This is a genomic window from Rhizobium sp. R634, from assembly GCF_002211305.1.
GTDB lineage: Bacteria > Pseudomonadota > Alphaproteobacteria > Rhizobiales > Rhizobiaceae > Rhizobium.
Map to the genome: position 1 here is coordinate 227,072 of NZ_LOKW01000029.1, position 57,671 is coordinate 284,742.

A 57,671-nucleotide genomic window follows, 5' to 3' on the forward strand; every position below is an offset into this window, starting at 1 on the left:
GCTGCGTCTGAACACGGCGCGCCGCAAGGTGATCGAGACGACGGCCTCCTTCGCCGACATCGCGGCGGCGACCGGCTTCAATTCGGCCTCGGCCTTTGCAAGAAGCTACCGGGCGAGTTTTTCGGAGAGCCCGTCGGAGACACGGCGCCGCTTGCGCCGCCGTATCATACCATCGGCGCCGACATAGGTTGGAATGCGTCCCGCAGCATCTCGGCGAGTTCCCGCACCGCCTCGCTGGAGCGGAAACTATTGCGGCGTAGAACGACCTTGGAGGAGTCGACCGGCGGAAAGCCGTCTTCGGCCGTCAGTTCGCGGCAGCCGGGCGGAATGCTGCTGCGGGAAAGCGTGGTGACGGCGAGACCCGCTGTCACGGCATTTTTCAGCCCCGAACCGGTATCGGCGATAAAGGCGATCCGGTAGCTGCGGCCGATCTGCTCCAGCGACCGGAGCGCAAAGTCGCGCGACCAGGTGGAGTTGCGATAGGTCGCAACCGGCAGGGGATCGATGTCGTGCAGCCGATGCACCATCGAAGTGACCCAGACGGTCGGATCGATGCAGAGAACTTCGCCCTTGTTCTGATCGCTCCAGTCGAAAACGACGGCCAGATCGAGCTCGTCCCTCTCCAGGGCGGCGAGGTTGCGGACGGTGTAGTCGCAGGACACGGTGACTTCGACCGCCGGATGACGCACCGCGAAAGCCGCAAGGGCGGCCGGCAGCACCGTCTGGCTGTATTCTTCGGGAATTCCAATGCGGACCGGCCCATCGAGCGGCTTGCTGCGGATCGTCGCCGCCGCCTCGTTCAGGAGATCGATGACCCTGCGGGCATAGGGTACGAGCTGAATGCCTTGACGCGTGAGCAGCACCCCACGGGCGCCGCGCTCGAAAAGGTTCTCGCCGATTGCCGCCTCAAGCCTTTTGATCTGGGTGCTGACGGCAGATTGCGTCCGCCCGATGCGCTGAGCGGCCGCCGAAAAGTTCGACGTCTCGGCGACAACAAGGAAGGTTCTGAGAAGATCGCTCTCGATCGGTTCTTGCATGGAAAGCCATAGAAAAAATCGATGATAGATATCACTACCATTCGTTTGTCAAATGTCAATTGCTGGCGCAGAAATGGGCGGCGTTCGACTTCCTTCTTTGAGACCATCTGCGTGACCATTGAAAATCCGGCCAGACACCTCGCAGGCAGCGAGCACGAGAAGGGTGTGCTTCTCATCGTTGCCGCGACACTAGCCTGGAGCGCGAGTGGCGTTTACTCGCGGCTCCTCACCACCGACGTATGGACGGCGATCGCCTGGCGGTCGCTGTTCGGAGGCCTGTTCCTGCTGATCCCCTGCCTTTTCCTCGAAGGGGGCATCTCGCGGCGGCAATGGCGTTCCGTCTTTCATCCGTCCGGACTAGCGATGATCGCATGCCAGACTTTCAGTCAGGGATGCTTCATCGGGGCGCTCTACATGACCACCGTCGCCAATGTGACGATGATCTATGCGACGACGCCCTTCATTGCGGCTCTGTTCGGCTGGCTCATCCTCGGAGAGAGGGTTGCCAGGCGGACGATGATTGCCGGCGCCGTGTCCCTCTTCGGCGTCGGCGTCATCGTCGCCTCGTCGATCGGCGGCGGCACCGGCTGGGGCGATCTGCTGGCCCTCGGCATGACCGCATCCTTCGCGCTCGTCATCATCATTCCGCGCATCAGCCCCGGCGTGCCGAGCCTGCCGCCGACCGTCGTCAGCGCCTTTCTGACCTTGGTCATCTTCGCGCCGTTCGGTTCGGTCGGTTCGCTCGACCTGCACAACTGGATCGTGCTTGCGGCTTTCGGCGCCACCAACTTCTCACTCGCGCTGGTTCTCTTCCTCGCTGGCGCAAAGCGGATGCCGCCGGCGGAAGCCGCGCTGATCGGCACGATGGAAATCGTGCTGACGCCCTTCTGGGTCTGGCTGCTGTTTTCCGAAGCGCCGCCCATTGCCACCTATTTCGGCGGCGCCATCATCCTCGGCGCCGTGCTCTGGCATACGGCGGTCGACTTCAGCCGAGGCCGGCGGCGATCTTACGACGGCTAGTTTAGCTTACTGGCGCAACTGCATTCAGCTGAGCGGCCGCCGTTTCACGGCGAGCGCCAGCCTTACAGCATCATGAAACCTCAGCCCCCGTTAGGCAAAGAACGCACGAAGCTGAGCGAAAAACCCGCTTGGTTTGGGATCCACGATCTTTCGCACGCGGCGAGCGACGGCCGCAGCGCTGACGCTTTCACCAAAATGGCAGAAGCAGACAAGCTCGTGCAACTGTTCGTCGCTGAGTTCGAAGAACCGTTTGGCTTCTCCATAGCTGTCATTTTCCATTCCTGCCGCCCGCAGGACGGGATCAGCAAATGCGACGGAGATCGGGGTATCGTCATCCCGCAAGGCCATCCGATCCGCGATCGGCTGATATTCTGTTTCGTGAAGCGTCTTGAGAAACGGCCTGGGGCTGCGTTCGAGACTTTCGGCCCACCGTTCGATGCGTTCACGCCGTGTCAGTTCAAGGCGCTTAAAGGTCGTGCTGACCTTAGCAACTGTTTTCAGCTGCTCCAGTGCGTACTGTTCCATTCCGGCCTCCTATCTTCAAGAAAAATAGATGGTCCGCTCCCAAAAGCAGCGTGGCTCAGGTCGCAGCCGATGTCCAATCACGATTGAAAACGGCGTCTGCTTCGATCAAATCTTCTGAGATCATCCGGAAAACCGCCCTATTCCAGGGGCCAACTCGTTCCCTTGAGCGGCACGCTGCCGCGGATTTTCGACTGTCGTCTTTGAATTGCACCCATGTCGTTTTTTCGGGCGCTGTTTTCCGCCGGAAGTGGTTTCCTTGTGGTGTTCAAGGCGCCGCCTCGCGAGCTGGCGACATGAGCCATTGGGAGGCCGGTCCGATGCCGGCGCTGCCCCGCAGCGGTTAGAACAACTGAGTCCTCAAGCAGATCGCCGGATGAGACATTCGGAAGGATATCGAGACGGATCGAAAGGAGGTTCTGGAGCCCGAAACCAGCTCTCTGCGCGGCAGATCGACGATCGCGGCGGCGATGACGAGCGGACGACAGGAACGGCCTCCTGTTCACTCTCTCCCTCCATCCGATCGGTCAATCATGAAATTCGAATATCGCCCGATGCGGCGATATCCGGCGTCGTGAATACCGAGCCGCAAAGGAGGCGGCCCGGAGGAAGGGGTTGCCGCCGGCTATCGGCTGCAGCTCGAGGCATCAAACACATGGGAGGAATCCATGAGCAAGAATAGAGGCGTCGTCTATCTCAGGCCGGGCAAGGTCGAGGTCCGCGACATCGACGATCCGAAGCTGGAAGCGCCGGACGGCCGCCGCATCGAGCACGGCGTTATCCTGAAGGTGATATCGACCAATATCTGCGGTTCCGACCAGCACATGGTCCGCGGCCGCACGACGGCGATGCCGGGCCTGGTCCTCGGCCACGAAATCACCGGCGAGATCATCGAGAAGGGCGTCGACGTCGAGATGCTCGACATCGGCGATATCGTCTCAGTGCCCTTCAATGTCGCCTGCGGCCGTTGCCGCTGCTGCAAATCCCAGGATACCGGCGTCTGCCTGACGGTGAACCCGGCCCGCGCCGGCGGCGCCTACGGTTATGTCGACATGGGCGGCTGGATCGGCGGGCAGGCGCGTTACGTCACCATTCCCTATGCAGACTTCAACCTGCTGAAAATCCCGGATCGGGACAAGGCAATGGCGAAGATCCGCGATCTCACCATGCTTTCCGACATCCTGCCGACCGGCTTCCATGGCGCGGTGCGCGCGGGCGTCGGCGTCGGCTCGACCGTCTATGTCGCGGGCGCCGGTCCCGTCGGCCTTGCCGCTGCGGCTTCGGCCCGCATCCTCGGCGCTGCGGTCGTCATGATCGGCGACTTCAACAAGGATCGTCTTGCCCATGCGGCCAAGGTCGGTTTCGAACCCATCGATCTCTCCAAGAGCGATCGTCTCGGCGACATGATCGCTGAGGTCGTCGGCAGCAATGAGGTGGACAGCGCCATCGACGCGGTCGGCTTCGAGGCGAGGGGCCATTCGGGCGGCGAACAGCCGGCGATCGTGCTCAACCAGATGATGGAGATTACCCGCGCCGCCGGTTCGATCGGCATTCCCGGCCTCTACGTCACCGAGGATCCCGGTGCCGTCGACAATGCCGCCAAGCACGGCAATCTCTCGCTCCGCTTCGGCCTCGGCTGGGCCAAGGCCCAGTCCTTCCACACCGGCCAGACGCCGGTGCTGAAATACAATCGCCAGCTCATGCAGGCGATCCTCCATGACCGGCTGCCGATTGCCGATATCGTCAACGCCAAGGTCATCCCGCTTGATGATGCCGTCCAGGGCTATGAGAGCTTCGACCATGGAGCGGCGACGAAATTCGTCCTCGATCCGCATGGCGACGTCACCAAGGCCGCATAACGATCAGACCGAAACGGAGATGGCCGGACGAACCGGCCATCTCACGGCAATCGCATGAAAATTCGGCTGGCGGCTATTGGATGCTGAACGGGAAATATTTCGCGTTGATCATGTCATAGGTCCCGTCTTCCTTGATCGCCTTCAAGGCCGCGTTCAGGCGCGCAAGGCGTTCGCCGTCATCCAGGCGCACCGCAATCCCGGCGCCCTCGCCGAAATAGGTGACGTCGGCCAGATCCGGGCCCTTGAACTCGCAGCAGCTTCCCGCCTTGGTGTTGGCGATCCAGTCATAGATGGCGAGCTTGTCTTCCAGGATGATATCGACGCTGCCGTCCGCCAGCCCCTTGTACAGTTCCGGCGAAGACCGGAAAACCGTCTTCTTCATGTCGGGATATAGATGATTGGCGTAGGACTCCTGCGCCGTCGACGAGGTCACGCCGAGATTTTTGTCATGCAGGGCGGCCGGGCTGACATCGCTGATTGCAGAATCCTTGCGGACGATGAATACCGACGGGCTGGTGTAGTATTTTTCGGTGAAGGCAACCTTCTGGCGGCGCTCCAGGCTCATCGACATGGATGAGATGATCGCATCGTATTTCTTGCCGACGAGATCGGGAATCATGTCGTCCCACTTCTCGATGATGAATTTGCATTCGAATTTGCCGGTTTCGCACAGCGCATTGGCAATATCGATGTCGAAGCCCTGAAGCTTATTGTTGGCGTCGAGGTAATTGAAAGGCGGAAACGCGCCTTCGACGGCAATGCGCATCGGCGCGGAATCCTGCGCAACGGCCTCAACCGGCAAGGTCGCGGCCAAGACGGCGCCGACGCTCGCCATCAGTGTTGCGCGCAATGTGGTCTGGATGGATCTGCGCATCATTGTCCGGACTCCCTGGGACATAGTCGATCTTTCCCAATAGTGAGCATTAGCCTTTAATTCTACGTGAACGCTTCTTTGTTAGAGTCTGCGACAGCGTTAATTTTGTTTTGGTGATTGCGCCCTGGTCTAGCGGTGTTTTGGGGTCTGCGCTTGCACATCGTCCTTCCCTCCAGCTCCAATACGTTTCAGCAATCCTGGATCGCCTCGGGAAGAATTCTCTTTCTGATCGCCATCAGCGGATTGGGAGCGATCGGGCTCGTCGTTCTCTCGGCGCTCTGGGCGGGCAAGGAGAGCGATGCTGCGGCGCTCGATCGTCAGCGCCAGCTCGTGAATGCGCGCCTGCGCGAACAGGTCGATCAGGTCGCCCACGTTATCGGCCAGTTCGGCAACGGCTACCTTGCCCGCGTCTATCCCGCATCCCAGGCAGCAGGCGTTTCCTCCAGCCTCGATGCGGTTCTCTCGGCAGCGGCCGGCAGTGCGATCAGTCAAACCGCGATGTCCGCCTTTGGCTACGACCAGGCCTTCGTCGTCGATGAGAAGGCTCAGCTGGTCATGCTGACCGACGCCGCAACGGAAAAGCGCTACCGCTGGATGAGGCCTCTCTTCCTGCCTCTCCTCAAAGATGCCCGCCTGACGACAGATCAAGGCGTTGTCTTCAGCGAACGAACACCATCGTCGCTGGAAAGCCGCCGTGCGAGCATGATCAATCTCAACCATGCACTCGCCAATCTGATGCGGCTGGAGGGCCGTCCGACCATAGTCGGCATCGTCGGCATCAACGACACTCCTCAGGGGCAACGGCAGCCCGCACGGCAATTTCTGATCGTCGTGCGGTTTCTCGACGGGGCGGCACTGGACGAATTGAGCCGGCAGCAGGGCCTCAACGGCGCCCGCTTCGCGCGCACGGCCGATCCCGACGAGGACGAAGTGGCGTTTCAGATCGATGCGACGGCAAACGGCGAACCGATCGGCTTCATCGTGTGGCGGCCCGACCTTCCGGGTTCCAGAGTGATCGGCCGATTGATGCCGGCGCTTTCAATTGCCGCCCTGGTGATCGCAGTCCTGCTCTCGGTCCTGCTCGTGCGACTGCGAACCAGTCTCGGCGAGCTGAAGAAAAGCGAGCTTCATGCAAGGCAGCTTGCGCTGCATGATGTGCTGACCGGCCTTCCCAATCGCGCCTTGTTCGCGATGCGGTTCGAGGAGTGCCTGGCGCAAATGCGCAATTCCTCCGAGCGCTCGGCGGTCGCGCTTCTCGATCTCGACCGCTTCAAAGCCGTCAATGACACGTTCGGCCATGCCGCCGGCGATGAACTCATCAGGGTGGCGGCGGACCGGATCCGCTCCGTCCTTCGGCCCGGCGATACGCTTGCCCGGCTTGGCGGAGACGAATTCGCCGTGCTTCTGCGCAACATCCGGGGCGATGAAAAAATTCTGCCGACAATCTGCCAGGCGATCGTGGCCGAACTCGGCAAACCCTTCCCGCTGCTGAACGGCGAAGCGGTCGCACGTGTCGGCGGCTCGATCGGCGTCACCATCGTGCCGGACGCCGGACGCAATGCCGACGATATCATGCGGTATGCAGACGTCGCGCTCTACGAGGCCAAGATGGGCGGGAGAGGTCAATGGCGCGTCTACTCGTCGTCGATGGACGGCGGCAGAAATGCGCGCGACATTCTCAAGAACGAATTGCGGGAAGTCCTGGCCATCGGCACGGCCTCCTCCGCCAGCCGCTCCCTGCCCGATCTGAACAGGCCGGACTTCGGATCGCTCGAAGTCTACTATCAGGCTGTCCACCGCGCCGAAGCGGGATTCAAGGCGTCGGGGGCGGAAGCCCTCGTGCGCTGGCGTCACAGCCAGCGCGGATTGTTGACGCCTGCCAGCTTCATCCCTGCGGCAGAAGAGGGCGGCCTCATCGACGCGCTTGGCTTCTGGGTCCTGCGCGAAGCCTGCAATGCCGCCCGCAGCTGGCCCGAAGACACGTTCGTCGCGGTCAATGTCTCTCCTTCTCAACTGAGGCGGCCGAATTTCGCGGAGGAAGTGTTCGCCGTGCTCGAGGAGATCGGACTGTCGCCGTCGCGGCTCGAACTCGAGCTCACCGAGTCCTCGCTCATCGAGGATAATTCGGAAATTTACACCGTGCTGAAGTCGCTGCGCAGCCGAGGCGTCCAGATTTCGCTCGATGATTTCGGGACCGGCTATTCCTGCCTCAGCCATCTGATGCGCTTCGATATCGATCGGATCAAGATCGATCGTTCCTTCGTCTCGATGCTCGGCACGAAAGCCAACGGGGCTGCCATCATCGGCGCCATCGTCGCGCTCAGCCGCAACCTCGCCATCTCGACGACGGCCGAAGGCGTCGAAACCGAATATCAGCGCGATTTCCTCGCCGCCCTCGGCTGCACCGACCTCCAGGGCTATTTCTTCTCCAAGCCGGTTCCCCTTCACGAACTGGATTGTTTCCAGCCCGCCAACGGCGCGGGATCACCTCCCATCGCTTCGGAAGCCATTGCCTGAAGGACTTTCGACCTCGTCCCGATCGGGAACTTTCACTCCGGACGACGGTTAGCGCCGAAGGTCAATGGAGGATGACATGGGCGAGATCGGGGAGTGGCGCCACCTCTGCGTCGACATGCAGCGGATGTTTTCCGAAGACACGCCTTGGCACGTTCCCTGGATGGCACGGGTCTCTCCCCAGATCGAGGAACTTGCCGGCCGGCACCCGTCCCGGACGATCTTCACCCGCTTCGTTCCGCCCGAGCGCGCCGACGAGATGCCGGGAAAATGGCGGGACTACTACCGGAAATGGTGGATGATGACCGGCGAGCATCTGCCGCGCGGTCTCGTCGATCTGGCGTCTTCGCTGGCCTCGCTCGTTCCGCCGGCAAGACACTTCGACAAGCGCACCTATTCCCCGTGGATCGACGGTCGTCTTCATCAGGTCCTCCAGTCGGAGCGGGTCGATACCCTTGTCATCACCGGCGGTGAAACAGATGTCTGCGTGCTCGCCACGACGCTCGGCGCCATCGATCTCGGCTATCGCGTCATCGTGCTGAAGGACGCCGTCTGCAGCAGCGCCGACGACACCTATGATGCATCGCTGGAACTTCTGCACGATCGGTTTTCCGTGCAGCTCGAACTCGTGGAGACGGAAGAATTTCTACGCGGCCTCGGCTGAGGCCGGCCTAAAAATGGCCAGTCAGCGCACTCCCAGCTCACGATGGGATCTGCGCAATTTTGCCGGTGTCACGTGATAGGCGCGCTTGAACCAGTTCACCAGATGGGCGCAATCCGTGAAGCCGCACTCGTAGGCGATCTGGGCGATGGACCTATCGCTGTTGAGCACCATCCACTTCGCCGCTTTCAGGCGCATCTGGCGCCAATATTCGCCGGGAGCGGCCTGCAGATGCTTCCGGAAAAGCCGGGAAAGCTCTCGTTCCGATGTACCGACGCTCGCAGCGATCTCGGCGACCGAACAAAGCTCATACATCTTCTGCCGCATCAGGCCGATCGCATTGGCGACCCGACGGTCCGCGCACTTCATGCCGAGATCCGGTTCTTCGACCGCTTCTCCCCTGTCGAAGCCGTGATCGCCGAGAAGATAGTGAAACGCCTTGTGCGCACGGGACTCCCCGCAAGCGTTGGACACCAGATACATTGCGAGCTTTATCGAAGCCAGTCCGCCCGGACAGGTGATGACGTTTCCGTCGACCACGACCGGCCGGTCGGTGATGGGCGTGACGTCGGGAAAGGTCTGCCGCAACAACCCGGCCAGGGTGAAATGGACCGCGCATCTTTTTCCGGCGAGCAGGCCGGCCTCGGCCAGCACGAAGCTTCCCGAGCAGTTGCCGGCCACCGGCACGCCTTGACGCGAGGCCGCCATGACGAAGTCGTAGAGCTCCGGCGGAACTTTATGATCGGCGTGGAGTATGCCGCCGTGCACGACGATGAAGTCGTAGTCACGCGGGTCGCCATATGTCCGGCCCGGCGTCAGTTCCAGGCCGCAACTCGACCGCACCGGATCGAGATTGTGCGACAGCAGCTCCCAGTCACAGTAGATCCGCCGGCTGAAGTCGCCTTCGTCACCTGCCAGCCGAAGAAAGTCCGTGAAACAGGCAAGCGGCATCAGCGTGAAGTTCGGCGTCGCCACGATCCCCACCCTGAGCGGTGAGGTTACATCGGGCGGCGGCTTGCTTGGCCCCGATTGAGAGTAGTCGCGCTGCAAACGAAGGTCCTCCGGGCCATCGAATTTGTCCTAAACGTACAATACCGCGGCGGCCAAGACAAATACGATCGGTGTGCATGGGGAGGCGAAGTGCCGAAGTGAGGAAACCGGCGTTCCGCCCGCCCAGCAGACAGGTCAAATGCACGAAAAGGGGAACGCAATGAAAAATCTTCTCGCAATTTCGACGGTCGCGTTGATCGCCGGCATCGCCTCGAACGCCCGCGCCGACTGCGGTTCCGTTACCGTTGCCAATATGAACTGGCAAAGCGGCGAACTTCTCGCCCATGTCGACAAGTTCATCCTGGAGCACGGCTTCGGCTGTCAGGTGGAGTTCGTTCCCGGCGATACGGTGCCGACGATCACCTCGATGGTGGAAAAGGGACAGCCCGACATTGCCGGCGAGGCCTGGGTCGATCTTGTCCCTGAGATCGTGAAACGCGGCGTCGACGAGCGCAGAATTGTAAATATCGGACCGGCTTTGTCCGATGGCGGCATCCAAGGCTGGTACATACCGAAATTCATCATCGACGCCCATCCCGAGATCAAGACGGTCGACGATGCCTTCGCCCACCCAGAGCTTTTCCCGGCCCCCGAGAAGACCTCGAAAGGCGCTGTTTTCAACGGCCCGGCAGGATCGGGCGGCTCGGTCGTCAGCGCCCAGCTTTTCAAGGCCTATGACGGCGATGCCAAAGGGTTCGAACTCGTCGATCCCGGCACCCAGGCCGGTCTCGATGTAGCCATGGCGCGAGCCTATGAGCGCAAGGAGGGATGGATGGGCTATTATTGGTCGCCGACCGCGCTGCTTGGGAAATATTCGATGGTTCGCCTGGAAGCCGGGGTCCCGCACGACATGGCGGAGTGGAAGCGCTGCAACACCGTCTCCGATTGTACCGATCCCAGGAAGAACGAGTGGCCGAAGGACCACGTCGTGACGCTCGTCTCGCAGCGGCTCGCGGAAAGCGGCAACACCGGGGTGGTCGATTACCTCAGCAAGAGGTCATGGAACAATCAGACCGTCAGCTCGGTCATGGCGTGGATGACCGACACCCAGGCGGGCGGCGAAGATGGCGCGTTGCACTTCTTCAAGGAGCATCCCGAAATTTGGAAGTCGTGGCTGAGCGCCGACGTGGCGAAGAAAATTACGGCCGCCCTCTGAATTCCCAGTGCGCGGGCCTCATAGGCCTGCGCATTCGCACGACAGGCAAGCCGTGAACCCCACAGGATTCGACATGACAAGCTCCTTTCCGAAGACCTTTTCCCCAATCACGCTGGCGGGCCATAGGCTCCGCAACAGGATCGTATTCGGCGCCCACACGGCAAACATGTCCGTCAATGGGCTGCCCGGTGATCAGACGATCGCCTATTATGTCGAGCGGGCGATCGGCGGTGCAGCCATGATCGTCGTCGAGCCGATGCCCGTGCACCCGGCCACCGTGCTGACGCGCGGTAATTTTCGGACATCTGATGACTCCGTCATTCCGGCCTTCCGGCGGCTGACCGGCAGCGTGAAGCAGCATGGGGCAGTTATCCTCCAGCAGCTCTATCATGTCGGAAGCCACGGAGATTCCGACCTTTCGTTTCATGCGCACTGGTCGCCTTCGGGAGGGCCGAGCTACCACGACAGCGACGGCTCGCATGCGATGACGGAGGACGAGATCGAGGAAACCATCGGAGCCTTCGTCAAGGCGGCGTTGCGCTGCCAGGCGGCCGGTTTTGACGGCGTGGAGGTCTGGGCTGCCTATGGCGGTCTGCTCGACCAGTTCTGGACGCCCTTCTACAATCGCCGCGACGATCGCTGGGGCGGAAGTCTCGAAAACAGGACGAGATTCTCCCGGGAAGTCCTCAGCCGCATCCGGCATGCCTGCGGTCCCGACTTCATCATCGGGCTGACCGTCAGCGACGAGCCCGGCTGTCCGACCGCCTTGAACCGCGACCAGTTGACGGAGATCGTCGCCGCCCTCGATGACGAGAGGCTGATCGACTACGTGACCTGCGGCTCCGGCGGATATTTCGACTATGGCAGCCTGATGCCGACCTTTCTCTATCCGGAGCGGTTGGGCGCCGAGTTGTCGGCACGCCTGAAAAAGGTCGTGAAGCATGCGCTGGTCACGGCGGAAAGCCATATCCGGACACCCGAAAACGCGGAGATCACGCTCGGGGAGGGGGCGGCGGATCTGGTTTCCATCGTCCGCGGCCAGATCGCCGACCCGCATCTCGCCAACAAGGCGCGTCTGGGAACGCCCGAGGATATAAGAGGCTGTCTTTCCTGCAACCAGATGTGCTGGGGCCGCCGGTCGCGCGACTATTGGATCAGCTGTCTGATCAATCCTTCCGTCGGGCGCGAAGCGGAATGGGGAGGCGACCGGTTCGAGCCTGTGGAAAATCCGCAATTCGTCCTGGTGGTCGGGGGAGGGCCGGCCGGCTTGGAAGCGGCTCGCGTGGCAGCCGAAAGAGGCCATCGCGTCGTGCTGGCGGAAGCCTCGGACCGGCTTGGCGGCGCTTTCCGCCTAGCCGGCGAGCAGCCGCGGCGGGCGCAGATACTGGACCTCATCCGGTGGTACGAGATCCGCTTCGAAAAACTCGGGGTCGAGGTGCGATTCAATAGCTATATCGAGGGCAGCGACGTCGCCGGCATCGGCGCCGACATGGTGATCCTGGCGACCGGATCGCTGCCGCAGGATTCCGGCTTCCAGAAGGCCATGCCCGATCGACCGGCACTCGCCGGGATCGAGAGCGGAAACGTCTTCTCCGCCGAAAGCGTCATGGCGCGTCAGGCAAGGCTCGGCAAACGTGTCATCCTGGTGGACGAGACCGGCGGCTGGAAGGGCTGCGGCACGGCCTGGAAACTCGCCGAGCAGGGACACGAGGTCGTCCTCGTGACGCCCGATGCGCTTATCGGAAAGGAACTCCAGCGCACCTCCGCCGACGTTCCGTTGCGGCGGACCCTCAGCATGCTCGGCGTCGAATTCCGGACGGAGGCCAGCATAGAAAGCTGGCAGGGAAATTCCGCGATCCTCGTCTCCCACCTGACGGGAAAGCGCGAGACGATCGACGCCGACAGCCTCGTCTTCTCCACGACCAATGTCGCCGCAAACTGGCTCGCCCTGGAACTGGCGGAACTCGGCATTCCCTTCGTCGAAATCGGCGACGGCGTGGCGCCAAGACAGGCTCCCTATGCATTTTACGAGGGCCGGCGGGCCGGAATGGCGATCGGCGTCGAGAAAGAGGTGCGAAGCGGGCAGGTGCCGAAAATTTCCGTGGCATAACCATATCCGAGGACGACCGCCGGCGCGCGGTCGTCTTGTGCAGGACGGCGCAACTCAATAGGAAGGCGGGATCCGGCCCAGAGAAGATACGGGACCGGGCCTGATACTATTGATTTTGAAGGAGAATATATTGCGCCGGGCCATTCAATTGCTGCTGACCGTCGTCATTGCATTCGCCGTGATCATCGGCTTCCGCTGGTACCGCTATGTCACCAATGTGGAAAGCCCGTATGATGAAGTCGGCATCGAGTTGAACAGCCGGATGCCCGGCCCGATCAACGCATGGGGATGCGCCACCCTTCATGCGACGTTTGCCGGCGCCCTGCCGCCCTATGGCTGCCAGGATAACGCCGATGCGGGCAAGTGGCGGTAAGCCCGAGACCCGTTACATCCTCAAAGCCGCGCGGTGAATTCCGGATTGGCCGCGCGGCATACGACATCCGATCGGCACAAGCGACGGCATTCGTGGCGTGGCCATTGAAGCCGCCGACCGCGCTCAGACGAATGAAGGACCGGATGCCTTCGGGCGTTTTCAGCACGCCCATTTCGTCTTCGCGCCGTGACGTCCACCCGTCCATCAAAAGTTCGTCTGACCCCATCAGCCGACGCATCGTGCTACGAAAATCATAACGCCGGGCGATTTGAAACCTCAGGTCTGCGCGGTGGAATTTCGAAATTCCGAGCACGCACATGGACCTCTCGAAGATCAAGACGCTGATCGACTTTGTCGGCCGATCGAACATTACCGAGCTGACCGTGACGGAAAAGGACGTGACGGTTCGGATTTTCAGAACGTCTCCGGGGCAGGAGGCCGTGGCCGCGCTCCCGCAAGAGGCAGGATCGACGGACAGCCTTGTTCCCGATGCGTCTTCGAGCCTCGCGCACACCTCCCATGCGGTAAAGGCACCGGTTTTCGGCGTTCTGCACCGGGCGCCCGCGCCCGGGGAGCCGCCATTCGTCGCGATCGGCGACGAGGTGGAGGAGGGGCAGACGCTCTTCATCATCGAGGCGATGAAGGTCTTCAACAAGATCGCCGCGCCGCGGGCCGGACGCATCACGCGCCTGATCGAAATCGACGGCGGCGAGATCGAGACCGGCGAGTTACTGGCGGAGATTGCCTGATGCCGGAAATCTCTAAACAAGCCGCCGCTGCCGGACGCCGCTTCGATACCGTGCTGATCGCCAATCGCGGCGAGATCGCCGCCCGGATAGAGCGCGCCTGCCGCGACCTCGGCCTGAAGACGGTCGCCATCTGCTCCGAGGCGGACAGGCAGGCGCCTTATATCAGGACCGCAGACGGTTTTCTTTGCATCGGCCCGTCGGCTGCGGGCAAGAGCTACCTCAACCAGGACGCGATCCTTCTCGCGGCACGCCTCACCGGCGCAGGCGCCATCCATCCCGGTTACGGTTTTCTGTCTGAGAACGCCGCATTCGCCGACGCGGTCGAAACGGCCGGGCTGGTCTTCATCGGTCCGACGTCTTCGTCGATCGCGACGATGGGCGACAAGATCGCGGCCAAGCGGGCGATGATGGCGGCCGGCGTGCCCTGCGTTCCCGGCCCCGATACCGCGCTGCCTGACGACCCTGATGCCATCGAGCGCATCGCGCTTGAGATCGGCTATCCTGTCATCGTCAAGGCGTCGGGCGGCGGCGGCGGGCGCGGCATGCGCGTCGTGCCGGAAGCCGGCCAGCTGCAGGAAGCCATCGCGCTGACGCGGGAAGAGGCGCGCAAGGCCTTCGGCTCGCCCTCGCTCTACATGGAGAAATTCCTGGAGCATCCGCGCCACATCGAGATCCAGGTTCTTTGCGACGATCACGGCAATGCCGTGTGGCTGGGGCATCGCGACTGCTCCATGCAGCGCCGCCATCAGAAGGTGGTGGAGGAAGCACCGGCGCCGGGGATCGCGCCCGATGTCATCCAGCCGGTCGGCATGGCATGCGTCGAGGCCTGCCGCCAGGTCGGCTACCGGGGCGTCGGAACCTTCGAATTCCTCTATGAAAACGGCGCTTTCTATTTCATCGAAATGAACACGCGGCTCCAGGTCGAGCACCCCGTCACCGAAATGACGAGCGGGCTCGACATCGTCCAGGCGCAAATCAAGGCGGCCCAGGGGGAGGTTCTGGATCTTGCTCAGGACGATGTGGCATGCGAGGGCCATTCCTTCGAATGCCGCATCAATGCCGAAGATCCCGAAACCTTCCTGCCGTCGGCGGGTGTCATCACCCATCTGGCCTTGCCCCAGGGGCCGGACATCCGCGTCGATACGCATATCCATGCCGGCTATAAGGTTTCGCCCTATTACGACTCGCTGATCGCCAAGCTGATCGTGCATGCGCCGACGCGGGCAAAAGCCATGGCCAGGATGTGCGAAGCGCTTGCCGGCACGGAGATCGAGGGGATCGCCACCAATCTTCCCTTCCTCAAGGCGCTGTTCGAGGACCACGCTTTCGCGCGCGGCGAGACGGATATCCATTATCTCGAGCAGTGGCTGAAGCTGCGGAGGGCGGCGGCATGAGCGCGATCGACTTCAGCGATCCCGCCATCATCGCATCCCTGACCGAGGCGCTGACGGCCGCGGGCGTGGACGGGCTGGAGATCTCCCGGCCGGACGGACAGCTGCGCATCGTCATCTCAGGGGAGGGCGGCGCCCGCATCAGTTCGACGAAGCCGACGCCCCGCGCGCCACGCACCGGACCTGTCGTCGTGAAGGCACCGATAGCAGGACATTTCTCCGTCGAACATCCCGCCACTTCTGCGGCACCCCAAACTCTGCCGCGCTCCGTATCCGATGCCGATATCCTCGGCTTCATCAGGATAGGCCATGTGCTGCTTCCCCTTCGCGCCGGCCGCTCCGGTGTTTTGACCAAGCTGCTTGCCGAGCCCGGCGCGCTGATCGGCTTCGGTGACCCTCTGTTCGAAATCGAGTTCTCATCATGATCGTCACGACGAACAGGCATGCGCAACGCGAGATCGTTCCGGCCACCCAAAGCCGGGCGCGGGTTTCCGCGATCGGTGCAAAGGCCTTCCTGCTCGAAGCGCCAGGCGATTTCGATCTTGCGGCGCAGCGGCGGATCTGGGCCCTGTCCCGGACCGTCAAGGGATGGGCGGAGCTTGCCGAGGATATTCCCGGGATGACCAACCTGCTGGCGATCTTCAAGCAGACGCCGGAAGATCCCGATGCCGCGGTCGCCCGCCTGCTTGAGGCGTGGGAGAATGCGCAGAGCATCGATCTCGAAGGCAAGACCATCGAAATTCCCGTCCATTACGGCGGCGAGCATGCGACCGATCTTCCGGCCCTTTGCGATCTCTCGGGCCTCAGCGATCACGAGGTGGTGCGCCTCCATCATGAGGCGACCTACCGCGTTTTCGCCTTGGGCAGCGCGCCCGGTTTCGGTTATCTGCACGGCCTCGACCCGCGCATCTATATGCCGCGCAAGACCGTGCCCTCGCTGAAGATGGCCAAGGGCTGCGTGACCATCGGCGGCATGCAGACCGGTGTCGCCATGCTGACCGGCCCCAACGGCTGGAATTCCATCGGTTTCGCGACGCTTGAGATGTTCGACCCCGCCTCGCCGAACCCTGCCATGATGGCGCCGGGAGATACGGTGCGGTTCCTGCCGGCAAGGATCGAACTATGATCGAGATCCTGGAAAGCGGCCCTTTCAACACGGTACAGGATCTGGGGCGGCCCGGTTATCGCGACATCGGCGTATCGGCGAGCGGCGCGATGGATCCGCTCGCGGTCCGGATCGGCAATAGTCTCGTCGGCAATGACGAGAGTGCGGCCGTGATTGAGGTGCAGACCTTCCCGTTCCGCCTGTGTTTCGAGCGGCGCACCGTCTTTGTCGTGACCGGCGCCGACGGCAATCCTCATCTTGACGGATCGGAGTTGCTGCCCTGGTGCGCCTATATGGCGGAGCCCGGACAGGTTCTCGAATTGAAGCAGCCGCCGCGGCTGGCGCGCGCCTATGTCTCCTTCGGCGGCGGGCTGGATATCCCTGTCGTCATGGGCTCGCGCAGCACGTCGCTGCGCGGCGGCTTCGGCGGCAATGCCGGCCGGCCGCTGGCGAAGGACGACCGGCTCACCGTCGGCGAGGATCTGGAGATTGCCATGCTGCCGGCCACGGGCCTTGCCGTTATCGAGCCGGCCGTGGCCCTGCGCGAGGTCTTCCCGGCTCCCGTCGACGGCGTATTGCCGATCCGCGCGCTGCCGGCCGGCGAGCATGATCTTTTCGCCGCGGACGGCGAAGCCTTCTGGAACCAGACCTGGCGGATTTCCTCCCGCAGCGACCGGACCGGCTACCGCCTGTCCGGCGAACCGGTCACGCCGACCGCATCGATCGAGATGCGCTCCCACGGCGTCGTGCCCGGGGTGATTCAGGTGCCGCCCGGCGGCGAACCCATCGTGCAGATGAGCGATGCGAATACCGCCGGCGGATATCCGAAGATCGCCGGCGTGATCGAATGTGATCTCTGGCGGCTCGGCCAGGCCCGCATCGGCGCCCGCCTGAAATTCGTCCGCTCGACGCATGCCGAGGCTCGGGCCGTGGAACAGGCTGTCGGCCGCTACGTCGAGGATGTCAGACAAACATGCGGGATGGTCAAACGCGCCCTGAAGGCGATGGCCTGATGCGGACATGCAAGAATGAGCCCAAGGCCATCAGAAGGAGGAACTCATGAAAATCGATCTGAATTCCGACATGGGCGAAGGATTTGGTCCCTACCGGCTGTGCGACGACGAGGCGATGATGAAGATCGTCTCCTCGGCCAACATCGCCTGCGGCTTCCACGGCGGCGACCCCGACACGATGGGGCGGATGGTCCGGCTTGCGAAGTTAAACGGCGTCGGCATCGGCGCGCATCCCGGCCTGCCAGACCGGTTGGGCTTCGGCCGGCGCGAAATACCGTTCCAGGCGGACGAGCTTCGCCAGCAGATGCTCTACCAGCTCGGCGCCCTGATGGCGATTGCCAGAGCCGAGCGGGTCGCCGTCTCCCATATCAGCTTCCACGCCGCCATGGGCAACATGGTCAACCGCGACCCCGTCCTCGCAGACCTGATGATGGATGCGATCGCCACCGTCGACGCCAGTCTCGTCGTCTTCGTCACATCGGGCAGCGAGATTGAGCAGGCCGCGAAACGCGCGCGTCTGAAGACGCTGGCGCTTTTCCTCGCGGACCGGGCCTATGATGCCGGCGGCAACCTCGTCGCGCGCGGGCTCCCTGGTGCCGTCATCAAGGACGAAGCCGCGGTACGCGCCCGGGTGCGGCAATTCCTGCTCAACGGGTCCGTCCGGACGATCGACGGAGCCGTAATCGCCATGCCGGCGCGCTCCATTCTCGTCCACAGCGACACGCCCGGCGCCCTCGAACTTGCCGGCATCGTGCGCGGCGAGATCGAAGCCACCGGCGCCACGCTCGCGCCCGCCACCGAACTCGCAGAATGAATGCAATCCCGATCGCCTGCCGGCGGTCTATCACTCCAATCCCTCATCGAAGGACCACGTCGATGTCCATCAAAGCCGACCGCCTGAAAAACGTCTCCATTTCAGCATCTGCCGCCATGACCCAGCGCGCCAGGGAACTGGCCGCCGAAGGGATCAAGGTCGTCAGCCTCTCCTCCGGCGAGCCGGATTTCCCCACCCCGGCACATGCGATCGAGGCGGCCCATGCGGCGGCACTTGCCGGCGATACGAAATATCCGCCGATGGACGGCACGCCGGCGCTGAAGGCCGCCATCATCCGGAAGTTCAAGCGCGACAACAATCTCGACTACGACGCCAGCCAGATCGTCGTCTCGGGCGGCGGCAAGCAGGTGATCTTCAACGCCATGCTGGCGACCTGCAATCCCGGTGACGAGGTGGTCATCCCCACACCTTCCTGGGTCAGCTATGCCGACATCGTCAAATTCGCCGGCGGCGTGCCGGTCGCCGTCCCCTGCCACGAAGAGACCGGCTTCAAGCTGCGTCCGGAGGATCTGGAAGCGGCGATCACGCCGCGCACCAAATGGCTCTTCCTGAATTTCCCGAACAATCCGACCGGCGCTGCCTGCACCCGGGCGGAGATGACCGCCATCGCCGAGGTCATGCTGCGCCATCCCCATGTCTGGATCATGACTGACGACATCTACGAGCACCTCGTCTACGACGACTTCCAGTTCTGCACGATGGCGGAAGTCGAGCCGAGGCTCTACGACCGCGTCCTGACGATGAACGGTGTCTCCAAGGCTTACGCGATGACGGGCTGGCGGCTCGGCTTCTGCGCCGGCCCGAAGGATCTGATCTCGGCCGTCAGCAACGTCAACGGCCAGAATGGCGGCGGTATTGCGACGCTGACGCAGGCCGCGGCGACCGCAGCGCTCGACGGGCCTCAGGACCTCCTGAAGGAGCGCGCCGCGATCTACAAGAAAAGACGCGACTTCGTTCTCGACAGATTGTCGGAAGTGGAAGGTCTGCGCTGCCATAGACCGGAAGGCGCCTTCTACATCTATCCCAACATGTCGGGGCTGATCGGCAAGACGAGCAAGGGCGGACGAAAGATCGAAACCGACGTCGATTTCGTCATGGCGCTGGTTGAAGAGCATCATGTCGCCACCGTGCAAGGCGCGGCTTACGGAATGAGCCCCTTCTTCCGCATTTCCTACGCCACGAGCATGGAAAAACTCGACGAAGGCTGCGCGCGCATAGCGCAATTCTGCCGGGACATGCGCTGACCGCTTTTAACCCTTTAGCCGCGCCGTCAGCCCGAGAAGGATGTCCCGGACGGCAAGGGCCGGCTCCGACAAAGGATTCTGGTCGGAAACGCAGAGCGACAGGGTTTCCTCTATCCTGGGCGAGACGAGCCGGCAGATCAGGGGCTCGCTCGATTCCGAGACGATGCGATCGGCAATGGCTTTCGGCATGATCGTCGCGCCGAGGCCGCTTGCGACAGCACGGGCCAGCGTGCGGACGATTTCGACTTCCGCCACGACTTTCAGATTGGTGCGTGTGCGCGTGAAGGCGGTGTCGACCGCGCGGCGGACGAAATTATAGGCCGGCGGCAACAGCATCGGCATCCCGTCGAGAGCGCTGACGGGAACGGGCTTCGCATCCGCTTCGATCGCAAAGTCGCGATGGGCAACGAGGAAGAATTCCTCGCTGAGGATCGGCTCGAACCGCACACCCTTGATCGGGCCGGTTCCATGCAGAAGCGCCATTTCCAGCCGGCCGTTCATGATCATCTGGCTATAGGTCTGGCCGACACTTTCGGTCATATGCAGCAGGATGCCGGGATGCAGTTTCCTGGTCTCGGCGAGCAGATCGACCGAGAGCGTCGCAGCGCTGCTGAAAGGCACCAGACCGACGGAAACGCGCCCCGCAAGCGAGTTGCCGGCGGCGGAAGCATCGGCCTGCGCCTGCTCCATCTGCCGTAGGATGATCTGCGCATGGCGATACACCGCATGCCCCGCATCGGTCATGCTGACACCTTGCTGGCTGCGGATCAGCAGCTTGTGGCCGAAATGCTCCTCCAGTGCCGCAAGCTGCTGGCTCAGCGCCGGCTGGGCGATATGCAAAAGATCCGCCGCGCGCGTGATGCTGCCGCTGTCGACGATCACGATGAAGGATTTGAGGCGTCTGATGTCCATGAGGATCGGGGTACCATTCTAATCTGCATGGCAGCATGTTTGCAGAGGCGCATTGCTTTTGCAACGCGACGCGGTCTCGGGCTCCGCGCACAAGGATGCTCCGCAGCCCTATTGTCTCTGCTTCTGCAGGCCGCGGCTGCTCCATAACCGTTGCTTATTGCTCCAGAGATAATCGGTCTTAGGCAAGGGGTTAAAGCTTCGCTACTGTCTCAATCAACAACAAGGGAACGACAATGCCATTCTCCGACTACAAGACCGCACTGATAACCGGCGCATCTTCCGGAATCGGCGCAGCCGCTGTCGAGCGGCTCCGCCGGGAGAACATTGAGGTCCATGCCGTAGCCCGCAGTGCGGACGCGCTGCAGCAGCTGGCAGAACGCACCGGCTGCATCCCTCATGTCATCGACGTGACCGACCGCCAGGCGATGGCCGAGCTCGCGGGTCGGGTGGAATTCGACATTCTCGTCAACAATGCCGGCGTCGACCGGCCGAAGAAGTTCCTCGAAGCTGACGAGGGCGATATCGATCTTCTCGTCGACGTCAATCTCCGCGCGGTCCTGCACCTCTGCCGCCTGGTCGTGCCCGGCATGGTGGCGCGGGATCGCGGCCACGTCATCAATATCTCGTCGATCGCCGGCGCTTATAATTTCGGCGGTAACTCCTCCTATCACGCCACCAAGGCCGGCGTGAGCATGCTGTCCAACCAGCTGCGCATCGACGCTTTCGGCAAGCGGGTGCGGGTCACGGAAATCTGCCCCGGCCGCGTCGCCACCGACATTTTCAACCATGTCCATGGCAACGACCCCAGCGTCCGCGAACGGTTCATCGACGGCTTCGAACTGCCGCAGGCGACCGATATCGCCGATGCGATCGCCTTCGCCATATCGGCTCCCGTCGCGGTGAACATCGGACATATGGAAATCACGCCGACGTTGCAGGTCATGGGCGGCCTGCAGACGGCAAAGCCGCAGCCTGCGGCGAAGACGGATCCATCCGAGGAGCCGGGCCCGTGAGCGGTTTCGATCTTTCGGCCATCCTGGGCAATCCCGAATATGCCTCCATGCTGCTGCACGGCATCCAGATGACCTTCATCATCTATGCCGGGTCCTGGACACTGGCGATGGCGCTGGCACTCGTGCTGCTGGCTGTGCGCCTGTCGTCCTTCCGCTTCGGCGATCCGTTGGTCGCCGCTTACGTTTCCTATCACAGGAACGTCCCCACGCTGGTGCAGCTGATGCTCTGGTATTTCGGGATCTTCACGCTGATGCCGAGCGGCCTCTCGACATGGCTGGCAAGCCATAATGCCGAGGCGATCTTTGCGGTGATCGGGCTCGGCCTCTGCCAGGCGGCCTATTTCAGCGAAGATCTTCGTTCGGGTGTGCGATCGGTCAGTGACGGCCAGATGCAGGCGGCTCGCGCGCTCGGCCACGGTTACGTCTCGGCGATGCGCTTCGTCATCATGCCGCAGGGCGTGCGCAATGCGCTGCCGCCGCTTATCAATCACAGCGTCTCCCTGTTCAAGAACAGCAGTCTCGCGGTCGTCATTGGCGCGTCGGAACTGACGCATGCCGTCAAGGAAATCGAGAACCTCAGCTTCCGGACATTCGAGATCTACCTGATCGGCACGGTTCTCTACCTCTTCTTCTCGCTCGTGATCATGAGCGTCGGCGCCTATCTGTCGATGCGCGCGGATCCTGCCTGGAGGGCGCGCGCATGATCCAGGACATGATCGCCATCATCCACGATTACTGGCTGCTGCTTTTGATCGGCCAATATCCGAACGGGCCGCTCGGCGGGCTCGCCAACACGCTGATCCTTTCCGCGCTCAGCATCGCTCTCGCCTTTCCGGCGAGCATCCTGTTCGCCTTGGCGCGGCTTTCCAAATTGCGGCTGCTGCGCTGGCCGGTCACTGCGCTCGTTTATTTCACCCGCGGCGTGCCGCTGCTGATGCTCATCCTGTGGAGCTATTTCCTGGTGCCGCTGCTGACCGGCGCCGATGTGCCGAGTTTCGTCACCATGCTGACGACGCTAGTGGTCTATCAGAGCGCATTCCTGAGCGAGGTCGTGCGCGCCGGCATCGTCGCGCTCGGACCGGGCCAGATGGATGCGGCACGTGCGCTTGGCCACAGCTATATGGGCGCGATGCGCTACATCATCCTGCCGCAGGCGCTCTACAACATGATCCCGAGCATCATCTCCACCTTCGTCTCGACGATCAAGGACACCACGCTCGGCTATGTGATCAACGTGCCTGATCTGACCTTTGCGGCAAGCCAGGTCAACAATCAGCTGCTGACGCAACCCTTCCAGGTCTTCCTCATCCTGGCGATCGTCTACTTCATCATCTGCTGGACGCTCACCTACTTCGCCAATCGCCTTGAGCGGCGCATCACGCGGCGGCGTGCGGGACTGCTCAACGTCCCCGCCGCCGTGGTCGCGCCATCGAAAATCGTATCGGAGCAGCTATGACCATGTCCGTTTCAGCACAGGAATCGCAGACGATCCGGCTCTCGAAAGTCTGCAAGAGCTATGGCGACTATCCGGTCCTGAAGGACATTGATGCTGAGGTCGCGCGCGGCGAGGTGGTCGTCATCTGCGGCCCGTCCGGTTCGGGAAAATCGACCCTGATCCGCACGATCAATCGCCTTGAGGAGATCAACAGCGGATCGATCACGCTCGAAGGGCAGAACATTCACGCCGCCATGCGGGCGAAGGAACTCAATGCGATGCGCAGCCGGATCGGCTTCGTATTCCAGAACTTCAACCTGTTTCCGCATCTTTCGGTCGCCGAGAACGTCTCGATGTCGCCGATCCGGGTGAAGGGCGTTACGCCCGATGTCGCGCACGAAAAGGCCCTCAAGCTCCTCGACCGCGTCGGCCTTGCCGACAAGGCCCGCGCCTATCCCGGCCAGCTCTCTGGCGGCCAGCAGCAGCGCGTGGCGATCGCCCGCGCCCTTGCCATGGAACCGCCGGTGATGCTGTTCGACGAGCCGACGAGCGCGCTCGATCCCGAAATGGTCGGCGAGGTGCTCGCCGTCATGAAGAGCCTCGCCTCCGAGGGCATGACCATGCTCTGCGTCACCCACGAAATGGGTTTCGCGCGCGAGGTCGCCGACCGGATCTGGTTCATCGATGCCGGCCAGATCATCGAAATGGCGGCCCCCGAAGACTTCTTCATCAATCCACGCCATCCCCGCGCTCAGCGTTTCCTCGCTGATCTCAGGCACTGACACCAACGACCAAAAACAAAGGAGAACAGCAATGAACTGGAAATATCTGAGCCTCACCGTCGCATTCGCCGGCATGGCGGCAGCCTTGCCCGCAAAAGCCGATCAGCTCGACACCATCATGTCGGCCAAGACCTTGCGCTGCGCGACTTTCGCCGACGTTCCTCCCTTCGCCTCTCCCGATCCGAAGACCCGCGAAATGGCCGGTTTCGACGTCGACCTCTGCGGCGCCATCGCCAAGGAATTGGGCGTCAAAGCTGAAATCAAGCCGGTTTCGGTCGAAGCGCGCGTGCCCGAGGTCAAGCTCGGCCGCGTCGACATCACCGTCGCCAACCTTGCCTATACGCTGAGCCGCGCCGAACAGATCCAGTTCAGCGATCCCTATTATCTCGCCAAGGAAATGCTGATCGTGCCGGCCGACGATGCCGGCAAGACGAAGGCCGATTATGCCGGCCAGCGCATCGCCTCGACCAAGGGTTCGACCTCGGAGATGTCGATCAAGCTCAACAAATCCGACCCGCTGACCTTCCAGGATACCGCCTCGGCCTACCTCGCCGTCCAGCAGGGCAAGGCGCGCGGCATGGTCGCCAACACCATGACGACGACCAAGTTCGTCAATGAATCGAAGAGCAAGGGCAAGCAAATGCGGATGATCGAGGAGCCGATGCTCTACCAGCCGATCGGCATCGGCATGGCCAAGGATCAGCCGAAGCTGACGGCCAAGATCAACGAAATCCTGCACAAGCTCGACGAGTCTGGCGAGATCAACAAGATCTGGGACAAGTGGCTTGGCCCGAACACCGAGTACAAGATGACCCGCACCGACAAAGTCGTGCCGCTCGCGCAGCTGAAATTCGACCCGATCCCGTAGACCGACCGGTCTCGGAACCTCCCGAAGACATTCAACCGAGACAAGACGGCGGGATTTGCCCGCCGTCTACCAACGATGTGAGGCACCCATGATTCATATAAAAGACATCGCTGAACGGCCCAGCAAAGCTGACATCGAGGCCGTTTCGAAGTTTTCGCCGGCGACCATCCACGAAGCCCAGGGGCGCCGCGGCGCACTTTCCTCCCGCCTCAAGCCCGTCGACTACCGCATGAAACTGTGCGGCCCGGCATTCACGGTCAAATGCGCGCCGCGCGACAACATCATGCTGCAGCTCGCGATCAACTATGCAAAGCCCGGCGATATCATCGTCGTTTCGGCCGGCGAATATGAGGAAGCGGGATCCTTCGGCGACGTGCTTGCCAATGCCTGCCTCGCCAAAGGCATCGGCGGTCTCGTCACCGACACCGGCGTGCGCGATACGCTGCAGCTCAGAGAGCTCGGTTTCCCCGTCTTCTCCCTCAGCGTCTGCATCAAGGGCACGGTCAAGGAAACCATTGCGGCGGTGAACGACCCGATCATCGTCGGCGGCGAGACCATCAATCCCGGCGATATCATCGTCGGCGATGCCGATGGTCTCGTGGTCGTGCGCAGGCAGGAAGCGCGGGAAGCCGCCAGCCTCTCGCAGGCTCGTGAAGATGCGGAAGCCGGCTATATCGCCGCCTATAAGGCGGGCAAGTCGGTCATCGAGGTCAGCAAGCTGGAACCGGTGCTGAAGGCCAAGGGCCTCGTCGTCGATATTTGAAACGGCATCGGCGGCCCGGCGAAGCGAAGAGCGCTAGCGGAAGGGTTTCGCTACCTGGCGCTTGAGCAGATCTTCAGCCGCTCGATCAGCCATCGCCCCGCCGGTCCCGGCGGGACATCCGAGCGATAGGCTGCCGACATCGGCAGCCTCAGTCCGCCTGCGGGAATATCCACCACCGTCAGCTCCACCAGACGCTCGGCCTCGATGTCCGTTCGGACCGCGTGTGACGGCATCCCGCCCCAGCCAAGCCCGTTGATCAGGAAAGTGTGCTTGGCGAACAGATCGGCCAGCCGCCAGGTCTGCGGCGACATCACGCCGAACTCTCGTCCTTTCGACAGATCCGTTCTATCGGTCAGCACCAGTTGGACGTGCTTGGCGAGTTCGGTTCTCGAAATCGTTCCTTCGATCGCCGCAAGCGGATGATCCGCCGCTGCAACGACCAGGAACATCACGCCGGCGAGCGGCTCCGTGACGACGCCGGGCGGCATGGCCGGCAACGAGCCCACGATACCGAAATTCGCCCGCCGATCGAGCACCGGCTGAACGGTGCCGCCGAGCGCCTCCACGAACAGCCGGAGCGGCACATCGGGAAACTGCTGCCGAAAATCCTTGGCTGCCTCGGCGATCACGTGAATCGGGAAAAAGACATCGATGACGACGGATAGCTCCGGCTCCAGCCCTGCGGCCATTCCCTTCGCCTGAGACTTGAAGGCATCGACCTTAGCGATGACCTCACGGGCGGTCGCAAGCAGCATATTGCCCGATGCCGTCAGTTGCGGATAACGGCCTCTGCGATCGAAAAGGTCGACACCGAGCTGGATCTCGAGGCTGCGGACCAGCTCGCTGACCGCCGATTGCGCGCGCCCGAGCTTGCGCGCGGCCGCGGAAAAGCTGCCCTCGTTGGCCGCGGCGATGAAGGTCCGCAATTGATCAAGCGACAAACCATCCAGCATGGCGAACTCCGGTGACGTCGACCCCGCCTCGCGCCGGCGAGACAGCAACTTCGGTGAACATATCTTAGCATCGGATGAACCGATAGATTATCTCAGAAAATCACGGCTATTCGGATGGGTGAGATCATGGCATCGAAGCGATGCTACCCGGAAACCACAGACCGGGCCAGCGTAAACAACACAGTCGCACCGCCGCACCTTCGCGACCATCCTCGACGCGCTCTGCTGACCGAAGCGTCGTATCAACCCTGTTTTTAGAGGTACCAATGCTCCGCTTCACCATCCTCCTGCTTGCTTGCCTTTCCGCCGCCGGATGCCACACGACGCAGTTCGGCCAATCGCTCGGCTGGCCCGAACCGCAGCGCACCGGCAGTTCCTATTGAGCAGGAAGGATCGAACCTTGGAAATCGGTATCGACAGTTTTGCAATGCTCGTCACAGATCTGAAGTCGGGACGGTCTCAATCGGCGAGCGATCGCATGGAAACCGTTCTGGCCGAGGTCGAGACCGCCGATCGCGTCGGCCTCGACATCTTCGGCATGGGCGAGCATCACCGGGAGAATGCGCTCGATTCAGCGCCTGCGGTCATCCTCGCCGCCGCCGCCGCGCGCACCAGGACCATCCGGCTGACGAGCGCCGTCGCGGTATTGAGTGCCGCCGACCCGGTACGCCTGTTCCAGGAATTCGCCACCCTCGACCTCATATCCAGGGGACGGGCGGAGCTGGTGGTCGGGCGGGGCTCCTTCATCGATGCCTATCCGCTCTTCGGCTACGACCTCAGGGATTACGACGGGCTGTTCGTCGAAAAGCTCGATCTCCTTCTCAAGCTCAATGACGCGCCGCGTATCGCATGGCAGGGCCGTTTCCGGCCATCCCTGAACGGCGAGGGCGTTTATCCCCGCCCGCATCAGGAGCGTCTGCCGATCTGGCTCGGCGTCGGCGGCACGCCGGAATCCTTCGTCCGCGCCGGCACGCTCGGCCTGCCGCTGATGGTCGCCGTCATCGGCGGCAATTTCGAGCGCTTCCGGCCGCTCGTCGATCTCTATCGGCGGGCATGGCTAAGCGCCGGCCACCCTCCTGAAAAACAGAAAGTCGGCCTGCACGCGATGGGCTTCGTCGCCGATACCGACGAAGCCGCCAAGGATGTCTTCTTTCCAGGCTGGCTGCAGATGTTTACCGAGGCCGGGAAGGAGCGAGGCTGGCTGCCGCCGTCGCGCAGCCAATTCGACGCGATGTGCGGCCCCCGCGGAGCTTTCCTGATCGGCAGCCCGCAAACAGTTGTCGAAAAAGTCCTCGCCGCTAACGAGACACTGGGAGGAATTTCCCGCGTCACCTTTCAGATGAGCACCGCCGCGCTCGAAACGGAAGCGATGCAGCGTTCGATCGAGTTGCCCGGCACCGAGGTGGCGCCGTTGCTGCGCCATGCGGCCGCAGCGGACCGATAAACACCTGTTATTGAAAATATAATCTCTCTCTTGCCTCTGGCGTTCCAGCGGAACGCTGGAGGCGGCTTGATTTCGATGACCAAGCAGCAGCAGCGCATCTTTCCCGCGCCGCTTTTTATTTTCCTCCGTCACGTCCGATATTCCTTCCGCGCCTGCCTGATCGCTATAACGAAACGCTATGGCGGCAGAATGGAGTTATGTTGGCCAAACTCCGGCGCATGAACTTACTGTGACATAGCTGGCTGAAGCCGGCCTTGAAGAACCGCTTAAGCGGCGAAAGATGGTCCGAAGATGGACCGGAAGGTTTCCTAACACGGAGCGGAACAGATGACCTACTCGCTTACTCGCAGAGCTCTTTGCATGACGACCGCAATCCTGTCGTTGTCCGCCATCGTACCGGGCCTCTCGGCCCCGGCAAGAGCGGACGAAGACACGATCAAACTCGGAATTGTCGCGCCGATGAGCGGCCCCAACGCGCGCTACGGCGCATTCTCGACGCGCGGCGCGCAGCTTGCCGTCGACGAGATCAACCAGGCAGGCGGCATCGACGGCCACAAGATAGAAATCTATTCGGCCGACAGCCAGGGCACGCCCGTCGAAGGCGTATCCGCCACACGCCGCCTCATTGACGAGGACGAAGTCTCCTTCGTCATCGGCGACGTCTCCAGTTCCGTCACCCTCGCAATGCAGCCTGTGGCCGAAGATGCGGGCGTTCTTCTTCTGAATGCAGCCTCCTCGAACCCCAAGATCACCTATGGAGCAGGCGTCGGCGGCTACAAGTGGACGTTCCGCAACTATCCGACCGACGAAAACCGCGCCTTGATCGTCGCCAAATATGCCGCCGAACAGCGCGGCTTTACGAAGTACGCCGTCCTCTCCGTCGATACCGATTATGGCCGTTCGGCGATCGAATTCACCAAGAAGTACTTGCCGGAATTCAAGGGCGAAATCCTCAGCGAGGATTATTACAAGGAAGGCGAGGTCGATTTCCGCAGCGTGCTGTCGAAGATCCGCGACAACGGAGCCCAGGCGATCATCATGTACGGCCTTGCGGATACGACGCCGATCGTCGCCCGCCAGATGGTCGAACTTGGCCTTGCCGGCAAGGTGACCCTCGTCGGCAATGGCGAGTTCAATACGGCCAAGACGATTGCTTCGGCGCCGACGGCGCTCGAAGGCGCGGTCGAGGCCGCGGCATGGCTTCCGGCATGGGATTCCCCGGAAAGCAAGGCCTTCGTCGAAAAGTTCACGACGACCTACAACGAAGCACCGAACAACCATGCCTATGTGCACTGGGATACCGTTCACCTTCTCGCCAAGGCGATCCACGAAGCGGGCAGCATCGACCAGGAGAAGGTCCGCGACGCTCTCTCCAAGATCAAGTATAAAAGCCCTGTGGGCGAAGTGGCGTTCGATGATCACAATCAGGCGCGTTTGCCGATGATCCTCCTGCAGATCGAGAACGGCAAGCCCAGCATCAAGGGAGCCTATACCGCAGACATCAAGTACCCGACCCAGTAATCGGGGTCGCGAGGAGTACAACCATGTTCTCGACCATTCTCGAGCAGGTCGTCAACGGAATCGTGACCGGCTCCGTCTATGCGATCGTAGCCGTCGGCATGACGATGATCTTCGGCGTCCTCAGGGCGATCAATTTCGCCCATGGCGAATACTACATGCTGGGAACGTTCGGGGCCTGGTTCGCGATCGACTATCTCGGCCTATCGTATGAGGCCTCGATCCTTGTCGGCGTGCTTTCGACGATCGTCATCGCCTATGTCGTCGGGCGCTTCGTGATGCAGCGCATGGTCGGCGCCCCGGCGGAGGCCGGGGTGCTCGCCACGCTCGGCATTGCGCTGATTCTCCAGAATACGGTCATCCTCGTCTTCGGCGGCGGCTACAAGTTCTTCACCGGCGGCTATATCGAGCCGGTTTCGATCCTCGGCTTCAGCCTCGCCGAACAGCGGATCCTGATCCTGGTCGTGACGCTCCTCGTCTTCATCGGCCTCGAGCTGATGGTCACCTACAGCCGTATGGGCAAGGCCATGCGGGCAGTATCGCAAAATGTCGAATGCTGCGAGGTGGTCGGCATCGACGTCTCGCAGGTCGTGCTGAGGACGTTCATCCTTGGTGCTGCGCTTGCCGCACTTTCGGGTGTGCTGACCGCACCCGTCAACGTGAGCGTCTATGGCGGCATGGGTGAGCTCATCACCTTCAAGACGCTTCCGATCATCATTATGGGCGGCCTCGGCAACGTCCGCGGCACCTTCTTCGCGGCCATGATCCTCGGCATCGCTGAAAGCCTGGTGGCGACCTATGTCGGCCTCCAGTTCCGCGACACCGTCGGCTTCGCGACCCTGATCCTGATGCTGATGTGGCGACCGCACGGCCTCTTCTCCGCGCAGGCGCGCTTCTAGGCGCTCTGCAGGCCCATTCCTGAACTCGAGGACACGACATGTCTCTCACCGAAACCACTGCACAGCCGAGACGGCGCGATCTCAGGATCCCGCTCGCCGCCCTGTTGATCGCTCTCGCCGTGGCCGCTCCCTTCATCGGCAGCCGTTACGTCACGCATTCCCTGATCATCGCTCTGATCTTCATGCTGCCTGCGCACGGACTGAACCTTCTGGTCGGCTACACCGGTCTTCTGTCCCTGGCCCAGGCGGCTTTCTTCGGCATCGGCGCTTATGCAGCGGGTCTGCTGGCCGTCCACTACGGCACGCCCTTCTACGTGAACATCCTTGCAGCCGCCGCCATCGCCGGCGGACTGGCCCTCCCGCTCGGCATTCCCGCCCTCCGGCTGCGCGCGACGTCCTTCGTGATGTGCACGCTGGGCTTCGTCATCATCGGGCAGGCCATCGCCAAGAACTGGATCTCGCTGACCCGCGGCGACATGGGGCTCTCCAGCATCCCGAAGCCGCATTTTTCCCTTGGCCCATGGTCCTTCACCGTATCGGGCACGACGAATTTCTACTACCTGACGCTCGCGGTCGCTCTCCTTGCCACGCTGCTCGTCTGGGCGATCGTGCGCTCGCCGGCCGGCCGGAACATGGTCGCCATTCGCGAGAACGAGACGCTGGCGGAATCCGTCGGCATCCCAACCTGGCGCTACAAGCTCATCGTCTTCATGATCAGCGCCGCCTTCGCCGGCGCCGGCGGGAGCCTCTACGCCCACTACCTGACGGTCGTCAGCCCGCTGACCTTCCAGATGTATTATTCGACGACCGTGCTGATCATCGTGCTCGGCGGCGGCGCAGGCACCATCTCCGGCACGATCATCGGCAGCCTGCTCTTCGTCGGCCTGACCGAGGCGCTGCGCGTCGCCCCCGAAATGAGAATGATCGTCTATGGCCTCTGCCTGCTGATCCTCGTGTTCTGGTTCAAGAAGGGTTTCGCTCCGCTGATCAACCGCTTCTGGGACGCGATCGGAGGTGCGAAATGACAACCCATCTTCCCATCCTGCAGATCAGAAATCTCAGCAAGTCCTACGGCGCGGTCAGGGCCGTCAACGACGTCAGCCTGCACATCGAACGCGGCGAGATCGCCGGCCTCATCGGCCCCAACGGATCCGGCAAGTCGACGTTTTTCGACTGCTCGACGGGCCTTGCCCGCCCCGACGCCGGCACCGTCGTTCTCGACGGCCAGGATATCACCGGCTGGTCGCTGAACAGGATCGCCCGCGAGGGCAAGATGCTCCGCTCGTTCCAGAAGACCGTGACGTTCCGGTCGCTGGATGTGGAGGAAAATCTTGTCATCGCCGGTCAGATGTTCACTTTTCCCTCGCTCTGGTCGACGTTCGGCCTCGGCGCCGCATCTCGAAATCGCGTGACAGGCCTGCGGGAACGGGCACGCGATCTCATCAAGATGGCCGGTCTCTGGGACGTGCGGCATCAGCCGGCGGGAAACCTCTCGGGCGGCCAGCAGAAGCTCATTCAGTTCGCCTCGATGCTGATGCCGGAGCCGAAGCTCATTCTTCTCGACGAGCCGATGGCGGGCATCAATCCGAAGATCATCGAGCGCGTGGTCGAGACCATTCTCTATGCCAACAAAAGCCTCGGGGTCAGCTTCCTCGTCATCGAACACAATATCGATGTCGTGACCAGCATCTGCCAGCGAGTGATCGTCCTGGATCAGGGCGCGAAACTCGCCGAGGGATTGCCGCAAGACATCATTCAGGACCAGCGCGTGAGGGAGGCTTACCTCGGTGGCTAATTCGAATCTCACAATTCAGGACCTGCGGGCCGGCTACGGCAACCTCGACATTCTGAACGGCGTCGATCTCGATGTGCTGTCCGGCCAGTTCGTCGCGCTCATGGGACCGAACGGCGCCGGAAAATCGACGCTGCTCAAGACCCTCTACGGCATGACGACGATCAAGGGCGGCAGCATATCCTGGCAGGACAGGAACATTGCCGGCTACAAGCCGCGCGCGATCCTCGGGGAGGGCATATCCTTCGTGCCCCAGGGCCGCTGCAACTTTCCGCTGATGACGATCGACGAAAACCTGCAGATGGCCGCCTATACCCTGCGCGACGCCAAGGTGAAGTCCGACAGGGATTATGTCTATGATCTCTTCCCGATCCTGAAGACGCGGCGCAACACGCTCGCCGGAAACATGTCCGGCGGCGAGCAGCAGCTCCTGGAAGTCGCGATGGCGGTGCTGCAGCGCCCGAAGGTGCTGCTCGTGGACGAGCCCTCCGTCGGGCTGTCGCCGGCCGCGATCGGCATCGTCTTCGACGAACTTCTCCGGCTTCACGCGGCGGGAATGACCATCCTTCTCGTCGAGCAGAACACCAAGAAGGCGATGGAGGTCGCGCAGCGCGCGGTCATCCTGCGTCTGGGCAAGGTGATCTGGGACGGACTTCCCAAGGATATCACCCATGACGAGCTGGGTGAGCTGTTCCTGACCGGAAAGATGCGCGGCGAACTCGAAGCCGCGCATTAGACCAATCGCCCAAGCGGGCCTGATAGCACCGAGGAAACAACCATGAACAATTTCGTGGCCGCGTCGCGCGTGGCGCGCATCAAGATTTCGCCCAGCACCGCAGCATCGGCGCGGGCGCGCGAGCTGAAGGCGGCGGGCAAGGACATCGTCGATATGACCGTCGGCGAACCCGATTTCGATACGCCCGAGAATGTAAAGGCTGCGGCGCATGCAGCGATCGATCGCGGTGAAACCAAATACACGGCGGTCAATGGAACGCCGGCCCTTCGCAAGGCGATCATCGGCGACTTCGAACGCCGCCTGTCGCTGCAATATGCCGACAACGAGATCTGCGTCGGCGGCGGGGCCAAGCAGATCCTGTTCCTCGCCTTGATGGCGAGCGTCGAGAACGACGCCGAAGTCATCATTCCGGCGCCGTACTGGGTGTCCTATCCCGATATGGTGATCGCCAACGACGGCAAGCCTGTCATCGTCGAGTGCCCGCAGGAAAAGGGTTTCAAGCTGACGCCGGAAGCGCTCGAAGCGGCGATCACGCAGAAGACGCTTTGGCTGATCCTCAATGCGCCGTCGAACCCGACGGGCGCCGCTTACAGCCGCGGAGAGCTGGAGGCGCTTGGCGAAGTCCTGCTGCGTCACCCGCATGTCTTCGTCCTTTCGGACGACATTTACGACCAGGTCTGGTTTCGCGAGGAGCCGATGACGACGCTGGTCGCGGCCGTTCCGGCGCTGAAGGACCGGGTGCTTCTGACCAACGGCGTCTCGAAGTCCTACGCCATGACCGGCTGGCGCATCGGCTATGCGGCCGGACCGGCTCCGCTGATCGCGGCGATCAACAAGCTGCAGTCGCAGATGTCGTCCTGTCCGTCCTCGGTCAGCCAGGCGGCCGCCGCTTATGCTCTATCCGCGGATCAGTCCTTCGTGCGTGACAGCGTGAAGGTCTACAAGGAGCGCCGTGATTACGCCTGCGGCCGCCTCAATGCCATTCCGGGAATTTCCTGCCGGGTGCCGGACGGCGCCTTCTATCTCTTCCCGAACTGCGCCGGCGTGATCGGCAGAAAGACGCCCGAGGGAAATCCGATCGAGACCGATCTGGACTTCGTCCTCTACCTGCTCGACGGCGTCGGCGTCGCCGCCCTGCAGGGAGCGGCCTATGGGCTGTCGCCCTACTTCCGTCTTTCGATCGCAACCTCGATGGAGGCGATCAAGGAAGCTTGCGACAGAATCGAACGCGCCGTTGCGGATTTGCGCTAGAGCAATGTCGGGAAGGGGCACATGCTTCCTTCCCGCTGCAACGCGTTGAATCGGCGCGCCATAGTTTCCGAAAATCGATTCCGATTTTCGGGCCGATGCGCTAGGGTCCACGAAAGAGAGCGTGGACCATGAGCGTAGATTTCCGCAAGCTGAAAAGCTTCGTCAAGATCGTCGATACCGGCAGCGTGTCCCGTGCCGCCGCGATCCTTCGAACGGCACAGCCGGCGCTGTCGCAGCAGATCGCCTCGCTGGAAGCGCATTTCAAGCACAAGCTCCTGATCCGCAGCAATGTCGGCATCACGCCGACCGAGGCCGGGCTCATTCTCTACCGGCACGCTCAGTTGATGCTGAAGCAGATCGATCAGGCGCAGATCGACATCAACCAGGCGACTGCCTCCATTGCCGGGCGCGTCTCGATCGGGCTTGCGACCTATTCGACGTCGAGCTCGCTTTCGCTTCCGCTGCTGCGCGAAATGCGGATCAAGCATCCCCAGATCGTCGTGCACATCAACGACAGTTTCGGACAGATCCTCAGCGAACTGATCATGACCGGCAAGATGGACATGGCGCTGATCTATGCCTCCGAACCGATCAAGGGCACGACGCTGCAGCCGCTTTTCAAGGAGGAGATGTTCCTCGTTTCGCCGCCCGGCGAAAACCTGCCTGGTGCCGCCGGCGAAGCCCTGGCCTTGAGCGCACTCGCCGAGATGCCGCTGCTGCTGCCCAGCAAGAACCATCTGCTGCGGCGCCTGATAGACGATGCGCTGGCGCGCGCCCGCGCAACGCCGACGGTCGTCTCGGAGATCGAGTCGGTTCCCGCCTTGAGCGCCGCCGTCCTCGACGGGCTGGGCTCGACCATTCTGCCGGCCTCGGTGGTCACGGCGATCCCTTCCTTCGCGGGTGCCCAGGTGCGCCCGCTGACCAGACCGGTTATCGACGCCACCGTCTCGCTATGCGTGTCGGACCATCTTCCGCTCTCCGAGCCCGCTCTCGCGGCCAAGGCAGTGCTCCTCGAGATCGTCGGTCACATGACCGCGACCGAACATCCGGGCATTCGTCCCGTGTAGGATCGGCAGAAACCTTCCGGTCAGCATCTCCTCTTCACCGCCCGAGCAGGCGCCCTATCAACCGGGTATTGCAGCGCATCGCTATAAGCAAACCCTATGGCGGCAGACGCGAGTTGTGTTGGCCAACCGCCGCCGAACTCGCCTAACCTTGTGAGAGATAAGGGGTTCGGCCTTCGGACCCGCGGTTAACGGGCGCATGCGGCGCCGAGCTTCTGCTTCGAGGGAAATATGGCAAAACTGGCTTTCGACACTGGCGGCACATTCACCGATTTCGCTCTCCTCGACGACAGCGGCGAGCTGCATCTGCACAAGGTGCTGAGCACCCCGAAGAACCCGGCCGAAGCGGTCGTGCAGGGCGTCTCCGAGCTGCTCGAACAATTTTCCGCTTCGATCGCCATGGACAACCTGCAGGTGCTCGGCGCCACGACGGTCGTCACCAACGCCGTTCTCGAACGCAAGGGTGTCGAAACCGGCTTCGTCACCACCGACGGCTTCCAGGACATGCTGCGCATCCGCAACGAAGGCCGCTACGACCTTTACGACCTCAACATCAAATATCCCGATCCGCTCGTCACCCGCGCCAACAGCTTCGGCGCCGAGGAAAGGATCGCCGCCGATGGCGAAGTGATGACGGCGCTCAGCGAAGACAGCGTGCGCGAGATTGCCGGCCGCCTGCGCGAGAAGGGCGTGCGTTCCGTGGCGGTGTGCCTGCTGCACGCCTACAAATATCCTCAGCATGAAAAACGCGTGGCGGCCCTTCTGCGCGAAGAAAATCCGGACATCTTCGTCTCGATCTCCTCGGAGGTCTGCCCTGAGATGCGCGAGTTCGACCGCGCTTCGACCACTGTGGTGAATGCCTATACCCGTCCGCAGATGGCCGGTCACGTCGCCCATCTCGAGCGGGAGTTCGCCAAGAAGGGCATCGATCGCCAGGTTCTGTGGATGACCTCCTCCGGCGGCCTGGTGCCGAGCCGGCGCGCCGCCGAGCTTCCGGTCCGCCTCATCGAATCCGGGCCTGCGGCCGGCGCCGTCGCTGCCGCCGAGTTCGGCCGGGTTGCCGGCGAAACCAGCGTGCTGTCCTTCGACATGGGCGGCACGACGGCGAAACTCTGCCTCATACCGAACGGTGAGCCGAATGTCGGGACCGACCTCGAAGTCGCCCACTACCAGCGCTTCCGCAAGGGGTCCGGCTTCCCGCTGAAGATCCAGTCGATCCAGATGATCGAGATCGGCGCCGGCGGCGGCTCGATTGCCGCGAAGAACCCGCTCGGCCTGCTCGACGTCGGCCCGCATTCGGCGGGCGCCATGCCTGGACCTGCCGCCTATCAGCGCGGCGGCACCCAGCCGACGGTCACCGACGCCGATATCCTGCTCGGCTACATGGGCACCGAGTCCTTCGTCGGCGGTTCCTTCAAAGTCTCCAGGGAAGCCGCGCACGAGGCCATGGCCAAGCTCGCCAATTCTCTGGAGGTCAGCGTCGAGCGCTGCGCCTGGGGCATTCACGACCTCGTCAACGAATCCATGAGCAAGGCGGCCGCCATGCATGCAACGGACCTCGGCGTCGATCCGCGCTCGCTGCCGATGGTGGCCTTCGGCGGCGCCGGCCCGGTCCATGCCTATGGCATCGCCCGCAAGCTCGGCATCAAGCGGATCATCTGCCCGACCGGCGCCGGCGTCAGCTCAGCCATCGGCCTTCTGATCGCACCGGTCGCGGTCGATCTGTCGATGAGCCATCCGATGCCGGTGAACGCCTGGAATATCGCCGAGATGAAACGCATCCTCGATGATCTCGCCGCACAAGGCGCCGAAGTGGTGTCGGCTGCGGGCGTCGCCAAGGAGACGATCGCAAACCGCTTTACCGTCGATATGCGGCATGTCGGCCAGGGCCACGAGATCACCGTCACCCTGCCGGATCGGAACCTTCCCGAAGAGGAATTCCTCAAACAGCTCACCGACAACTTCTTCAAGCTCTACCGCGAACTCTTCGGCCGCACCGTGGCTGCGTCCGTCGAGGTCATCACCTGGCGGCTTCGGGCGAGCGGCGGGAAAGACCAGGTCACCCGTCCGCACGAGACGCAGGCGGAAGAAGCCAGGAAGGGCAGCCGCCAGGTCTATTTCCAGGAACTGGGCGCCTATGCGGAAACCTCGGTCTACGACCATTACAAGCTTCCGGTGAACCACGAGATCAAGGGACCGGCCATCGTCGAACAGCGTGAATCGACGGCCGTCGTCGGCCCGAGCGGCATCTTCCATGTCGATGCCAGCGGCAATCTCGTGATCAATATTCTCTAAAGGAACATCAGATGTCGAAGCCCGTCACCGATTTCAACGATCCGATCAACCTGCAGGTCATGTGGAACCGCCTGATCTTCATCGCGGACCAGGCCGACAACGTGCTTGGCAAGACGGCGTTCTCGCCGATCGTGCGCGAAAACCACGATTATGTGACCGTTCTTCTCGACAGCAAGGGCCGGGCGCTCGCCCAGTGCACCTGGTCGATCCCGGTCTTCATCACCTCGCTGCCTGCCGCCGCGCAGAAATTCTTCCTTCCGAAATTTCCCGCCGGCGCGCTGGAGGAAGGGGACGTGCTGGCGACCAACGATCCCGAGATCGGCACCGGCCATCTGCCCGACGTGACGATGATCACGCCGATCTTCAAGAACGGCAAGGTTGTCGCCTATGCCGGATCGATCGCCCACCTGCCCGATATCGGCGGCGCGCCGCTCCACTCCGAAGCCAGCGACATTTTCGAGGAAGGCATCCGCTTTCCGATCGTCAAGCTGCTCAAGGCGGGCGTGCCGAACAAGGATGTGTTCGACATCATCGAAGCATCGGTGCGTCTGCCGACCGAAGTCCGCGGCGACCTCGAATCGATGATCGCGGCGAACAACGTCATGGGCCGCGAGCTCGTCAAGTTCCTCGACGAGTACGGTCTCGACGACGTCGACGGCCTGGCGAATGCGATCCATACGCGCTCGGAAGCGCAGACCCGCAAGGCCATCCGCGCGTGGCCGAACGGCAGCTATTGCGCCGAGATGCTGCTCGACGGCTATGACGTCGACATCACGCTCAAGGCAACCGTCGTGGTGAATGACGACTCGGTCCATGTCGACTACCAGGGCACCTCGCCGCAGGTGCTGCATTCGATCAACTGCCGCACGAATTATCGCTACGCCCATTCGGTCTATGCGCTGAAATGCCTTCTCGACCCCGATACGCCGAACAATGAAGGCTGCATCACGCCGATCACCGACGATGCCCCGCTGGGATCGATCCTGAATCCCGAACAGTGGACGGCCGGCAATTCGCGCAATCTGATCGGCCACGCCATTCCGTCGCTGATCTTCAAGGCCCTGGAAGGCGTCGTGCCCGACAAGGTGATGGGCGACAGCGGCGGCGCGCCGATCTGGGCTGCAAACTGCGTCGGCCGCCGTGACGACGGCACGCAATACGGTTCGGTTCAGAATTTTCATGGCGGGCAGGGCGCCCGCGCCGAATTCGACGGCCTCGATACGCTGAGCTTCCCGTCGAACTGCAAGGTCACGGCGATCGAAATGTTCGAGATCGCGGTTCCGGCGCTGACGGAACGCAAGGAACTGATCGCGGACTCGGGCGGCGCCGGCAAACATCGCGGAGGTCTCGGCCAGCGCGTGGTCCTTCGCAACCTCGGCAAATCGCCGATGAACATCTACCTCGCTTCCGAACGGGTGCGCCATCCCTGCTTCGGCGTCGTCGAGGGCCAGAACGGCACGGCGGGCAAGGTCTTGAAGAATGGAAAGCCGCAGTTTCCGAAGGGCAAGGTCGTCCTGAAGACCGGCGAGCGCCTCGAGGTGGAAACCCCCGGCGGAGGCGGCTGGGGCCGCGCAAGCGAGCGCGCTGCTGAGTTTATCGAGCAGGATCTCGCCGAGGGCTTGATTACGCCGCAGGCAGCGAAGACGGTCTATCGCTACAAGGGTGCCGATGCGGTCGCCGCCGAGTAGGAGATGGACATGGGTTTGCTGGATGGAAAAATCGCCCTCGTAACGGGGGCCGGGACCGGGATCGGAAAAGAAGCCGCGCTGCTTCTGGCGAAAGACGGCGCGAGCGTCGTTCTGACCGGCCGGCGCATCGAGCCGCTCAGCGAGGCTGCCGGCCTCGTCGCGGCGGCGGGCGGCAAGGCTTTTGTGAAATCTCTCGACATCGAATCGCGTGCGGACATCTTCGCCGCGGTCGAGTGGGTCAGGGAGAATGTCGGCCCCATCGACATCCTGGTCAACAATGCGGGCAGCGCCAGCAAGGTGCTGAACGCCCGGTTTCTCAGCGAGGAGGAATGGAATTCGACCGTCAACGTCAATCTGACGGCGGTTTTCAATCTGACCCAGGCGGTTCTTCCCGATATGATCGCGAAGGGCGAGGGGACGATCATCACCGTCTCGTCGCTCGCCGCGCTCAATCCTAATCTCCTTGGCGGCGCCGCCTATGGCGCTGCCAAGGCCGGCGTGAAGAACTTCATGACCTTCCTGCACAACACCTACAGAAACCAGGGCATTCGGGCGACGACCATCCTGCCCGGCGAGACGGACACGCCGATCATGAACAACAGGGCCCGGCCGCCGCTTGAGAGCGAACGCGCGGTCATGCTGGACCCGCACGACGTCGCCAGGGCGATCGCGCTCTGCGCCAGCCTGCAGAAGGGCGCGGTCATCCCGGAACTGCATATCTGCCCGACCTTCATGCGCGACACGTCGGCCGATATCGAGGTTGCCCGTTGGGTGGGCGCGCCGGCCGACACGCCGGACCTGCCAAAGAAATAATCAGGAGGAGCACATCATGAACGGTGCAAAATTGCGCGCCCGGCTTCAGGCCGGCGAACCCATTACCATGTTCACGCCGCATCATTCCTCCTCGGGCCTCGCCGCCCGGCTGGTCGAACTCGGCGCCGACTCCGTCTTCGTCGACTGCGAACACGGCACCTGGAGCTTCGAGGACGTTCGCGAAACCGCACAGATCGTTCGCTCCGCCGGGGGCGCTGCGATCATTCGGCCTCACTCCCACGAGCGGCCGATCATCATCCGGTATCTGAACGCCGGCGCGGACGGGATCATGGTGCCGATGGTGGACAATGCCAACGAGGCGCGGGCCATCGTCGAGGCGGTCCGCTACGCGCTGCCGGCGGACCATGAAAAACGTCTGGTCGTCGCCATGATCGAGACCGTGGAGGCTATCGCCAACCTCGACGAGATCGCCAAGGTGGAGGGGATCGACGTCTTCTTCATCGGACCCGGCGACCTCTCCCAGGACATGGGCTTCCCGCCGGCCCCGGCCTTCGGCGAGCCCCGGCCGGCAGAAGTACGGGAGAAGGTTGCCGAAGCGGTCGGGAAAATCCGCTCCGCCGGCAAGATTGCCGGCACCCTGGTCACAGCGGACGAACTGCCGGAATGGCTCGAAAAGGGCGTGCAGTTCTTCTACATCCACTCCGATCCCTTCCTGAGGCGCGGCATCGCCGCGATCAGGCAGACGCTGGCACGGTAGGGTGAAGGATCTCGAATTCCTCTTCCATCGAAGAGTGACCGCTCGGCTTGATCTGTTCCGGCAGCATGGAGCAACGTCGATGACGGACTTGATCCCCATACGGCCTTGCGGCTGCCCATATTGAGGACGACGCGGCCAAAGAATTGAACCGCACCACGCACCGATTGCACCGCCATTATTCGCAGCTATCATGGCGGCGGTGACTTCTTCTTTGTTTGCTCCCCTGCACGCCGGCGTCGCATCCAGGCAAGGGACGAGTTCCATAAGATTCATTATGCGATCTTCGTGGACCAAAAAGGGAACATTGCAGCAACAAGCCGTGCAGGGCTCGTGGGAGCGCGATTCGTCCGCCTCTAGTCTTAGCCTAGCTGGAATACTGATTTGGGACCGAAAGCGTACCGCCGTCTTCCAAGCACAAACGTTGATAAAGCGGATCTTCAACCCAAGGCGAGCTCGTCGCCCAACTCAAATATAACTCGCGGACGGAATCACAGGCCCATGATCGTTTTTACGATCTCGACCCTCTCGCTCGCGGGCTTTGCTGCCTTTTGCACTTCAGAATCCATATTCCGTACTGCTTGGCGCACCTCCGCGGACGCATTTGCATTTTCTAGAATGCGGAGATACCGACTTTTGAAGCTCGGGTAGCCGCTGAGATCTAAACCGGTCTCGTTTGCACCGACGTCCATAAGCACAAATAGTCCGCATATGTAGGTCAACATCGCGTCGTTAAAAGCTGAAAATCTTTGATTGCGTCTTTTTGCAGCAAGCATGCACTTAACTGCAAATATATCCGCCTCATGCTCTTGCATTTCTCGGCGCTCATCATCATCCAAGTCAAAAGCGTGATGGCAACAGATATGGCCAACTTCGTGAAGAATTAAAAACACGCCAAGCGCATGAGTAGCTTGAGTCGCCAGTATTTTGTCAGAGCACGATGTTGTTGATTCAAATACGTTCTGGAAGATCGGATAAGTTTTTACAAAAGGTTCAAACATGAGAAGGGAAATTGTGGCGCACAAATAAGCAGAAACGCTCGTTTTCTCAATTTTTTTCATTTTTATCGCGTTGTTCAGGCTTACTATGCCGCGACCGATTTCACGGAGCATAAAAACTAAACCGAAGGGAAGTTCTGCGACGCGCAGATCCGAGGTCAACTCGACGGCCATCCCTCCAAACGTCAACGACGGATTCGTAATAATCGGAATATTACCTATCTCGTACCCGTTCCCTCTTGCCATCCGAACAGCTGGCCTGATGTAGTGAATTAAAAACGGGTTAGCCAGAACTGCTTCAGCGGAAAGAAGCATGTCAGCAACTTCGCGCGGCACCTTCGAATAATCTACTTCGCTCAATATCAGATCTACATGACGATTGAGAGCCTCCAACTGCGGTGGCGTAAGATGCTCTTGCGATTTGAGCGCCACTTGTCGAGCGATCCTGCTTGACAGAACCTTCGCGAGAAGAGCCAAACGGTCTCGCAATCTAAGTTTTACAGCTTCCATGCGGGTAACTCCTTAACACCCTTACGGCCATTGCTGTTGACCGAGGCCGTCGGGCCACATATTGGGAGGTGGAGTTAGGACCATCTCGATCTTTCTGATCGAGTCATATAGGTCCTTATTGTCATAATATGTCGGGTTGCGTGGCCGACGCGACCAACCCGCTAGATCCCACGCTTCGAGCGCATCTCGAACCCCTCGTCCGAGTGCAGTTGAAAGCCGCCCCTGAGGTATTCCCAGTTTATCGGCCATCGTCACCTTGACAATCCTAATGGCAGCATCGGCACGATCAATTGGCGGAGGATAGAGCGATTCCCCCTCTCGAATTTGGTCATCGATGAGGTAGCAGACGGCGACAGCGAAACTCCATAGCCGCAGCAGTTGCAGCATGGCCATTTTCGTAAATAGTGGCCCCCAACTCGCCGCAGTGACCATCATGAAACTGGACGATATCCAGGAGGCGCTCATATCGGCCATATGTTCAATGGCCCAATAATCCGTGCCATCTTTGGTATATCTCGAGTCAGATTCCTGCAGCCGCTCCAAAAGGCCGCTTTCAATAACATAATCAAGATGCCCCCTGTAAATATGACTAAACTCGTGTGCAAACATATGAAGAAGTGCACATTCGATTAGTTTCGCCGTTATCAAACTCCTCTGTCGATCATGACCCAAAGCAGCAATTGTGGCAGCGAGCTCTTCATTAAGGTCGGCGGGCAGACGATCGATAAATCGATGGAGAGAGATGCAGGAATCGGCACTAATCAGACCCTCAAACTCTGCGCTGTCCAGGCAAACTGCGTGTAACGATGCTAAGGGAAATTTCGCCGGACCTTTCCTAGCCTTCCACCGCCGGAACCAGGATGACGAAAACGATGGCATTACGGCCCGATGGGCAAGCAGTTGAATTAACACAAGCGCCGTCGTGACTGCGGTGCCGACGTCCATGACGACGCTATAACGTCCGTTGCTTGCACGAGTAGCGCGCGCGCTCCAACTCAGATCGGCGGTGAACTGCAATTCAATCTCGCGCCAACCCCTTGGAGACTGCGGGATGGCCTTACCGCATAAAATGCCTGTTACGAGTTTGCGAAAGCCCTCCAACTGCAGGATGGGCGTCCCAGATGCGCTTGCGCTATTCATTGGGAGCCCTGACTCTGGATTTTGGGTCGGGAAATCGGCTCTGTTCTGGTGGCCCTAGGTTAAGCTCCGGCTTCCACTCGGCCGGGAACCCGGCGAAGGTGCAGAACAACCCAGTATCACGGAAATAAAGCGCCGCCGCCTCAAGGCGATTCGCGAGGGCGCGCGCCGCAGAACGCGTCGCTTCATCGGTGCCCAGTCGTCCACGTACTACGTCGCTCACAAGGTCGATCGCTAGCCCGAATCCGTCGGCCGTAAAGGGCAGGCTGCGTCGCGACAACTCACGCACGAACCACGGTATCAATTCCGGATCGAGTGCCCGGCCCGCTGTCATACGCCGACATTGTTCAGTCCAAAGCACGACACTATCGGGCATTGCCGGAAACCAGTTGGCCAGATTGCGTGCCCAGTCATACATACGTTCGAACTGATTTCCTTTCAGCAGGAGAACCGTCGCCACGGTAGCGGCCAAGGGTGACCGTAGTTTGAGCCGTAGGGCCTCTTCCCCATCCTTAAATGCATTCGTCAGTTCGCTCTCGACGTCGGATTTAAGTCGACCTGCAGCCGTGATGACATCGCGAGCCCTTAGTTGGTCCCAAGCCGCTGCAATTCTACCTGCCGGCCCATCGTTCTGAGGCGACAGATAGATCGAGAAATTGAAATAGTCGCGATCCTCAACGTCCATCTCGAGTTGGAAAGTCCGCTCATCGACGTCACTCGGCAGCACCGAACAGAAGCGTCGCTGGCGTTGATTCTCAATCACGATTAAGTGCCCGATCGGGTCAGGGACAGCGACGCGGAAACTGATCTGAAGGCGGTGCAATTCAGAGGTCGCGGCGGTCTGTGCCGAGGAAAGAACCTTGACAACCTGATGGTCGAAAACCTGATGGGTCGAAAGCCCAATGATGCGGAGTTTGTCGAGCCACGGGAAGGTTACGGCCTCGGACCCGAAAATCGCGTGAAAGCGATCGATGTGCTCTTGGCGGCTGGCGCCTGGTATGGCGGGAACGGCGATGCGTTCAGGCTGATAGCGCTCGCGGAACCATGCGTCTGGCGCGGGTCTCGGTTGCTCTTGATCGGCAAATGTCGGCTGCGGTCGTTTCGACGAACCCGGGGCAAAACCTATCGATGCTTCTTTCGTGAGCTCGGCCAGTTCAATTGGGCGATCGGGATCGGGGGAAGCAACCTCAGAGCGCACGATCTGAACGACGCTTTCGTTAGCGGCCTTTATTAAGGCAGCAACTCGTCCTTTCATGTAGCTACCGAGCTTGTTGATTTCGACCGCCGACCTTTGGCGCTTTTGGATCAGTTCGATCGGCGCTTCGTCGAGCTTGGGGTCGGGCTTATTGCTCAATCCATCAAGGAGCGCCCGCCCAAAAAGGGACAGACCTCCTGACTTTGGCGAATACGCGCGCAGCCCTGACGCCGTCGCATAGAGCGTGCCTTTCTCAAAGAGCGGATTGACAGCGATGGGCTGGTTATCGTTCAGAATCCCTGTGCCGTCCGTCCTTAGACCATCAATATCATTTCGACAGCCGTCAAGCAGGAGGACGTGTGTTGACACGCAAGTCAGATATGACAGCGCGTCCGAAAGGTTGCGGGTACTGATCGCATTGCTAATGAGCCGGCCCGGTGCCTTGAGATAATCCGCTGGGAGCATGAGCATATCGTTCTGCCGCCGCTCCATGCCATGTCCACTGAACAGGAATAGACTGCGGCCGGCGGCCGGTGCCCGCAAATCCTCCATGTCGGCATACCAGTTTTCGACAGCGCGGCGACAATTATCGAACGTTGCTTCTGGAGCGTGCGCGCAGATCGCGGGATCGCAGCCTGATAATTCGGCTCCTTGCGGCGACATCAAAAGACGAACGCGTGCAACCGGCCAGTCCTGCAGTGTGTAAGCGGTTTGCAGCCATTCAAAAAAACGATAGGCAGTCAATGCCGAGACGCTGAGTTGACCCAATCCATAAGTCTCAGGTGCCGGTGCACTCCCTGCATTCAGATGATCGTAACGGCTGACTCCGATTATCAACGCGTGCACTCCCTGACTACCTACTTGGCGGTCACTCCAAAATCCAGCCTCGTTGCTGTCAGGCTCTAACGTCAACTTCGGCCCCCCCGACTGGAAACGCAGTTTTTAGTTTGTCTGCAAACCGGCGATAAAAGCTAGGGCGCTCAAGATAACCACCGTGTGCAGCTGCCAAAGACATTCCGCTCCAGTATTTCTCGTCATCGATCCCGTTCGCAAATATGCCCTTAGTGGTAAAGCTGATTATGTCATTCGGGTCCCAGACGTTCCACCAACGCCCAAGATGAGCGCATGGAAATGGCGTAGGCAGTCCGCTCGCTCTGGAGAAATTCTTTGAACTGGCTAGGAACATGTTCAACTCTTCAAAATAACCCACTTGGCTCGCTGTGGCACACCAGAAATCGACCTTCACTTCGCTACGCGCTTCTGGGAGAAACGACGTGAGCACGTCATAGGCAATCTGTCCGCCCATGCTGTGGGTCAGCAGTACGATTGGTTCGCCAGAACGCCTCCTTTTGGTCTCCGCGGCGAATTCGAGTTCGGAGATGAGCACTTGCGGAATAGCGCCCGGCGCATTGGCTGTTCCTCGCAGCGTCATGTAGAATAGAACATCCCCCACGAAGCGCGTCACGAAATCGTTAAGTGTCGGACGCAGTTCGCCCGCTATGAGGCTAGCAACTGCAATCGGACTACCAAAGATGCGCGATAGGCTCTCGCTTACGCAGCCGGGCAAGCTACGCAGGAATTGTGCTGCGCCTTGGCCTGCCAGAGTAGATTGTTGCTCGACACTCTCCTGCACCGAAGCTGCCAGAATTGCGAGTTGTTTCTCTAAGCTGTTTGCTGCTTTTACGCTCCTTTGGATTGCCAGATCGCGTGCCACTCGATCAGCGGCGATGCCGATGCGTGCGCGTTGTAAGCCGTCGATGCTGTTGCTTGCAGCCGACACGGTGATCAGATCGGCCAAATCATCCGGCGTCAGTCCTTCAATTCGAGAATATTGGTTCGGCGTCGCGACATGACCGCTAGTAAGACTTGAGCTGGCTGGACCGCTCCTCGGCAACTTGGCGACAATTGCATCGAGAAGTTCCCTACGCTCAACCTCGGCCCCCTGCCCCAACAGGGGCGTGGAAGGACGGGCGATACCTCCCCATTTCGGGGGATCGCACAATTGAAACCAGTCCGCAGCGCTAATCCGGACGTTTTCCGGGTCGGGTGCGATCGAGGGCGCCACGATACGCCGCAGATACTCATGCACGGGCTCGAAATGCCTAGGATCCCGCGTGTTGACACCATGCACATAGATAATTGGCATCGTTCCCCCCAAGGAACCGCTAGATCAGAAAATCAGCAATCTTCAGCTATAAAATGCTATTTCATGACTACACGTTCGCCCATTGGACCAACCCGGAGGATGCTCTGGCGCGCGTCGGGCACCATGCGACATCCGAGGGAATGTCCGCCTGTGTCAAAACCCGGATCGGACTTCTATTACCAACATCTGCCAAAAGGAGCCCCAGTTCACTGCCAACTGCTGACCCGATCGCCAGCGGTGGCCACCAACCCGATAATGGAGAGAAGAACGCCCACCTTGGAGCATGTAAAGTTTTTGGCTTGCGTTTCTCTCCTCTTTAGGCCGAAGCGGCGTTAATGCGGGGAGCGAGCCATTTACGGCCTGACCTCGACCCGAGGTCCTGAAACGATGAAAGATTGGCCGGATCGGGTTGGTTCTGCCCTGGTTCGATAGGGATGTTCGTATCCCCAAGCACGATCGTCGGCACCGTTGTTTTGGCAAGTTCGGCCGCCAGCAATCTGGTCTGGTGAGCGCGCGTGGCTGGTTCGTTGCAGCATTTCAAGTGAAGCGTAACGATCCGGAACTCTGCGCCGGTGCTAAGATCCTGAAGACGCAATGAAAGCGCGCCGCGTAGCGACCAATCCGGCTTACCATATGCAGAGCCGTCCGGCTTGGACCTGATCACATGCAACTCGTTGGTCTCGAGTTGCCTAAACATGTCGGTTCGGTATATCAGACCCAAGAGATCTGCCTGTCGGTCAGCATTCGTTCTACTCTCGCTGATCACAAAGCGCCACTTTCCCCCTTGTTTGGCGGCTGCCTCGGCGTATTCCTTGAGAGCCTGCCAGCTCTCTACTTCTTGGACAGCGAGGACGTCGAACGTCCCAAGGGCTACGATAGTTTCCGCCACTTTGGGTGGCTGGGTGTCGCTGTCGGACTCGGTGTTGAAGGTGGCGATCCGGAGATCGCCTGCTTGGGCGAGCCCGGTGGCCGCAAGCCAGGCTGCGACCCAAGCAAAACGTTTCATGATATTCCTCCTCTTCCTAGCGTGATACGCGGCGTGTCTGGTGCTGACGAGCGCCACCAGCGCTCTACTTCAACACCTTCCCTAGATTTATGATAAGTTCCTTGTTTGTGGTCTTCTCCAGCGTTTTCTGGAGCTCTGCTAACGATGCGTCCGGGAGCACGATGTTGCCTGCCTTCGACAAAGCAACCGCCACTCCGAGCTGGGTCCTGTAAGACTCTTGCGACAGATCCGAAGTCAGCGACTGCAGCGTCTGGATGTCGTTTCTCGTTTTCAGGAACTCCGCGAGCCTGCTTCTCGCGTCTCGCCTGACAGCCGTCACGCCGGAATTGAGATCAACCCTAATCCGATCGAGGAAGTCTTGCAAAAGTTCGGATGACGCGCCGGGGGGAAGCGTAGCGATTGTGTATTGGGCGAGGTCTTCATCAGTCCCGATGTCTGTCACGTTCATCGGATAGTATCGCGCCACCCACTTCTTGTCCAAATCGGAGATCGATAGGTTCTTGGACGCAATGTAGCATTTGTTTGACGTCCCGCCTCGCAGGACATTCGCAGGGATCAAATACATCATGATCGACTTAGAGTCGGCAGTCCCACTTACGGAATCGGGATCGTAGAGTAAGGCTGGACCAAGGTTTCTCTCGACCTTTTCCGGCCGCCACTCGTTCGGCGGTTTGGCAAAGTATTTGTAGACACTGTTTTCGCCTTCCCTGATGACCTCGTTCCAGCAATCCAGGTTCTTGTTCTGGTGCTCGTGCAGTAGGCCTATCGCATGTCCAAACTCGTGGAGGATCGTAGCCTTTCGGAAGGGCGCGGCTCTCGCGACCACATCAACCACTGTGAAGCCATTGAAACCGCTATATTCCATATCGTAATTGTTGAGGTTCAAAGACGCCTGGTACTGATTTGCCTTCTTGACACTGTCGGTGCCAACCAGCGACCAGTATCCCTTTTCGCTAAAGCCGACCCGGATATGGGAGAACCCGCTCTGCGGAGCGGTGCAGTCATACCGACGGCCGACAGGCCCGAAATCGAACGTGAGATTCGCATAGGCCGACCATTCCGCGGCCACCGCCGCAATCAACTCACGTATGACTTCATCTCCGCCGAAGAAACATACCTTTAATACTTGGCCGGGCGGCCACGTGCGACTACCTCCGATATGCTGACTTTGCCCGTCCTCACTCGCGTCACCAGACACCGGCGTCTCCATGTACATGAGATGTTCGGGTAGTCCCTCCTGGATCTCAATTTCCTGAGCCAATACCGGCGATGACAGCAACGCTATCGTCATGATCCCCGATCGGATAAGCATTTAATTTACCTCCTCCCGCGCTTGGTCAATCTACTCCTCCCGACTACTTTAGACGCTCGGAGGGGGCGCCGCTTCCTCGATATCAACGTCAACGAAAATACTGGAATCGCCAGCACTTCCCTTGATAGAAATCGTCACACCGGTCCATTTCGCGCCAGGCATGTTGAGCGGCGGCTTCGTCTTTTTGCCGATCTTTCTAACGTCGCCAAACGGGTAAAGATCGTCAGAGTCGCCCCGGTTACTTGTTCCAAAAATTCCCGCGAGCTGCCGCTTTCCATCCGCCTGCATGAGTTCGATTGCCAGGTTTCCCTCGTCATTGACGTTCTGGATGGCCTCATCCACAACGTAGATGGCGACACCCTCGTCCGGCAATGACGCATCCTGCTTTTTCTGCCGGCGGTATTCGACGACGATATATTGTTTATCTGTCATCGTCTGGTCGTTGCGCACGATCAACGCAGTTCCGCCCTCAGCAGCCGGTTTAAGCTCGATATTCTTCCGCGACAGGGAAACGAATTCAGGGGTGATCCATCCGTGGAACATGCGCAGCATGGCGTTCGGATAGGATGGTAGCAGGCCTCCGTTCCCCCAGGACCCCGATGCCATAAGGCAGTAATCACCCAGTCCGCTCGAACGCATGTTCTGAGACGACCCGGTGTCATAGTAGTCGGCCCACCGCGCAGCGAGATGTCCCCATTCGTGGGCGCAAACCCCGACACGGCAATCCTCCGGAACCGTCAGGTAGGTGGTAACCTTCACATTAGGGCCGACCTCGATACCGCCATTGGGAATGACCCATTTGTGGCTCCAGATATCGTTCCTGTCTCCGGACTGCTCGGCGCCCGCACCCGCGTGGATGATGAAGAGCGCCGTCACGATACCCTCCCCCAGGACATCGTAGCCTGTAAAATCCACGCCGGCGGCAACCGCGGCCGCGACGGCATCACGCGCCATCCCCTGGGCGTTGCGGGGATCCGTTCCATCCATACCGGAAGAACCGTCGGTGTAGAAGCTCAATGGCTGTGGGAGCCTGAACCAGCCATGCACCCGCCCGCTCACATCGATGCCAGTGGCGGCATTTTCGTCCCAACCACTGGCGTCGCGATAATAGTCGCGCATGCTGCCAGAAGGAAAGACATGGCCCGAACTGAACAGCATCTGCGCGTAAAGTCCAGGCGAGTGATCGGGTGCATGCGGTCGGTCAGGAAAATCGACCAACAGAACGAGGGTGCGGATTTCCCCTAAAAGCTGGCGGGGCGGCCTGTCGATCAGTTCCCGCACTGCTGCCTGCCCGAATTCCATCGCGCCGTCATCGAGGCCGACATATTTCGAGCCGCGCCGGCTCGAACGCCAGACCTTATAATAGTCGTCGAAGGTGAACTTCGGCGGCAGTCTGCCATCCGCCTTCAAGGACAGGAACCGACTGTATAATTGCGCCAGCAGTTCGGGCGACGGCGGCACCGCACATTGCGGCTTGCCGCAGCCACATATCCGAAATGGCTTTGCTGAGACCCTCATTTTCCCCTCCACCACGCAAAAGTCGTTTCAGCAGTTCATCCCTGTTGATCCCCTGGGCGGGCGGAAGAGCCGGTGGCCGCGTTTTTCACCACGCGACGGCTGAGCCGCAGACGTCCGAAATGGTCTGCGGCCAGCCAAGCATTCGCCCGTTTCGTCAGGCCCGACGGAAAGCGGCCGTTCTGCGCACCGGATCAGTGCGGGCGCCGCGTCTCAACAAATGCGCCAGCTCGCTGCAGCTCGACGCTGCGCGCCAGCGCGATGGCATTGCTGACGCGATTTCGCAGCGCGGAAAGCTCGTCGGGCGTTAGTCTGGCGAGAGAGCGGTTCAGCGCCTGATCATCTGCGGCCGCGTCCGCTGGCGCGACCGACGAAGGTGAGCTGCGGGCACTGGCGATGAAGCTGTCGATCAAAGCATCGACAAAATAGCCGCCGCTCGCTGTCTCATCGACGAGATTCTTCCCTACCGCTTCCGCCATGATGCTCGGTTGAGGCATGTCGCCAGAAGGCTCATAAGCCGTCACAACGGGTCCAGTCGGAGCTGGCGCCTCGCAGAGATAGCGGCTCAGCACATAGCGGCGAAACGGCAGGAATGCGTCAGTCAAAGTCGGCGACAAGGCGCGGGTTTCGCTGACCTGAACGAACCCGCCGGCATCCACATCCGGCCAGCGTAAAACCGTGCCATCCTGCTTCTCAAGAACGACAACTCCCGGCCCGACGAAGCCACCGCCGGTCGAGCGCGCGGCGGTCATGTGACAACCGGCGCAGGTTGCGGCTCGAGCCCGGTTCAGAAGCACCTGGCCGCTCTGTGGACCCACAAATGGATTTGTCGCAGCGCCTACCTGATTGAGCATCTGGGTAACCAGCGTGCTCTTGCCACCGTCGCCCGGAGCATCCGAAAAGCCCTGAGACGTGCTCTGGAATTCGTTGAATTTGTCGTCGTTGCCAAGGGCGATTGTGTTCAGGAGAACCTTGTCAGGCGTCACCTCCGCCTGAACGCCTGCACCAAGGTGATAAAGCGGCAGCTCATTGATCAGAGCCTGATGCTGGGCGGTCGTTTCGCTCAGGAGACGTAGTGCAATCGTGCTCGTCAGCGACTGCAGGAATTGTCCGTGCAGAAGGTTTGCGCTTGCGGGCGGGTTCTTGGCGAGGAACGCCGTGCCCGTCAGATCGTCAAAATACAGTTCGGCGAGCGGATTATCTTTAACCGTTACCGGAACGAAGGCTACCGGGAGCGAACCTGGCGCGGGGTTAAACGTGCGCTGGGTCAGCCATTCCCGCAGTTGCCACGGGGGCGGATTGAAGGCGTTCGCGCGCACCTGACCCCGACCGCCGTCACCGCCGTAGTTTCTGTAATCCACAACCGGCCTAAGCAGGTCGGCTTTGGCCAGAGCCGGCGATGTCTTTCCCTCATAGTAGAAGGCGGAAAGGCGCGTGGCGAGTTCGGTATCCGAGAGCCCGGGCTCGGAAAGCTTAGCCCAGAATTCGGCAACAGGTTTGCATCCCTCGCTTCCCGCGGATGGATTGGGGTTGGGAACCATCGCCTCGAAGATTAGCAGAAAACGCGCCGCGCGTGCGGGCTCACGGCCGTAAATGATGCGATGTTCTCCGCAATGAGACCAATTGTCAGGCGCGAGATCGAAACGGTTGAACAGCGCAAGAGGCTTAATACCTTGAGGGTCGGCCTCATCCAGCATAGCTTTTGCGCTCAGGGCCGTGGCTTCCTCGCGGGCGTCTAGCGGCATGACCACGCCGCCCTTTGGGTTGAGCGGAAAGCTCTCCACGGGAAGAAATGTCTGGAGCATCGATTGGACGAAGTCTTCTTGTGATTGCGCGCTCACGTCACCGCCGGCGCTCTTCAAGATCGACGCAATTGTTCGGCTGAAAGAGAAAACCCGCTCAGTTGCCGTGCTATCCAACCCAAGACTCGCACGCGTTATATCGAGCACACCGTCACTGTGCACTACCATGCTAGGCGCGACGCTGAAGTGCGGCGTGAACGTGCCATCACTTTCCGATGTGCATAAATTAAAGGTCTGTGCAAGCGCCGGATTAGTCATCCAGACGACAACACAAATCATCGCGGCAATAGAACGCTTCATCGTCATCCCCCCCATGAACTTTGTCACCAGCTTCTGGACCCAATTCTGCATAGCAAGTATGAAGCCGCGCCTCCTGCCCGGACCGCGGACGAAACGAAAGCAACGTTCGGGCAGAAGATTTAACTCCTGCCCGTCTATCTGCTTTTTTTGCGAAAGAATGCCTGCACCAAATGCAATGAATGCGATTATTCACTACTACCTTATCTGGTTCATCTTGACAAGTATCGACTCTTACTTGTTATCCATGCCTCTTCACGAATGCCGGCCGCGCCGATGCCTACGAAGCTTTGCGACCGTCTTCTATCTCATTTGACGCCACTGTCACTCGACCCGCGGGAACCGCCTCGTCGTCAACCGCAGGGGCGGAGCTTTGCAGTCGTCGCCGCGGCGCCACTTCGATGAGGACTCTTCACGGTCTTTTCATGGGTCCTTTACCTTGATCAGCCCGCTGTTGCGGCTGAGGCCGTTGTGGCTGCTCAACTCCGCCGAGCAGGAATGAGATCGCAGAAGAGCAGATGAAGAGTTCCGGCAAACGACGCCGCGTGCGTGCCCATGGCGCAGGCGCTTCTATGTTCTTTTCTAGCTCCAAATTGCCATCGTCTGTCGTGTGGATGAGCCCGCGGCATGCGCTAAGCGCGTGCACCGACCCCGCTCGTTGTGTTATAAAGTTCGAGTTTCGCCCAGAAATGTTTCGACTACTACGATCGGTCGCCAGACAGAGACCTGATCAGAACCGAGCCTACAGCTGAGCCTTTTGGCTGTCACCAGTTCTCGCGGGGTGTGGAACGGCACAAGATCTCGCCTCCTTCGTCTTTCCGTCGGCAAAGCAGGTTGAATGACTGCTTCGCGATCAGCGAGGAGGAATATTTAAGATCCTTTAGTTTGAGCAGTCGTCACAAGGGTCATAATCAGTCTTCGCAATTTAATGCGGGGCTGATTGCTGCAACTGGCTTAATAATTTAGGCTGCTTTTGGACTATTATCCATAATCATCTTGCATTTTTGTGTGGAACTAATCTATAGTTGCAGCGTCCTACTGAGGGGTCGGGCTGCATGAAATCTTGGCTGAGAATAACGGCGGTCGCGTTTGCGGCCACGCTGAACTGTACCATTACATTCTCGCAGACGGCGGCGACGGACGCGCCCCCAAGCGGCGCGGAAGCAATCTCCAAACTCGATGAACTCCTCGCTGCCCTCGCGCGTCTAGACCCGACGACATTTGCCGCGATTCCCGGCATGGACGTCAAGGCCGAAGCTTTGACCAACCGCCTCTTCGAACTCTCCAGCCCTTTGAATGCCCAAGCCGACAAGGCCGCGATCAGCTCGATTATCAAAGCTACGGGTGAGCTGGACGGTGCCCTATTAGGTTCAAGTCAAACCGTGAAGGCTTTGCTCCAACAAGGTGACGAGTCCAGCGAGGCCCTGAACAAGCTTCGAGAGACGATTCAAGGCCTTGGCCTGCGCAAGCCCGGGCTGGTGGTTCGCGTCGTCGAGGCAAAGTTCGGGGACACATACACCACGCGGATAAGCCCCTCCCGCTGGTGTGACGCGACGTCCTACCTCCGAGGAAAATGCGATCGAGCCGGGGCGTGCACGTTGGACCAGAACTATCAGGACCTCGTTTGCGGATTCAATCCAGCACCTTCGGCGGACCTCAGGGACCGTGGCCTGTTCGTTGACTACCAGTGCGTACCGAACATCGAGGCAAGCTTTGCCGCTGGTTACGACCCAATTGCCTATCGCTCCTCATCGCCGTTTCTGAGTAAAAGTCGAAGCCAGTACGTGGTTCTTCGCGGCAGCGGTTCCATCGTCTGCGGAGCTACCAAATGATCGGCAGTATCGTGAAGCCATTCAAAATCGTCCTAACCGCGCTCCTGCTTCCGCTCTCAGCAAGTTGCCAGGTGATGGACTCCTCGGTGTCCTACGAGATCCGGCCCGACGGCTCCCAAGAACGACGTTGCGACTCCGGTCTTGGCTCCTATGCCCTACCCTATTCGACCGTAACCTTCACCGTCTCGCAGCCATACAAAGGCGGGATAAAGGTCGGCCGGGCCAGATTGCAGGTTTCTAGCCCGGAAGCACATCCCGATCCTAAGCACATCTACTGCCTAGATTTTCTGGAAAACTCTTTCTCGGACGACAATGTCACCGTCGCGTATGACAAGAAAAAGGGTTCCACAGACAGCTTCGCCAAAGGTGGCGCATCGGGTCTGCTTTCACTAATCGCTTCGAAGAACATCGATCAGACGGGCGATATCATCCGAAATTTCCTCAGGGCAATCTTCATTATCGCTTCGGGGGACTACAATTTTTCATTCAACCGAGAAACCGCCGAGTACGACGAAATCGTGATGATGACGGAGCAAACGGTAGATCCGTTCGATCTGTCGGCAATGGCATCGCTCAACAAGAGTATCGCCGAATACGGCTACTGCATCACACTCGGGAAGTTCACGGTCGACGAAAGCCGTTACACACCTAACCGCTACTGCAACGACCCAGACATATCATTCTCGAACGGTGCGGCTCCACCGTTCCTGCGCGCGGCGAAAGAACAAACGTACTTGGTGAACAAGCTGCCGACCGGCGTCTTTTATCGCCCCCGGCAGCCGTACCCTCTCGATGTCTATGTGCGTGACGATCCCCCCGCACACAAGGAATGGGAATTGCGATCCAAAGATACGGTCATGCTTGAGAATGTGTCTCCGATCCTCGTTTTGCACGTGAACCGGACCATCTTCGCCGAGCACCGAACCGCGTTGGCGTTTGATCGGGGGAATCTCCTGGACGCTTGCATCGTTAAAGGCAGCGAGGTTGCTGGCGGGCTCAGCATACCCCTTGATATCGTGTACGGCCTGGTGTCGCTGCCAGCTGCGACCATCAACCAGGAGATCGCGAGCAAGACGACGACGACAGCTCTGATCTCGAAGCAGAAGGACGTTCTCGCGCTTCAGAACCAAATACTTCAGGCAAAGGCCGGGCAGTATTATGGCGGGTCGACGAACACGACTCCGCTCGGAACGAACCTGCAGTTTCCCAACCCGTCAGAGCTGCCGACCTCGATCAAGCCGATCGACGAGGCCAAATTTGGCTCATTTTGCGCTCTTCTGAAGAAAGCGAGCTGAGGATGATTTTTTCTTCGCTTCGAAGAATGATGGCACTTCTCGCACTGCTCGGCTTTATGCAATCGTGCTCGTCGGTGTATTCATCGTCGGCGCTAGAAGCCTCTGTGAGTTCGGGAACATCGAATTGCGATGCCAACATGGGGACGTACTTCCTTCCCAAAGGAGAGCTTTCGTTCGTTGTGCTGAAGAAGCCGACGACGGGATTAACCAGCTTCCGATATGACATGAAGGCCGAGGTCGGCAACGCGGGCACTGACGGCCTATCGGTCGTCATGGTGCCGGACGAACGGCATCAGTATTGCCTGGATTTTAAGCCCAACTCCTTTTACTCAGACGTTGTCCGTGCTCAGCGGACCGATAAAGGGCTTTTGACGAGCGTCTACAGCAATGTCGAGGATCAGAGCAAAACCATCGTTGAGGATGCCGCCCGGGGAATCGCATTGACGATTGCCGCAGAGTCCCGGCTGGCCAACAGAGATTTCTTGGTCGGCGACTCCGCAGCCGTGGTTCACATGAAGATGCAGTTCGATCCCTTTGATCTGGACCGCATCACCAGCGTAAACCGCACCCTCGAAAAAAGTGGCTACTGCATCTACATCGACCCCAGCAACGACCCGTTCGTGCCTTTCTGGATGCGAAACCAGTGCGCGGCAACTCCCCGGCTTGTGGCCTACAAATCCAAAGACGACGCCGAGGAAATATTCAGCTCGGCAGGCTACGCAGCAGGCGAGGGCCGCTTCGGAATTCTATACAAACCAGCGCTAAGCCACACGCTCGTCATTCTGAAGCGCGACGACCCAACATCGGTAAAGCCTTGGCGCATCTGGAAACGCCAGATTGTCGAACTGCCGAACCGAGCACCTGTCTTCATGCTCCAGGTAAGCCGCGGCTTCTTCACAGGCCGCAAAACCGACATCAGCTTTGAAAACGGCATGCTGGCGAGCGTCCAGATCGACAAGAAGAGCGAGCTGAAGGCCGTATCGGAAGCGTTCGTCAATGTCGTCAGTATTGCCGTACGAATTCCAGCCAAAGCACTCATTATCGGGACGAATGAAGCGCAAAACCAAGAGGCGCTGATCAGGGCAAACCAAGCACTTTTGCAGGCCTACGCACAATTGGAGGCCGAGCAGAGAAAACAGGCGAACCTGAAGTACGGTCCGGGTGAGGACGGGCAACCTCGCACAAGTGCGGCACGAGCGAGGGCCGCATGCTTGGAATATGCAGACCTGAGCGCTGCCGATGACCCCAGCGCGTGGTGCCAAGACAAGGTCGAAACGCAATGACCCATTCCGGAGGCCAGTCGCCTCTAGCATTCGCGTTTCTGACTATGTTCGGAATCGCGCAGGCTCAGGACGAAAGTGCTGGACTGCGCATTCGATATGGCGATGCAGCACAGGTCCCACCGGAGGCCGGGGACACCATAGTCGCCACTGACACGGATACAGTAGCCGATCTGAAATCAAGATCTCAGAACAATCCGCAGGCCAGGGTCGCGAACGGTGTGGACGTTAGCCTTTCCAACTTTTCAGAAGTAGTGAAGATTGAATTCAGTGACGCGCGGGGCCGCCACGCCTGCACAGGAGTGCTGCTATCTCCTGACGCGGTCCTCACAGCTGGCCATTGCGGCTGTGGTCGTTCCTACCAGGTTTCAATCCAGACCGCCCCCGTCGAGACAGCGGGCGACAAGGCTTTCTCCGCACTCAAGGTCGAAAGCGGCCCGTTCCTGTTTCCCGGTTACAGTTGCTCGTATCCGGATCGCACAGGCATTGGACACGATCTCTCTCTCATTCGGCTGAAACCGATCAGGAAGAGTGAGGCGGATCAGTTCGAACTGGACGACGGCGCTGGGGTAGCACTGAGCTTTCCAGTCATTCGGTCAGGCATAAAGCTCCTGTCGGATCGACGGCTAAAGAGCCTCTTTATCCTCGGCTTCGGCCGAACCGAAACTGGCGCTATCGCAAAAAACCTGCAGGGCGCTAATGTCAGCCTCATATCGCGGCATTGTATCGTCGGCTACGTCTTTATGAGTTATTGCGCCAGCTTCAGGGAATTCGCCATGGGTCGCAACTCCAACACTCCGGGCATCGCGCCTGACAGTTGTGGCGGAGACAGTGGAGGCCCGGCCTATCGAATGGATACAGACCTTGTGATCGACGCAGAGGGCTTTTTTAC

At 60.6% G+C, this 57,671-nt stretch carries 51 protein-coding genes and 1 riboswitch (2 of these 52 running past the window's edge); of the genes, 37 read left to right on the forward strand and 14 right to left on the reverse strand.

Annotated elements, in window-relative coordinates; genetic code table 11:
• Positions 1-187, forward strand: partial view of a GlxA family transcriptional regulator gene (locus tag ATY77_RS31960; protein WP_088690480.1) — the 3' portion only. 803 nt of this gene lie to the left of the window's left edge; 187 of the gene's 990 nt are visible here — the last part of the coding sequence; its start codon lies off the left edge, out of view; it ends in the stop codon at positions 185-187.
• On the opposite strand, the gene ATY77_RS31965 is transcribed toward ATY77_RS31960, so the two are convergent.
• A complete protein-coding gene (locus ATY77_RS31965) occupies positions 165-1,037 on the reverse strand; it encodes a LysR substrate-binding domain-containing protein (protein ID WP_088690411.1) in 873 nt (290 codons plus the stop codon). The genes ATY77_RS31960 and ATY77_RS31965 overlap by 23 nt on opposite strands.
• A 111-nt stretch (positions 1,038-1,148) precedes the next feature.
• Here ATY77_RS31965 and ATY77_RS31970 point away from each other — a divergent pair, with 111 nt between their 5' ends.
• Entirely contained in the window at positions 1,149-2,057 is a 909-nt protein-coding gene (locus ATY77_RS31970; RefSeq protein WP_088690479.1) for an EamA family transporter, read from the forward strand.
• A gap of 90 nt (positions 2,058-2,147) precedes the next feature.
• Here the strand turns inward: ATY77_RS31970 and ATY77_RS31975 are convergent, their stop codons facing one another.
• Complete coding sequence (locus tag ATY77_RS31975) at positions 2,148-2,582, reverse strand: hypothetical protein (protein WP_088690412.1); 435 nt, start codon at positions 2,580-2,582, stop codon at positions 2,148-2,150.
• Between the two features lie 265 nt (positions 2,583-2,847).
• Positions 2,848-3,035: riboswitch (cobalamin riboswitch) on the forward strand.
• Between the two features lie 212 nt (positions 3,036-3,247).
• Between ATY77_RS31975 and fdhA the strand changes: the two genes are divergently transcribed.
• Positions 3,248-4,438 carry a formaldehyde dehydrogenase, glutathione-independent gene (gene fdhA, locus ATY77_RS31980; protein ID WP_088690413.1) on the forward strand — a complete coding sequence of 397 codons (1,191 nt, stop codon included), beginning with the start codon at positions 3,248-3,250 and terminating at the stop codon, positions 4,436-4,438.
• A gap of 73 nt (positions 4,439-4,511) precedes the next feature.
• Here the strand turns inward: fdhA and ATY77_RS31985 are convergent, their stop codons facing one another.
• The gene (locus ATY77_RS31985) at positions 4,512-5,315 is read right to left on the reverse strand and encodes a transporter substrate-binding domain-containing protein (protein WP_088690414.1); all 804 of its coding nucleotides are present in this window, start codon (positions 5,313-5,315) and stop codon (positions 4,512-4,514) included.
• A gap of 150 nt (positions 5,316-5,465) precedes the next feature.
• Here ATY77_RS31985 and ATY77_RS31990 point away from each other — a divergent pair, with 150 nt between their 5' ends.
• Positions 5,466-7,829: an EAL domain-containing protein gene (locus tag ATY77_RS31990; RefSeq protein WP_088690415.1), complete on the forward strand. Its 2,364-nt coding sequence runs from the start codon at positions 5,466-5,468 to the stop codon at positions 7,827-7,829.
• Positions 7,830-7,905: 76 nt separating this feature from the next.
• Entirely contained in the window at positions 7,906-8,490 is a 585-nt protein-coding gene (locus ATY77_RS31995; RefSeq protein ID WP_088690416.1) for a cysteine hydrolase, read from the forward strand.
• A gap of 21 nt (positions 8,491-8,511) precedes the next feature.
• Here the strand turns inward: ATY77_RS31995 and ATY77_RS32000 are convergent, their stop codons facing one another.
• A complete protein-coding gene (locus ATY77_RS32000; protein WP_245314416.1) occupies positions 8,512-9,462 on the reverse strand; it encodes a helix-turn-helix domain-containing protein in 951 nt (316 codons plus the stop codon).
• A gap of 235 nt (positions 9,463-9,697) precedes the next feature.
• Between ATY77_RS32000 and ATY77_RS32005 the strand changes: the two genes are divergently transcribed.
• From ATY77_RS32005 to ATY77_RS32055, 10 genes are all read left to right on the forward strand, one after another.
• A complete protein-coding gene (locus ATY77_RS32005) occupies positions 9,698-10,693 on the forward strand; it encodes an ABC transporter substrate-binding protein (RefSeq protein WP_088690418.1) in 996 nt (331 codons plus the stop codon).
• Positions 10,694-10,766: 73 nt separating this feature from the next.
• Entirely contained in the window at positions 10,767-12,803 is a 2,037-nt protein-coding gene (locus ATY77_RS32010) for an FAD-dependent oxidoreductase (protein ID WP_141103981.1), read from the forward strand.
• 130 nt (positions 12,804-12,933) lie between these two features.
• Positions 12,934-13,176, forward strand: coding sequence for a hypothetical protein (locus ATY77_RS32020; protein ID WP_088690420.1), 243 nt, complete (start codon positions 12,934-12,936; stop codon positions 13,174-13,176).
• A gap of 317 nt (positions 13,177-13,493) precedes the next feature.
• Positions 13,494-13,925 (forward strand): acetyl-CoA carboxylase biotin carboxyl carrier protein subunit, encoded by a 432-nt coding sequence (locus tag ATY77_RS32025; RefSeq protein ID WP_088690421.1) that lies wholly within the window; start codon positions 13,494-13,496, stop codon positions 13,923-13,925.
• The gene (accC, locus tag ATY77_RS32030; RefSeq protein WP_088690422.1) at positions 13,925-15,319 is read left to right on the forward strand and encodes an acetyl-CoA carboxylase biotin carboxylase subunit; all 1,395 of its coding nucleotides are present in this window, start codon (positions 13,925-13,927) and stop codon (positions 15,317-15,319) included. Before ATY77_RS32025 ends, accC begins: the two co-directional genes overlap by 1 nt.
• Complete coding sequence (locus ATY77_RS32035) at positions 15,316-15,741, forward strand: acetyl-CoA carboxylase (protein WP_088690423.1); 426 nt, start codon at positions 15,316-15,318, stop codon at positions 15,739-15,741. The genes accC and ATY77_RS32035 overlap by 4 nt, the downstream gene beginning before the upstream one ends.
• Positions 15,738-16,442, forward strand: coding sequence for a 5-oxoprolinase subunit PxpB (pxpB, locus tag ATY77_RS32040; protein WP_088690424.1), 705 nt, complete (start codon positions 15,738-15,740; stop codon positions 16,440-16,442). Before ATY77_RS32035 ends, pxpB begins: the two co-directional genes overlap by 4 nt.
• Entirely contained in the window at positions 16,439-17,434 is a 996-nt protein-coding gene (locus ATY77_RS32045; RefSeq protein ID WP_088690425.1) for a biotin-dependent carboxyltransferase family protein, read from the forward strand. The genes pxpB and ATY77_RS32045 overlap by 4 nt, the downstream gene beginning before the upstream one ends.
• Before the next feature lie 46 nt (positions 17,435-17,480).
• Positions 17,481-18,248, forward strand: coding sequence for a 5-oxoprolinase subunit PxpA (locus ATY77_RS32050; RefSeq protein ID WP_088690426.1), 768 nt, complete (start codon positions 17,481-17,483; stop codon positions 18,246-18,248).
• A gap of 62 nt (positions 18,249-18,310) precedes the next feature.
• The gene (locus ATY77_RS32055; RefSeq protein ID WP_088690427.1) at positions 18,311-19,513 is read left to right on the forward strand and encodes a pyridoxal phosphate-dependent aminotransferase; all 1,203 of its coding nucleotides are present in this window, start codon (positions 18,311-18,313) and stop codon (positions 19,511-19,513) included.
• Positions 19,514-19,519: 6 nt separating this feature from the next.
• Here ATY77_RS32055 and nac (ATY77_RS32060) read toward each other — a convergent pair whose 3' ends face one another.
• Positions 19,520-20,425: a nitrogen assimilation transcriptional regulator NAC gene (gene nac / locus ATY77_RS32060; protein WP_088690428.1), complete on the reverse strand. Its 906-nt coding sequence runs from the start codon at positions 20,423-20,425 to the stop codon at positions 19,520-19,522.
• 233 nt (positions 20,426-20,658) lie between these two features.
• Between nac (ATY77_RS32060) and ATY77_RS32065 the strand changes: the two genes are divergently transcribed.
• The 6 genes from ATY77_RS32065 (at position 20,659) to ATY77_RS32090 (ending at position 25,286) form a co-directional block, all read left to right on the forward strand.
• Positions 20,659-21,438 carry an SDR family oxidoreductase gene (locus ATY77_RS32065; protein WP_088690429.1) on the forward strand — a complete coding sequence of 260 codons (780 nt, stop codon included), beginning with the start codon at positions 20,659-20,661 and terminating at the stop codon, positions 21,436-21,438.
• The gene (locus ATY77_RS32070; protein WP_088690430.1) at positions 21,435-22,142 is read left to right on the forward strand and encodes an amino acid ABC transporter permease; all 708 of its coding nucleotides are present in this window, start codon (positions 21,435-21,437) and stop codon (positions 22,140-22,142) included. The genes ATY77_RS32065 and ATY77_RS32070 overlap by 4 nt, the downstream gene beginning before the upstream one ends.
• Positions 22,139-22,894 carry an amino acid ABC transporter permease gene (locus ATY77_RS32075; protein WP_088690431.1) on the forward strand — a complete coding sequence of 252 codons (756 nt, stop codon included), beginning with the start codon at positions 22,139-22,141 and terminating at the stop codon, positions 22,892-22,894. Before ATY77_RS32070 ends, ATY77_RS32075 begins: the two co-directional genes overlap by 4 nt.
• A complete protein-coding gene (locus ATY77_RS32080; RefSeq protein WP_088690432.1) occupies positions 22,891-23,655 on the forward strand; it encodes an amino acid ABC transporter ATP-binding protein in 765 nt (254 codons plus the stop codon). Before ATY77_RS32075 ends, ATY77_RS32080 begins: the two co-directional genes overlap by 4 nt.
• A gap of 31 nt (positions 23,656-23,686) precedes the next feature.
• Entirely contained in the window at positions 23,687-24,523 is an 837-nt protein-coding gene (locus ATY77_RS32085; protein WP_088690433.1) for an ABC transporter substrate-binding protein, read from the forward strand.
• A gap of 88 nt (positions 24,524-24,611) precedes the next feature.
• A complete protein-coding gene (locus tag ATY77_RS32090; protein WP_088673864.1) occupies positions 24,612-25,286 on the forward strand; it encodes a 4-carboxy-4-hydroxy-2-oxoadipate aldolase/oxaloacetate decarboxylase in 675 nt (224 codons plus the stop codon).
• 50 nt (positions 25,287-25,336) lie between these two features.
• Here ATY77_RS32090 and ATY77_RS32095 read toward each other — a convergent pair whose 3' ends face one another.
• Complete coding sequence (locus tag ATY77_RS32095; protein ID WP_088690434.1) at positions 25,337-26,239, reverse strand: LysR family transcriptional regulator; 903 nt, start codon at positions 26,237-26,239, stop codon at positions 25,337-25,339.
• Between the two features lie 400 nt (positions 26,240-26,639).
• On the opposite strand from ATY77_RS32095, the gene ATY77_RS32100 reads away from it, so the two are divergent.
• The 12 genes from ATY77_RS32100 (at position 26,640) to ATY77_RS32155 (ending at position 40,457) form a co-directional block, all read left to right on the forward strand.
• A complete protein-coding gene (locus ATY77_RS32100) occupies positions 26,640-27,683 on the forward strand; it encodes an Atu2307/SP_0267 family LLM class monooxygenase (protein WP_088690435.1) in 1,044 nt (347 codons plus the stop codon).
• Positions 27,684-28,010: 327 nt separating this feature from the next.
• Complete coding sequence (locus ATY77_RS32105) at positions 28,011-29,204, forward strand: ABC transporter substrate-binding protein (protein WP_088690436.1); 1,194 nt, start codon at positions 28,011-28,013, stop codon at positions 29,202-29,204.
• A gap of 23 nt (positions 29,205-29,227) precedes the next feature.
• Entirely contained in the window at positions 29,228-30,100 is an 873-nt protein-coding gene (locus ATY77_RS32110) for a branched-chain amino acid ABC transporter permease (protein ID WP_088690437.1), read from the forward strand.
• A 38-nt stretch (positions 30,101-30,138) separates the two neighbouring features.
• Entirely contained in the window at positions 30,139-31,125 is a 987-nt protein-coding gene (locus ATY77_RS32115; protein ID WP_088690438.1) for a branched-chain amino acid ABC transporter permease, read from the forward strand.
• A complete protein-coding gene (locus tag ATY77_RS32120; protein ID WP_088690439.1) occupies positions 31,122-31,895 on the forward strand; it encodes an ABC transporter ATP-binding protein in 774 nt (257 codons plus the stop codon). Before ATY77_RS32115 ends, ATY77_RS32120 begins: the two co-directional genes overlap by 4 nt.
• Positions 31,888-32,628, forward strand: coding sequence for an ABC transporter ATP-binding protein (locus tag ATY77_RS32125; protein WP_088690440.1), 741 nt, complete (start codon positions 31,888-31,890; stop codon positions 32,626-32,628). The genes ATY77_RS32120 and ATY77_RS32125 overlap by 8 nt, the downstream gene beginning before the upstream one ends.
• A gap of 42 nt (positions 32,629-32,670) precedes the next feature.
• Positions 32,671-33,879, forward strand: coding sequence for an aspartate transaminase (locus ATY77_RS32130; RefSeq protein ID WP_088690441.1), 1,209 nt, complete (start codon positions 32,671-32,673; stop codon positions 33,877-33,879).
• 128 nt (positions 33,880-34,007) lie between these two features.
• Positions 34,008-34,946, forward strand: coding sequence for a nitrogen assimilation transcriptional regulator NAC (gene nac, locus ATY77_RS32135; RefSeq protein WP_088690442.1), 939 nt, complete (start codon positions 34,008-34,010; stop codon positions 34,944-34,946).
• Positions 34,947-35,174: 228 nt separating this feature from the next.
• Positions 35,175-37,238, forward strand: a complete 2,064-nt coding sequence (locus ATY77_RS32140) for a hydantoinase/oxoprolinase family protein (protein WP_088690443.1) — start codon at positions 35,175-35,177, stop codon at positions 37,236-37,238.
• 11 nt (positions 37,239-37,249) lie between these two features.
• Entirely contained in the window at positions 37,250-38,926 is a 1,677-nt protein-coding gene (locus ATY77_RS32145; RefSeq protein WP_088690444.1) for a hydantoinase B/oxoprolinase family protein, read from the forward strand.
• Between the two features lie 9 nt (positions 38,927-38,935).
• Complete coding sequence (locus ATY77_RS32150; RefSeq protein WP_088690445.1) at positions 38,936-39,739, forward strand: SDR family oxidoreductase; 804 nt, start codon at positions 38,936-38,938, stop codon at positions 39,737-39,739.
• A 16-nt stretch (positions 39,740-39,755) separates the two neighbouring features.
• Entirely contained in the window at positions 39,756-40,457 is a 702-nt protein-coding gene (locus tag ATY77_RS32155; RefSeq protein ID WP_088690446.1) for an aldolase/citrate lyase family protein, read from the forward strand.
• Between the two features lie 488 nt (positions 40,458-40,945).
• Here the strand turns inward: ATY77_RS32155 and ATY77_RS32160 are convergent, their stop codons facing one another.
• The 8 genes from ATY77_RS32160 to ATY77_RS32195 all read right to left on the reverse strand — a co-directional run bounded on the left by ATY77_RS32160 (position 40,946) and on the right by ATY77_RS32195 (position 52,375).
• On the reverse strand, positions 40,946-41,962 hold the full coding sequence (locus ATY77_RS32160; RefSeq protein WP_088690447.1) for a hypothetical protein: 1,017 nt from the start codon (positions 41,960-41,962) through the stop codon (positions 40,946-40,948).
• Positions 41,963-41,983: 21 nt separating this feature from the next.
• Complete coding sequence (locus tag ATY77_RS32165) at positions 41,984-43,102, reverse strand: hypothetical protein (protein ID WP_088690448.1); 1,119 nt, start codon at positions 43,100-43,102, stop codon at positions 41,984-41,986.
• Positions 43,095-45,062, reverse strand: coding sequence for a caspase family protein (locus tag ATY77_RS32170; RefSeq protein ID WP_141103982.1), 1,968 nt, complete (start codon positions 45,060-45,062; stop codon positions 43,095-43,097). Before ATY77_RS32170 ends, ATY77_RS32165 begins: the two co-directional genes overlap by 8 nt.
• A 127-nt stretch (positions 45,063-45,189) precedes the next feature.
• Positions 45,190-46,440: a hypothetical protein gene (locus tag ATY77_RS32175; protein ID WP_088690450.1), complete on the reverse strand. Its 1,251-nt coding sequence runs from the start codon at positions 46,438-46,440 to the stop codon at positions 45,190-45,192.
• A gap of 316 nt (positions 46,441-46,756) precedes the next feature.
• Positions 46,757-47,446, reverse strand: a complete 690-nt coding sequence (locus tag ATY77_RS32180) for a hypothetical protein (RefSeq protein ID WP_088690451.1) — start codon at positions 47,444-47,446, stop codon at positions 46,757-46,759.
• Positions 47,447-47,510: 64 nt separating this feature from the next.
• On the reverse strand, positions 47,511-48,758 hold the full coding sequence (locus ATY77_RS32185; protein WP_088690452.1) for a hypothetical protein: 1,248 nt from the start codon (positions 48,756-48,758) through the stop codon (positions 47,511-47,513).
• Between the two features lie 48 nt (positions 48,759-48,806).
• A complete protein-coding gene (locus ATY77_RS32190; protein ID WP_245314417.1) occupies positions 48,807-50,276 on the reverse strand; it encodes a M6 family metalloprotease domain-containing protein in 1,470 nt (489 codons plus the stop codon).
• Between the two features lie 191 nt (positions 50,277-50,467).
• Positions 50,468-52,375 carry a hypothetical protein gene (locus tag ATY77_RS32195; protein ID WP_141103983.1) on the reverse strand — a complete coding sequence of 636 codons (1,908 nt, stop codon included), beginning with the start codon at positions 52,373-52,375 and terminating at the stop codon, positions 50,468-50,470.
• A 1,052-nt stretch (positions 52,376-53,427) separates the two neighbouring features.
• Here ATY77_RS32195 and ATY77_RS32200 point away from each other — a divergent pair.
• The 4 genes in view from ATY77_RS32200 to ATY77_RS32215 are tightly spaced (at most 26 nt apart) and all read left to right on the forward strand, a layout consistent with a single transcriptional unit that may run on beyond the window.
• Complete coding sequence (locus ATY77_RS32200; protein WP_088690454.1) at positions 53,428-54,204, forward strand: hypothetical protein; 777 nt, start codon at positions 53,428-53,430, stop codon at positions 54,202-54,204.
• Positions 54,201-55,499, forward strand: coding sequence for a hypothetical protein (locus ATY77_RS32205; RefSeq protein WP_088690455.1), 1,299 nt, complete (start codon positions 54,201-54,203; stop codon positions 55,497-55,499). The genes ATY77_RS32200 and ATY77_RS32205 overlap by 4 nt, the downstream gene beginning before the upstream one ends.
• Positions 55,500-55,525: 26 nt before the next feature.
• Positions 55,526-56,782, forward strand: a complete 1,257-nt coding sequence (locus ATY77_RS32210) for a hypothetical protein (protein ID WP_245314418.1) — start codon at positions 55,526-55,528, stop codon at positions 56,780-56,782.
• On the forward strand, positions 56,779-57,671 hold the 5' portion of the coding sequence (locus ATY77_RS32215; protein ID WP_088690457.1) for a trypsin-like serine protease. It continues 199 nt past the right edge of the window; 893 of the gene's 1,092 nt are visible here — the first part of the coding sequence; the start codon lies at positions 56,779-56,781; the stop codon falls past the right edge of the window. Before ATY77_RS32210 ends, ATY77_RS32215 begins: the two co-directional genes overlap by 4 nt.

Excerpts from the sequence above, each read along its gene's own strand:
- ATY77_RS32075 (WP_088690431.1), top strand. The coding sequence starts at position 22,139 with ATGATCCAGGACATGATCGCCATCATCCACGATTACTGGCTGCTGCTT.
- ATY77_RS32200 (WP_088690454.1), top strand. The coding sequence starts at position 53,428 with ATGAAATCTTGGCTGAGAATAACGGCGGTCGCGTTTGCGGCCACGCTG.
- ATY77_RS32035 (WP_088690423.1), top strand. The coding sequence starts at position 15,316 with ATGAGCGCGATCGACTTCAGCGATCCCGCCATCATCGCATCCCTGACC.
- ATY77_RS32090 (WP_088673864.1), top strand. The coding sequence starts at position 24,612 with ATGATTCATATAAAAGACATCGCTGAACGGCCCAGCAAAGCTGACATC.
- fdhA (WP_088690413.1), top strand. The coding sequence starts at position 3,248 with ATGAGCAAGAATAGAGGCGTCGTCTATCTCAGGCCGGGCAAGGTCGAG.
- ATY77_RS31985 (WP_088690414.1), bottom strand. The coding sequence starts at position 5,315 with ATGATGCGCAGATCCATCCAGACCACATTGCGCGCAACACTGATGGCG.
- ATY77_RS32115 (WP_088690438.1), top strand. The coding sequence starts at position 30,139 with ATGTCTCTCACCGAAACCACTGCACAGCCGAGACGGCGCGATCTCAGG.
- ATY77_RS32080 (WP_088690432.1), top strand. The coding sequence starts at position 22,891 with ATGACCATGTCCGTTTCAGCACAGGAATCGCAGACGATCCGGCTCTCG.
- ATY77_RS32005 (WP_088690418.1), top strand. The coding sequence starts at position 9,698 with ATGAAAAATCTTCTCGCAATTTCGACGGTCGCGTTGATCGCCGGCATC.
- ATY77_RS32160 (WP_088690447.1), bottom strand. The coding sequence starts at position 41,962 with ATGGAAGCTGTAAAACTTAGATTGCGAGACCGTTTGGCTCTTCTCGCG.
- ATY77_RS32150 (WP_088690445.1), top strand. The coding sequence starts at position 38,936 with ATGGGTTTGCTGGATGGAAAAATCGCCCTCGTAACGGGGGCCGGGACC.
- ATY77_RS32205 (WP_088690455.1), top strand. The coding sequence starts at position 54,201 with ATGATCGGCAGTATCGTGAAGCCATTCAAAATCGTCCTAACCGCGCTC.
- ATY77_RS32195 (WP_141103983.1), bottom strand. The coding sequence starts at position 52,375 with ATGAAGCGTTCTATTGCCGCGATGATTTGTGTTGTCGTCTGGATGACT.
- nac (WP_088690442.1), top strand. The coding sequence starts at position 34,008 with ATGAGCGTAGATTTCCGCAAGCTGAAAAGCTTCGTCAAGATCGTCGAT.
- ATY77_RS32050 (WP_088690426.1), top strand. The coding sequence starts at position 17,481 with ATGAAAATCGATCTGAATTCCGACATGGGCGAAGGATTTGGTCCCTAC.
- ATY77_RS32145 (WP_088690444.1), top strand. The coding sequence starts at position 37,250 with ATGTCGAAGCCCGTCACCGATTTCAACGATCCGATCAACCTGCAGGTC.
- ATY77_RS32085 (WP_088690433.1), top strand. The coding sequence starts at position 23,687 with ATGAACTGGAAATATCTGAGCCTCACCGTCGCATTCGCCGGCATGGCG.
- ATY77_RS32130 (WP_088690441.1), top strand. The coding sequence starts at position 32,671 with ATGAACAATTTCGTGGCCGCGTCGCGCGTGGCGCGCATCAAGATTTCG.
- pxpB (WP_088690424.1), top strand. The coding sequence starts at position 15,738 with ATGATCGTCACGACGAACAGGCATGCGCAACGCGAGATCGTTCCGGCC.
- ATY77_RS32045 (WP_088690425.1), top strand. The coding sequence starts at position 16,439 with ATGATCGAGATCCTGGAAAGCGGCCCTTTCAACACGGTACAGGATCTG.
- ATY77_RS32110 (WP_088690437.1), top strand. The coding sequence starts at position 29,228 with ATGTTCTCGACCATTCTCGAGCAGGTCGTCAACGGAATCGTGACCGGC.
- ATY77_RS32190 (WP_245314417.1), bottom strand. The coding sequence starts at position 50,276 with ATGAGGGTCTCAGCAAAGCCATTTCGGATATGTGGCTGCGGCAAGCCG.
- ATY77_RS32180 (WP_088690451.1), bottom strand. The coding sequence starts at position 47,446 with ATGAAACGTTTTGCTTGGGTCGCAGCCTGGCTTGCGGCCACCGGGCTC.
- ATY77_RS32120 (WP_088690439.1), top strand. The coding sequence starts at position 31,122 with ATGACAACCCATCTTCCCATCCTGCAGATCAGAAATCTCAGCAAGTCC.
- ATY77_RS32025 (WP_088690421.1), top strand. The coding sequence starts at position 13,494 with ATGGACCTCTCGAAGATCAAGACGCTGATCGACTTTGTCGGCCGATCG.
- ATY77_RS32185 (WP_088690452.1), bottom strand. The coding sequence starts at position 48,758 with ATGCTTATCCGATCGGGGATCATGACGATAGCGTTGCTGTCATCGCCG.
- ATY77_RS32055 (WP_088690427.1), top strand. The coding sequence starts at position 18,311 with ATGTCCATCAAAGCCGACCGCCTGAAAAACGTCTCCATTTCAGCATCT.
- ATY77_RS31975 (WP_088690412.1), bottom strand. The coding sequence starts at position 2,582 with ATGGAACAGTACGCACTGGAGCAGCTGAAAACAGTTGCTAAGGTCAGC.
- ATY77_RS32065 (WP_088690429.1), top strand. The coding sequence starts at position 20,659 with ATGCCATTCTCCGACTACAAGACCGCACTGATAACCGGCGCATCTTCC.
- ATY77_RS32010 (WP_141103981.1), top strand. The coding sequence starts at position 10,767 with ATGACAAGCTCCTTTCCGAAGACCTTTTCCCCAATCACGCTGGCGGGC.
- ATY77_RS32165 (WP_088690448.1), bottom strand. The coding sequence starts at position 43,102 with ATGAATAGCGCAAGCGCATCTGGGACGCCCATCCTGCAGTTGGAGGGC.
- ATY77_RS32105 (WP_088690436.1), top strand. The coding sequence starts at position 28,011 with ATGACCTACTCGCTTACTCGCAGAGCTCTTTGCATGACGACCGCAATC.
- ATY77_RS32175 (WP_088690450.1), bottom strand. The coding sequence starts at position 46,440 with ATGCCAATTATCTATGTGCATGGTGTCAACACGCGGGATCCTAGGCAT.
- ATY77_RS32140 (WP_088690443.1), top strand. The coding sequence starts at position 35,175 with ATGGCAAAACTGGCTTTCGACACTGGCGGCACATTCACCGATTTCGCT.
- accC (WP_088690422.1), top strand. The coding sequence starts at position 13,925 with ATGCCGGAAATCTCTAAACAAGCCGCCGCTGCCGGACGCCGCTTCGAT.
- ATY77_RS31995 (WP_088690416.1), top strand. The coding sequence starts at position 7,906 with ATGGGCGAGATCGGGGAGTGGCGCCACCTCTGCGTCGACATGCAGCGG.
- ATY77_RS32210 (WP_245314418.1), top strand. The coding sequence starts at position 55,526 with ATGATGGCACTTCTCGCACTGCTCGGCTTTATGCAATCGTGCTCGTCG.
- ATY77_RS32155 (WP_088690446.1), top strand. The coding sequence starts at position 39,756 with ATGAACGGTGCAAAATTGCGCGCCCGGCTTCAGGCCGGCGAACCCATT.
- ATY77_RS31965 (WP_088690411.1), bottom strand. The coding sequence starts at position 1,037 with ATGCAAGAACCGATCGAGAGCGATCTTCTCAGAACCTTCCTTGTTGTC.
- ATY77_RS32095 (WP_088690434.1), bottom strand. The coding sequence starts at position 26,239 with ATGCTGGATGGTTTGTCGCTTGATCAATTGCGGACCTTCATCGCCGCG.
- nac (WP_088690428.1), bottom strand. The coding sequence starts at position 20,425 with ATGGACATCAGACGCCTCAAATCCTTCATCGTGATCGTCGACAGCGGC.